At 66.8% G+C, this 56,434-nt stretch carries 51 protein-coding genes (1 of these 51 cut by a window edge); 24 read left to right on the top strand and 27 right to left on the bottom strand.

Annotated elements, in window-relative coordinates; all coding sequences use genetic code 11:
• Positions 1 to 2,001: DNA ligase D (gene ligD / locus AC6LKG_RS16120; RefSeq protein WP_498165800.1), on the top strand; the 2,001-nt coding region annotated here is incomplete at its 5' end.
• On the opposite strand, the gene AC6LKG_RS16125 is transcribed toward ligD, so the two are convergent.
• The 5 genes from AC6LKG_RS16125 to AC6LKG_RS16145 are packed head-to-tail and all read right to left on the bottom strand — an operon-like array spanning position 1,916 to position 6,160.
• Positions 1,916 to 2,575, bottom strand: coding sequence for a hypothetical protein (locus AC6LKG_RS16125; RefSeq protein WP_498165802.1), 660 nt, complete (start codon positions 2,573 to 2,575; stop codon positions 1,916 to 1,918). The two genes, ligD and AC6LKG_RS16125, sit on opposite strands and share 86 nt — an antisense overlap.
• Positions 2,572 to 3,387: an SDR family oxidoreductase gene (locus AC6LKG_RS16130; RefSeq protein WP_498165804.1), complete on the bottom strand. Its 816-nt coding sequence runs from the start codon at positions 3,385 to 3,387 to the stop codon at positions 2,572 to 2,574. Before AC6LKG_RS16130 ends, AC6LKG_RS16125 begins: the two co-directional genes overlap by 4 nt.
• Entirely contained in the window at positions 3,384 to 4,052 is a 669-nt protein-coding gene (locus AC6LKG_RS16135; RefSeq protein WP_498165805.1) for an iron-containing redox enzyme family protein, read from the bottom strand. Before AC6LKG_RS16135 ends, AC6LKG_RS16130 begins: the two co-directional genes overlap by 4 nt.
• Before the next feature lie 6 nt (positions 4,053 to 4,058).
• On the bottom strand, positions 4,059 to 5,537 hold the full coding sequence (locus tag AC6LKG_RS16140; protein ID WP_498165806.1) for an AMP-binding protein: 1,479 nt from the start codon (positions 5,535 to 5,537) through the stop codon (positions 4,059 to 4,061).
• The gene (locus AC6LKG_RS16145) at positions 5,534 to 6,160 is read right to left on the bottom strand and encodes a thermostable hemolysin (protein WP_498165808.1); all 627 of its coding nucleotides are present in this window, start codon (positions 6,158 to 6,160) and stop codon (positions 5,534 to 5,536) included. Before AC6LKG_RS16145 ends, AC6LKG_RS16140 begins: the two co-directional genes overlap by 4 nt.
• Positions 6,161 to 6,288: 128 nt before the next feature.
• Here AC6LKG_RS16145 and AC6LKG_RS16150 point away from each other — a divergent pair, with 128 nt between their 5' ends.
• Together AC6LKG_RS16150 and AC6LKG_RS16155 are read left to right on the top strand one after the other, a co-directional pair.
• A complete protein-coding gene (locus AC6LKG_RS16150; protein ID WP_498165810.1) occupies positions 6,289 to 6,963 on the top strand; it encodes a response regulator in 675 nt (224 codons plus the stop codon).
• Positions 6,960 to 8,324, top strand: coding sequence for an ATP-binding protein (locus AC6LKG_RS16155; RefSeq protein ID WP_498165813.1), 1,365 nt, complete (start codon positions 6,960 to 6,962; stop codon positions 8,322 to 8,324). Before AC6LKG_RS16150 ends, AC6LKG_RS16155 begins: the two co-directional genes overlap by 4 nt.
• Before the next feature lie 21 nt (positions 8,325 to 8,345).
• On the opposite strand, the gene AC6LKG_RS16160 is transcribed toward AC6LKG_RS16155, so the two are convergent.
• The 6 genes from AC6LKG_RS16160 to AC6LKG_RS16185 form a co-directional block, all read right to left on the bottom strand.
• Entirely contained in the window at positions 8,346 to 9,701 is a 1,356-nt protein-coding gene (locus AC6LKG_RS16160) for an amino acid permease (protein ID WP_498165910.1), read from the bottom strand.
• Between the two features lie 319 nt (positions 9,702 to 10,020).
• Positions 10,021 to 11,376, bottom strand: a complete 1,356-nt coding sequence (locus AC6LKG_RS16165; RefSeq protein WP_498165816.1) for a four-carbon acid sugar kinase family protein — start codon at positions 11,374 to 11,376, stop codon at positions 10,021 to 10,023.
• Positions 11,373 to 12,650: a ribulose-bisphosphate carboxylase large subunit family protein gene (locus AC6LKG_RS16170; RefSeq protein ID WP_498165818.1), complete on the bottom strand. Its 1,278-nt coding sequence runs from the start codon at positions 12,648 to 12,650 to the stop codon at positions 11,373 to 11,375. The genes AC6LKG_RS16165 and AC6LKG_RS16170 overlap by 4 nt, the downstream gene beginning before the upstream one ends.
• 28 nt (positions 12,651 to 12,678) lie before the next feature.
• Positions 12,679 to 13,218: a VOC family protein gene (locus AC6LKG_RS16175; RefSeq protein ID WP_498165821.1), complete on the bottom strand. Its 540-nt coding sequence runs from the start codon at positions 13,216 to 13,218 to the stop codon at positions 12,679 to 12,681.
• A 57-nt stretch (positions 13,219 to 13,275) separates the two neighbouring features.
• Positions 13,276 to 15,168 carry a TRAP transporter large permease gene (locus tag AC6LKG_RS16180; protein WP_498165823.1) on the bottom strand — a complete coding sequence of 631 codons (1,893 nt, stop codon included), beginning with the start codon at positions 15,166 to 15,168 and terminating at the stop codon, positions 13,276 to 13,278.
• 9 nt (positions 15,169 to 15,177) lie between these two features.
• Positions 15,178 to 16,200, bottom strand: coding sequence for a TRAP transporter substrate-binding protein (locus AC6LKG_RS16185; RefSeq protein ID WP_498165825.1), 1,023 nt, complete (start codon positions 16,198 to 16,200; stop codon positions 15,178 to 15,180).
• Between the two features lie 111 nt (positions 16,201 to 16,311).
• On the opposite strand from AC6LKG_RS16185, the gene AC6LKG_RS16190 reads away from it, so the two are divergent.
• Together AC6LKG_RS16190 and AC6LKG_RS16195 are read left to right on the top strand one after the other, a co-directional pair.
• Positions 16,312 to 17,373 (top strand): LacI family DNA-binding transcriptional regulator, encoded by a 1,062-nt coding sequence (locus AC6LKG_RS16190; protein ID WP_498165828.1) that lies wholly within the window; start codon positions 16,312 to 16,314, stop codon positions 17,371 to 17,373.
• Between the two features lie 112 nt (positions 17,374 to 17,485).
• Positions 17,486 to 19,870, top strand: a complete 2,385-nt coding sequence (locus tag AC6LKG_RS16195) for a catalase (RefSeq protein WP_498165831.1) — start codon at positions 17,486 to 17,488, stop codon at positions 19,868 to 19,870.
• 130 nt (positions 19,871 to 20,000) lie between these two features.
• Here AC6LKG_RS16195 and AC6LKG_RS16200 read toward each other — a convergent pair whose 3' ends face one another.
• From AC6LKG_RS16200 to AC6LKG_RS16215, 4 genes are all read right to left on the bottom strand, one after another.
• Positions 20,001 to 21,506 (bottom strand): tripartite tricarboxylate transporter permease, encoded by a 1,506-nt coding sequence (locus AC6LKG_RS16200; protein ID WP_498165833.1) that lies wholly within the window; start codon positions 21,504 to 21,506, stop codon positions 20,001 to 20,003.
• Positions 21,507 to 21,520: 14 nt separating this feature from the next.
• Positions 21,521 to 21,943, bottom strand: coding sequence for a tripartite tricarboxylate transporter TctB family protein (locus AC6LKG_RS16205; RefSeq protein WP_498165836.1), 423 nt, complete (start codon positions 21,941 to 21,943; stop codon positions 21,521 to 21,523).
• Positions 21,944 to 22,339: 396 nt separating this feature from the next.
• On the bottom strand, positions 22,340 to 25,048 hold the full coding sequence (locus tag AC6LKG_RS16210; RefSeq protein ID WP_498165838.1) for an autotransporter family protein: 2,709 nt from the start codon (positions 25,046 to 25,048) through the stop codon (positions 22,340 to 22,342).
• Positions 25,049 to 25,533: 485 nt separating this feature from the next.
• Positions 25,534 to 26,352: an IclR family transcriptional regulator gene (locus AC6LKG_RS16215; RefSeq protein ID WP_498165841.1), complete on the bottom strand. Its 819-nt coding sequence runs from the start codon at positions 26,350 to 26,352 to the stop codon at positions 25,534 to 25,536.
• A 126-nt stretch (positions 26,353 to 26,478) separates the two neighbouring features.
• Here AC6LKG_RS16215 and AC6LKG_RS16220 point away from each other — a divergent pair, with 126 nt between their 5' ends.
• The 3 genes from AC6LKG_RS16220 to AC6LKG_RS16230 all read left to right on the top strand — a co-directional run bounded on the left by AC6LKG_RS16220 (position 26,479) and on the right by AC6LKG_RS16230 (position 30,498).
• Positions 26,479 to 27,300, top strand: a complete 822-nt coding sequence (locus AC6LKG_RS16220) for an enoyl-CoA hydratase/isomerase family protein (protein ID WP_498165844.1) — start codon at positions 26,479 to 26,481, stop codon at positions 27,298 to 27,300.
• The gene (locus AC6LKG_RS16225) at positions 27,297 to 29,402 is read left to right on the top strand and encodes an acetate--CoA ligase family protein (RefSeq protein WP_498165847.1); all 2,106 of its coding nucleotides are present in this window, start codon (positions 27,297 to 27,299) and stop codon (positions 29,400 to 29,402) included. The genes AC6LKG_RS16220 and AC6LKG_RS16225 overlap by 4 nt, the downstream gene beginning before the upstream one ends.
• Positions 29,403 to 29,505: 103 nt before the next feature.
• The gene (locus AC6LKG_RS16230; RefSeq protein WP_498165850.1) at positions 29,506 to 30,498 is read left to right on the top strand and encodes a Bug family tripartite tricarboxylate transporter substrate binding protein; all 993 of its coding nucleotides are present in this window, start codon (positions 29,506 to 29,508) and stop codon (positions 30,496 to 30,498) included.
• A 73-nt stretch (positions 30,499 to 30,571) separates the two neighbouring features.
• Here AC6LKG_RS16230 and AC6LKG_RS16235 read toward each other — a convergent pair whose 3' ends face one another.
• From AC6LKG_RS16235 to AC6LKG_RS16265, 7 genes are read right to left on the bottom strand one after another with little or no spacing between them, the layout of a single operon-like run.
• On the bottom strand, positions 30,572 to 31,540 hold the full coding sequence (locus AC6LKG_RS16235; protein WP_498165852.1) for a Bug family tripartite tricarboxylate transporter substrate binding protein: 969 nt from the start codon (positions 31,538 to 31,540) through the stop codon (positions 30,572 to 30,574).
• 28 nt (positions 31,541 to 31,568) lie between these two features.
• A complete protein-coding gene (locus tag AC6LKG_RS16240; protein WP_498165854.1) occupies positions 31,569 to 32,507 on the bottom strand; it encodes an SMP-30/gluconolactonase/LRE family protein in 939 nt (312 codons plus the stop codon).
• A gap of 29 nt (positions 32,508 to 32,536) precedes the next feature.
• Complete coding sequence (locus AC6LKG_RS16245) at positions 32,537 to 33,346, bottom strand: amidohydrolase family protein (RefSeq protein ID WP_498165856.1); 810 nt, start codon at positions 33,344 to 33,346, stop codon at positions 32,537 to 32,539.
• Positions 33,347 to 33,359: 13 nt separating this feature from the next.
• Positions 33,360 to 34,364, bottom strand: coding sequence for a Bug family tripartite tricarboxylate transporter substrate binding protein (locus AC6LKG_RS16250; protein ID WP_498165858.1), 1,005 nt, complete (start codon positions 34,362 to 34,364; stop codon positions 33,360 to 33,362).
• 51 nt (positions 34,365 to 34,415) lie between these two features.
• Positions 34,416 to 35,216: an SDR family NAD(P)-dependent oxidoreductase gene (locus AC6LKG_RS16255; protein ID WP_498165861.1), complete on the bottom strand. Its 801-nt coding sequence runs from the start codon at positions 35,214 to 35,216 to the stop codon at positions 34,416 to 34,418.
• A 33-nt stretch (positions 35,217 to 35,249) separates the two neighbouring features.
• The gene (locus AC6LKG_RS16260) at positions 35,250 to 35,819 is read right to left on the bottom strand and encodes a carboxymuconolactone decarboxylase family protein (protein ID WP_498165864.1); all 570 of its coding nucleotides are present in this window, start codon (positions 35,817 to 35,819) and stop codon (positions 35,250 to 35,252) included.
• A 13-nt stretch (positions 35,820 to 35,832) separates the two neighbouring features.
• The gene (locus AC6LKG_RS16265) at positions 35,833 to 36,804 is read right to left on the bottom strand and encodes a tripartite tricarboxylate transporter substrate binding protein (protein WP_498165867.1); all 972 of its coding nucleotides are present in this window, start codon (positions 36,802 to 36,804) and stop codon (positions 35,833 to 35,835) included.
• Positions 36,805 to 36,958: 154 nt separating this feature from the next.
• On the opposite strand from AC6LKG_RS16265, the gene AC6LKG_RS16270 reads away from it, so the two are divergent.
• From AC6LKG_RS16270 to AC6LKG_RS16340, 15 genes are all read left to right on the top strand, one after another.
• Positions 36,959 to 37,837, top strand: a complete 879-nt coding sequence (locus AC6LKG_RS16270; protein WP_498165870.1) for a LysR substrate-binding domain-containing protein — start codon at positions 36,959 to 36,961, stop codon at positions 37,835 to 37,837.
• Positions 37,838 to 37,993: 156 nt separating this feature from the next.
• A complete protein-coding gene (locus AC6LKG_RS16275) occupies positions 37,994 to 39,328 on the top strand; it encodes an MmgE/PrpD family protein (RefSeq protein WP_498165873.1) in 1,335 nt (444 codons plus the stop codon).
• Positions 39,329 to 39,841: 513 nt separating this feature from the next.
• On the top strand, positions 39,842 to 41,200 hold the full coding sequence (locus AC6LKG_RS16280; RefSeq protein ID WP_498165876.1) for an MATE family efflux transporter: 1,359 nt from the start codon (positions 39,842 to 39,844) through the stop codon (positions 41,198 to 41,200).
• 119 nt (positions 41,201 to 41,319) lie between these two features.
• Complete coding sequence (locus AC6LKG_RS16285; protein ID WP_498165911.1) at positions 41,320 to 42,270, top strand: GlxA family transcriptional regulator; 951 nt, start codon at positions 41,320 to 41,322, stop codon at positions 42,268 to 42,270.
• Positions 42,271 to 42,398: 128 nt separating this feature from the next.
• The gene (locus AC6LKG_RS16290; protein WP_498165878.1) at positions 42,399 to 43,157 is read left to right on the top strand and encodes an SDR family oxidoreductase; all 759 of its coding nucleotides are present in this window, start codon (positions 42,399 to 42,401) and stop codon (positions 43,155 to 43,157) included.
• Between the two features lie 57 nt (positions 43,158 to 43,214).
• Complete coding sequence (locus tag AC6LKG_RS16295) at positions 43,215 to 44,408, top strand: MFS transporter (protein ID WP_498165880.1); 1,194 nt, start codon at positions 43,215 to 43,217, stop codon at positions 44,406 to 44,408.
• A gap of 67 nt (positions 44,409 to 44,475) precedes the next feature.
• Positions 44,476 to 45,015 (top strand): carboxymuconolactone decarboxylase family protein, encoded by a 540-nt coding sequence (locus AC6LKG_RS16300; RefSeq protein WP_498165882.1) that lies wholly within the window; start codon positions 44,476 to 44,478, stop codon positions 45,013 to 45,015.
• A 339-nt stretch (positions 45,016 to 45,354) separates the two neighbouring features.
• The gene (locus AC6LKG_RS16305) at positions 45,355 to 46,311 is read left to right on the top strand and encodes a Bug family tripartite tricarboxylate transporter substrate binding protein (RefSeq protein ID WP_498165884.1); all 957 of its coding nucleotides are present in this window, start codon (positions 45,355 to 45,357) and stop codon (positions 46,309 to 46,311) included.
• Between the two features lie 2 nt (positions 46,312 to 46,313).
• Positions 46,314 to 46,949 (top strand): glutathione S-transferase family protein, encoded by a 636-nt coding sequence (locus AC6LKG_RS16310; protein ID WP_498165887.1) that lies wholly within the window; start codon positions 46,314 to 46,316, stop codon positions 46,947 to 46,949.
• Positions 46,950 to 46,962: 13 nt separating this feature from the next.
• The gene (locus AC6LKG_RS16315) at positions 46,963 to 47,748 is read left to right on the top strand and encodes an aldolase (RefSeq protein WP_498165890.1); all 786 of its coding nucleotides are present in this window, start codon (positions 46,963 to 46,965) and stop codon (positions 47,746 to 47,748) included.
• A gap of 116 nt (positions 47,749 to 47,864) precedes the next feature.
• Positions 47,865 to 48,419 (top strand): helix-turn-helix domain-containing protein, encoded by a 555-nt coding sequence (locus tag AC6LKG_RS16320; RefSeq protein WP_498165892.1) that lies wholly within the window; start codon positions 47,865 to 47,867, stop codon positions 48,417 to 48,419.
• Positions 48,420 to 48,435: 16 nt separating this feature from the next.
• Positions 48,436 to 48,801: a cupin domain-containing protein gene (locus tag AC6LKG_RS16325; RefSeq protein ID WP_498165894.1), complete on the top strand. Its 366-nt coding sequence runs from the start codon at positions 48,436 to 48,438 to the stop codon at positions 48,799 to 48,801.
• A 52-nt stretch (positions 48,802 to 48,853) separates the two neighbouring features.
• Positions 48,854 to 49,717: a pyridoxine/pyridoxal/pyridoxamine kinase gene (gene pdxK, locus AC6LKG_RS16330; protein WP_498165896.1), complete on the top strand. Its 864-nt coding sequence runs from the start codon at positions 48,854 to 48,856 to the stop codon at positions 49,715 to 49,717.
• A 123-nt stretch (positions 49,718 to 49,840) separates the two neighbouring features.
• Complete coding sequence (locus tag AC6LKG_RS16335; protein ID WP_024069649.1) at positions 49,841 to 50,764, top strand: ABC transporter ATP-binding protein; 924 nt, start codon at positions 49,841 to 49,843, stop codon at positions 50,762 to 50,764.
• Positions 50,761 to 51,522 carry an ABC transporter permease gene (locus tag AC6LKG_RS16340; RefSeq protein WP_063570272.1) on the top strand — a complete coding sequence of 254 codons (762 nt, stop codon included), beginning with the start codon at positions 50,761 to 50,763 and terminating at the stop codon, positions 51,520 to 51,522. The genes AC6LKG_RS16335 and AC6LKG_RS16340 overlap by 4 nt, the downstream gene beginning before the upstream one ends.
• Positions 51,523 to 51,604: 82 nt before the next feature.
• On the opposite strand, the gene AC6LKG_RS16345 is transcribed toward AC6LKG_RS16340, so the two are convergent.
• The 4 genes from AC6LKG_RS16345 to AC6LKG_RS16360 form a co-directional block, all read right to left on the bottom strand.
• Entirely contained in the window at positions 51,605 to 52,303 is a 699-nt protein-coding gene (locus AC6LKG_RS16345) for a glutathione S-transferase family protein (RefSeq protein ID WP_498165899.1), read from the bottom strand.
• Between the two features lie 121 nt (positions 52,304 to 52,424).
• The gene (locus AC6LKG_RS16350; protein ID WP_498165902.1) at positions 52,425 to 52,823 is read right to left on the bottom strand and encodes a DUF4168 domain-containing protein; all 399 of its coding nucleotides are present in this window, start codon (positions 52,821 to 52,823) and stop codon (positions 52,425 to 52,427) included.
• A gap of 245 nt (positions 52,824 to 53,068) precedes the next feature.
• Positions 53,069 to 54,250, bottom strand: a complete 1,182-nt coding sequence (locus tag AC6LKG_RS16355; protein ID WP_498165903.1) for an acetyl-CoA C-acyltransferase — start codon at positions 54,248 to 54,250, stop codon at positions 53,069 to 53,071.
• A 45-nt stretch (positions 54,251 to 54,295) separates the two neighbouring features.
• The gene (locus AC6LKG_RS16360) at positions 54,296 to 54,955 is read right to left on the bottom strand and encodes a 4'-phosphopantetheinyl transferase family protein (protein WP_498165905.1); all 660 of its coding nucleotides are present in this window, start codon (positions 54,953 to 54,955) and stop codon (positions 54,296 to 54,298) included.
• A gap of 340 nt (positions 54,956 to 55,295) precedes the next feature.
• Here AC6LKG_RS16360 and AC6LKG_RS16365 point away from each other — a divergent pair, with 340 nt between their 5' ends.
• Positions 55,296 to 55,856, top strand: coding sequence for a LuxR family transcriptional regulator (locus tag AC6LKG_RS16365; RefSeq protein ID WP_006386116.1), 561 nt, complete (start codon positions 55,296 to 55,298; stop codon positions 55,854 to 55,856).
• 20 nt (positions 55,857 to 55,876) lie between these two features.
• Here AC6LKG_RS16365 and AC6LKG_RS16370 read toward each other — a convergent pair whose 3' ends face one another.
• A protein-coding gene (locus tag AC6LKG_RS16370; RefSeq protein ID WP_498165907.1) for a TRAP transporter large permease crosses the window boundary here: on the bottom strand, positions 55,877 to 56,434 show its end. Its footprint extends 759 nt past the window's final position; 558 of the gene's 1,317 nt are visible here — the last part of the coding sequence; its start codon lies off the right edge, out of view; its stop codon occupies positions 55,877 to 55,879.

The following is a 56,434-nucleotide window of genomic DNA, read 5'->3' on the forward strand; positions in this document are numbered from 1 at the left end:
GGGCCGGCCGCCGACCCGCCGCCGGCCGGCCCATTGCCGGGCGCGGCGGCCGACCTGCCGCGGCAGCTCAAGCCGCAACTGGCCACGCTGGCCGAGGGCATCCCATCCCAGGGCGACGACGACTGGCTGTACGAGATGAAGTTCGATGGCTACCGGCTGCTTGCGCGGCTGGATCACGGCGAGGTGCGGCTGTACACGCGCAACGGCCATGACTGGGCGCCCAGGCTGCCGCACCTGGTGGCGGCCCTGCGGCGCGTGCCGCTGGAAACCGCGTGGCTGGACGGCGAGATCGTCATGCTGGCCGACAACGGCGCGCCCAGCTTCCAGGCGCTGCAGAACGCCTTCGATGGCGAACGCACCGACGCCATCCTGTTCTACGTGTTCGACCTGCCCTATGTGACCGGCCGCGATCTGCGCGGGGAGCCGCTGCGCGTGCGCCGCGCGGTGCTGGCGCGAGTGATGCAGGCCGCCGCGGGCGACCCGCTGCGCTTGAGCGACGCGTTCGACGCGGCGCCGGCGGACCTGGTGGCGTCGGCCTGCAAGATGGGGCTGGAAGGCATCGTCGCCAAGCGCCTGTCATCCCCTTATGTCTCGCGCCGCAGCGATAGCTGGCTCAAGCTCAAGTGCGCGCGGCGGCAGGAATTCGTCGTCGTCGGCTATACCGATCCCAAAGGCGCCCGGGCAGGGTTGGGCGCGCTGTTGCTGGCGTATCACGACGAGGCTGGCCGGCTGGTGTACGCCGGCAAGGTCGGCACCGGTTTCGACGACGCCGGACTGGTCGCGCTGCGGCGGCGGTTGCAGGCATTGCAGACGCGCCGGGCCAGCGTCAAGGCGGGGGGCGGCGGCCGCGGCACGCACTGGGTGCGGCCCGAACTGGTGGCGGAAGTGTCGTTCGGCGAATGGACGGAATCGGGTCATGTGCGCCATCCCGTTTTCCGTGGGTTGCGCACCGATAAACCGGCGCGGGCGATCACGCGGGAGGTGGCGATGGACGAGGATACGATGAGGGATGCCAAGGCCGCCAGCGCCGCCACGGCCGTCGGCAGGCTTACGCATCCGGACCGCGTCATCGATCCGTCTACCGGGCTGACCAAGCTGGATCTGGCCCGCTACTACGGGCTGGTGGCGCCGATGCTGCTGCGCCACCTGAAGGACCGCCCGGTATCGTTCCTGCGCGCGCCGGCAGGCATCGAGGGCGAGTTCTTCTTCCAGAAGCACCTGGAGGCGCAGATGCCGGGCGTGACCTCGCTGCCGCAGGCGCTGGACCCCGACCATCCTCCCCTGATGGCGGTGCCGACGCCGCGGGCGCTCATGTCGGCCGTGCAAATGAACGTGGTGGAGTTCCATACCTGGAACGCGACCAAGCGCGCCATCGGCAGGCCCGACCGCATGGTGTTCGACCTGGACCCGGGCGAGGAGGTGGCCTGGGACGCGGTGCAACGGGCCGCGCAATTGCTGCGCGTACTGCTCACCGAGATCGGTTTGCAGGGCTGGCTCAAGACCAGCGGCGGCAAGGGCCTGCATGTGGTGGTGCCGTTGCGGCGCCAATACGACTGGGACACGGTCAAGGCGTTCTCGCGGGCCATCGTGCAGCATCTGGCGCGCACGCTGCCGCAGGTGTTCGTGGCCAAGAGCGGGCCGAAGAACCGGGTCGGCCGGATTTTCGCCGACTACCTGCGCAACGGCTTCGGCGCCACCACGGTGGCGGCCTGGTCGGCGCGCGCACGGCCGGGGCTGGGCGTGTCGGTGCCGCTGGCCTGGGACGAACTGGGCGAGGTCCGGGCCAGCAACCAGTGGACCATCGCCAACATCCATGAGCGCCTGGATGTTGGCGACACACCGTGGGACGGTTACGCGCCGCAGGCGCTGGCGGCGGCGATGAAGGCGCTGGATTTCGCGCCGGCCGGCGCGGCGGCTAGTTCGCCTGGCGCAGCAACGCCTGGACCTCGGCGCGGCGGCCCTGGTCGGCCACCTCGCGGCCGGGGCGGGGCGGGGCCTTGAGCGCCTTTTGCAGGTAGGCGACGGCTTCCGCCTTGCGGTTGCGGTAGATCAGGTAGTCGGCGTAGAAGTAGTTCGGATCGATGCCGTCGGGGTTCAGCGCCAGCGCCTGTTGCAGCAACGCTTCGGCCTTCTTGTTGTCGCCGAAGCCCACCGGCCAGCCGGGCACCTTGTAGTACAGCACGCCCAGGCTGTTCAGCGCCGAGCCATCCAGCGCCTTGCGGTCGATCTTGATGGCCGTTTCGTATTCCGCCTTGGCCTGCTTGGCGATGCTGAGCGCGCCCAACCCGCCCTTGGCGCCGGCCCAGGAACTGAGCACGATGCCTTCCCAGATGTGCGGCTCGGCGCGGTCCGGGTAGCGCGCGGTGAGCGCCTGGGCCTGGTGCGACAGGCCTTCGAACCGCGCTTCGCGCTCGCGTTCCGGCGTCTGGTACTGGATCACGGCCCATTCCGATTGCAAGGCGCGTATGCCCTGGTCCAGTTCGGCCGGTTCGGCCCGGGCCAGGCCCGGCCCGGCCAGCGACAGGCAGGCAATGGCAGCGGCGGCGGCGCCGCGCAACAGATGACGTCGATTCATGAGGAAACTCCTGATTTGGGAAATACCGCGCCAAGCGCGCGCCGGTGCTTGGCAAAGACGCCGTCCAGCAGGCGCGGGCATAGGGTGTTGAGGCGTACGGCCAGCGCTTCGACCAGGCCGGCAAAGCGTTGCGGCGATTCGCCTTCGAGCATGCGCTGCACTGCCCGGGCCACCTTGTCGGGCGAGTCGCTGGGCGATCCCGTGGCCTGGTTGAAGGCGATGACCTCGGGCGAATTGAACGGCGTGTCGATGGCGCGCGGCGCGTAGTACTGCAGCTTGACGCCGCTTCCCGCCAGTTCGCGCCGCAGCGCCTCGGTGTAGACGCGCAGGGCCGCCTTGGAGGCGCCATACGCCGAAAATCCCGGCACGCCCAGGCTGCCGAGCACCGAGCCGATATTCAGCACCTGCGCGCTGGGCAGGGCGCGCAACTGCGGCAGCATCTCGCCGGTCAGCAGCATCGGCGCCAGCACGTTGGTGGCGAACAGTTGCTGCGCCTGTTCCGCCCGCAGGTCCTGCGCCGGCGCGAACGCCGCGAGCGCGGCGTTGTTGATGAGGACGTTGGCGCCGCGCGCCGCCGCGGCATCGACGATGGCGGCGCGGCCGCCGCTGGTGGTGACATCGACCACCAGCGCATCGACCGCGTTGCGGTCCGCGCCGCCGGCGTTGAGAGACTGCGCCAGCGCCAGCAGCGGCTCGGCGCTGCGGCCGATCAGCAGCACGCGGGCGCCCTGGGCGCGGAGCCGGCGCGCGATAGCGCTGCCCAGGCCGCCGGCCGCGCCGGTCAGGACGACGGAGGCTTCGCGGATATTCATGGGCGGGCTCCGTCGGCGGCGCGCGGCAGGCCCTGGAAAATGCCGCCATACAGGCCGTAGAACATGCGCGCGGCATGCACCACCGCGGCCTGGTCGGCGGCATCGTCCAGGTCATTGACCAGCTCGGCGAAATGCGCCGTGTGTTCCTGGTCCAGCGTGCCGTGCGAGCGCAGGTAGCTGAAGGCCGAGGCCGGCAGCGCCAGGCCCTGCTGGATGCGGTCGGCGGCATTGAGCGCGAGCGCGACGCTGGTGCCTTCGAGCACATGCACCATGCCGAAGAAGCCGATCGGATTGTTGCGGTTGATGGTGTCGTAGGCATAGGCCACCATGATCTCGGTGGCCGGGCCGGGGCCGGTCCGTTTCACCGTTTCAGCGTCCTGGCCCAGGGCCCGCAGGTCGTTCAGGATCCATTCGTCGTGGCCGGTCTCTTCCTCGATGTACTCCTCCAGCGCTTCGTCCAGCCAGCCCAGGCGCGCGGGAATGCGCGCGCGGCAACTGTGCATCAGCGGCACGGTGTGGCGGACGTGGTGGTAGGCCTCGCGCAGGAAAGCGATGTAGCCGGGCAGCGTGACCTCGCCGCGCAGGCATTCCTGGATGATGGGGGTCTGTATCAGGCGGTCGCGGTGTTGCCGCGTTTCGCTCAGCAGGGTGTCGTAGAAGGGCATGGCGGTTCAGGGTTGCAGAGGTTGTTCGGAGGGAGGAAACAGGTCGGCGTGTCGCTGCCGGATGGCGTCGCGGCGGGGCCGGCCGTTGGCCGTCGCCAGACCTGCGGCGGCGGAGAAATCGGCGCGGCCGCGAGTCCACGGGCCGATGCGCGCGTAGTCGGGCAGATGCTGGTTGGCGCGGGCGATGGCGCGCGCCAGGGCGGCGTCATCCTGGTCGCCTTGCGGCCAGACCACGGCGCCCAGCGCGGGCTGGCCGTCGCCCAGCACCACGGCGTGGCGGATCTCGGGCTGGCTGGTAAGCGCCACTTCCACCCATTCGGGCGACACGTTGCGTCCGAAGCCCGTGATCAGCACATTTTTCGCGCGGCCCTGAATGTGCAGGAAGCCGGCCGCGTCGATCCGGCCCAGATCGCCGGTCGGCCACCATTCGCGGCGCGCGGCGGGTTCACCCAGATAGCCCAGCGCCAGGCTGCCGGCGACTTCGATTTCGCCTCGCTCGCCGATGCGCATGCGCGCATGGGGCAGCGGTCGCCCGGCAGACCCGGGGAGGTCGGCGCCGGGCAGATTAAGGGTCTGCACCGAGGCCGCTTCCGATAGGCCGTAGCCTTCATAAGCGGGCAGGCCGGCGGCGCGCGCCTGGCCCAGCAGCGTCGTGCCGACCGCGGCGCCGCCAACCGCCACCAGGCGCAATCCGGCGGGAGCGGGGTGGCGGGTGGCATGCAGCCAGCCGGCGTAGGCGCGCAGCATCTGCGGCAACACGATGACGCTGTCGGCGCGCGCGTCCGTGAGCGCGGCGTGCAGGGCCGCGGGATCGAATTGCGAGGAGCCGGACAGCCCGACCTGGGCGAGCGGGCGCACGTCGACCGTGGCGCCGTGCAGCAGCGGCGCGTAGACGCCGGCGATGTTCTCCAGCAGCACCGGCAGGGGCAGCGCGACGAGGTGGCGCGCGATGCCGAGGGGAGCGGTGGCCTGCGCCAGGCCGGCGGCCACCGCCAGCATGGCGGCGCCGCCCAGGCAGACGCCCTTGGGCAGGCCGGTGGAGCCCGAGGTGAAGGTGATCTTGTCGGTGCCCGGCGGCAACTGCGCCGGCCGTGCCTGGCGCCGCAGCAGGGTCAGTTCGCCCGCGACCGCGCTGGGGCTGAAGCCGAAGCCGGCCAGGCGGCCGGCATCGCCGGCGGCGCAGGCCAAGGCTTGCGCGCCGCTGGCGCGCAGGGTCGCGGCGATCTGCTCGGGGGTGAAGAACAGGGGCAGCGGCAGATGCACCGCGCCGCTGGCCAGGCAAGCCAGGTCGAGCACGATCCAGTCGGCGCCATTGTCCAGCAGCGAGGCCACGATGCCCGCGCCGCTGCGCGATAGCTGCTCGCCGCAATCGCGCACGCGATCGATCAGGGCCGCATAGGTCAGCGTGTCCGCCGGCGAGCGCAGGGCCAGGTGCTGGGCGCGGGCCGGATCGCGCAGCGCGGCGAAGAAGGCATTGACACTCATGCTTCGCGCTCCGGGATGCGGGCCAGGATGGCGTCGAGGCGGCCGGCGAACACTTTGGGCTCGTGCTCGTAGTAGGTGCCCCAGTCCTTGCGGTCGGCCGCGCTCAGGCCGCGGGCGCTGGCGCTGGCCAGCGGCTGGTGCGCCAGGCCCATGCGCGAGAACAGGTGATGCAGTTCCTGCGTCAGCGTGCCTACTGCCCATTCGAAGCCGCCGCGGTGCAAGTGATGCGCCAGCAGCGGCACCAGCAGGCGGCCGGCGCCGGGCCGGACGGCGGCGAACTGGCCGGTTTCGACGATATGCGTGCGCGCCACCGGCAGGCCGCGCTCGCCCAGGTAATGCTCGATCGGCGCGGCCAGGTAGCGCTCCAGGAACAGCGGCTCGCTTGCATCGCGGTAGCCCGCCGCGGCCAGGATTTCTTCGCCGACGCGCAGGCTTACCAGACTGGGCATCCAGTGCTTGATCTGCGCGCCGAAGCGCTGCCGGTAACGCTCGTGGATATAGGCTTCGACCCGCGCGCGGGCAGGATCGCCTTCGGGATGGATGTGCAGGACCGGCCGTTCGGCGCGGACCGTCGTGTGCGGGGCCATGGCGGCCAGGAAGGAGGAGGATTTGAGCTGCGGCATGAAAGATTCCGGTCGGCGCATCGTCGAGTTCCTTTAACGATGGCCCGCAGCGTAGAGGCCGGACCTTAATCGCAAATTAAGCGTGTGGCGGTGGTAATCTGGCTGCTATCGGACTGCTGGGGGATCAAATGCGTATCCTTATCGTCGAGGACGACCCGCTTATCGGCGATGGCATCAAGAAAGGCCTACGCCTTTTGGGCTACGCCGTCGACTGGTTCGGCAGCGCTAGCGAGGCCGACCAGGCGCTGCGGGTGGTGCAGTACGACGCGGTGGTGCTGGACCTGGGCCTGCCGGGCGAAGACGGCGTCGCCCTGTTGCAGCGCTGGCGCCGGGCGGGGCACGACCTGCCGGTGCTCATCCTGACCGCCCGCGACGCCGTCGACAGCCGCATCGCCGGCCTGGATGCCGGCGCCGACGATTACCTGATCAAACCCATCACCCTGGACGAACTGGCCGCCCGCCTGCGCGCGGTCACGCGGCGGGTGGCCGGCAAGCCGGAACCCGTGTGGCGCCATGGCGACCTGGAATACCAGCCCTCGGCCCACGAGGCGCGCTGGAAAGGCCAGCCGGTCGACCTGACTTTTCGCGAGGCGCAATTGCTGGAACTGTTCCTGTCGCATCCGAACCGGGTGCTGACGCGCGATTTCCTGCGCGACAAGCTGTATGACTGGGACACCGACAACGAAGGCAGCAACACCCTGGAGGTGCACGTGCATCACCTGCGGCGCAAGATCCATCCCAAGATCGTGCGGACCCTGCGTGGCTCGGGCTATGCGCTGGGGCAGCCGGATGCCGAATCATGACCCTGCAGCGCCGCCTGGTCATCGCGGTGCTGCTGGCCGTGCCGCTGGGCTGGCTGCTGACCATCGCCGGCACCTACTGGCGGGCGCAGCACGAGATCAACGAACTGTACGATACCGACATGCTGCGGCTGGCGGAGCAGACGCTGGCCGTGGCCTCGCTGCTGCCGCCATCGGTGTCGTCGGTCGCGCCGTTGTTGACGCAGGCGCCCGACTCCGGCGACGCCAGCCACGGCGACCTGTCGGTGGCCATCTGGCGAGGCGCGGGCGAGCCGCTGGTGATGGACGCGGAGGCGCGCCAGTTTCCCCGCGGCGACGGTGTGCAGGGGTTTGCCGACAGCCTGGTCAATGGCCACCGCTGGCGGCTCTATTACCTGAGCGACGCCACGGGCGCGACGCGGGTCGCGGTGGGCCAGCGCGTGGGCGAACGCGAGGATCTGGTCGTGGCCTATCTGATGAGCCAGCTCGCGCCCTGGCTGGTTGGGCTGCCGGTGCTGATCCTCGTGCTGGTGGCGGCGGTGCGGCGGGCGATCCGGCCCGTGCGGGCCTTGTCCCGCGCCCTGGAGCTGCGCCGGCCCGACGATGGCACGCCCTTGCCGGAGGACGCGCCGGGTGAGCTCAAGCCGCTGGTGGCCGCCATGAACGGCCTGCTGGCGCGCGCCGGCCGCCTGATCGAACAGGAACGGCGCCTGACCGCGGATGCGGCCCATGAGTTGCGCACGCCATTGGCAGCGCTGCGCGTGCAATGGGAGGTGGCGCAGCGCGCGCAGGACCCGGCGCTGCGCGCCGAGGCGCAGGCGCGCGTGACGCGCGGGCTGGATCGCATGGACCGGCTGGTGACGCAGTTGCTGACCATGGCGCGCCTGGACAGTGTCGGTGAAATCGCCTTCGCTGCCGAAGTGGATTGGCGCGCCGTGGCGGAACAGGCGATCGGCGATTGTCTCTTGATCGCCAACCGGCGCGACGTCGATATCGAGGTGGATTGGCCTGCCGCCGACCAGGTGGCGCTGCCGGTGGCCGGCGATGCCGAGGCGCTGGCCATCCTGTTGAAGAATCTGCTCGACAACGCCATCCGCTACGGGCCCCGCCATGCCCGCGTCCGCATCCGCTTCGAGCCGACCCGCATCCTGGTCGATGACGAGGGCGCGGGCCTGGCGCCGGAGGTCCTGGCGCGCCTGGGCGACCGCTTCCTGCGGGCGGCGGGCAACGAGGAGTCGGGCAGCGGCCTGGGCGTGTCGATCTCGCAGCGGATCGCGCGCAATCACGGCCTTGCCCTGCGTTATGAAATGCGAGCGCCGCAGGCGGGGCGGCCGGGCGGCTTGCGCGCGGTGCTGTCGCGGGCCACGGGCCGCGCCGGCGGGTGAGCGGCGCCCTGGCGGCGGGTTTCAGTCGGCGCCGGCGGTCGCCGGTGCGGCGCCGGGCCGCCCGCGCGTGCCGATGCCGAACGCCTGCGCGCCAATGCCCATGGTGACGATGACGGCGGCGAGGGCCGAGGTGTAGAGCACTTCGTTGCGATAGGTGCCTTCGACCACCATGGTGACCAGCGCGGCGATGATGCAGACGATCACCGCATACGTGAGCCAGGGGAACAGCCACATCTTGAATTGCAGCGTGACGCCGCGCGCCTGCAGGCGCTGGCGCATGCGCAATTGCGAGCATGCGATCGCCAGGTATACGAACAGCGCGATGGTGCCCGTGGCCTGCATCAGCACGTCATAGACATCCATTTTCGAGGTTGCCATCATCCAGACTGCGGCAAAGGCGAACAGGCTGGAGATGAGGACGCCGACATAGGGCGTGCCGGTCTTGCGCCCGGTGATCCGCATGACGCGGTGGGCATCGCCGCGGCTGGCCAGCGAATACAGCATGCGCGAGGCGGTGTACAGCGCCGAGTTGAAGCAACTGCACACCGAAGTCAGCACGATGAAATTGACGATCAATTGCGCATGCGGAATGCCGAGCGCCTCGAGCGCGACGTTGTAGGTGCCGTGGGTCGGTTGCGTCAACCCGGGCGCGTTGTACGGCACCAGGCACACCACGATGAAGATCGAGCCGACGTAGAACAGGCAGATGCGCCACACCACCGAGCGCGTGGTCTTGATGATCTCGCGACCCGGATCGGCCGATTCGGCGGCGGCGACGGTGACGATCTCGGCGCCGATGAAGGCGAACATCACGCCCAGCAGCGCCACCACCACGGACTTGGGGCCATTGGGCATGAAGCCCTGGCTGGTCAGTTGGCTCCAGCCGCTGGCGCCGCCCCATGGCCACAGGTGCGCGAGCGCCAGGCTGCCCATCACCAGGAAAAGGATGATGGCCACCACCTTGATGAGCGCGAACCAGAATTCGAATTCGCCGTAATTGCGTACGTTCAGGAAGTTGACGATCAGCAGCGATACCGTTACGAGCAGCGCGTAGCCCCAGGCCGGCAGCATTGGAAACCAGCCGTGCAGGATCTGCCCGGCGACGTAGGCTTCCCAACCCATCAGCAGGGCCCAGAAGTACCAGTAGAGCCAGCCGATGGTGAAGCCGGCCCAGCGTCCGATGGCGCGGTCGGCGTAGGTCGAGAACGAACCGGTGTCCGGTTGCGCCACCGCCATCTCGCCCAGCATGCGCATGGCCAGGATGACCAGGATGCCGCCGCCGATATAGGCCAGGATCACGGCGGGGCCGGCCAGCGCGATCTGTTTGCCGGAACCCACGAACAACGCCGCGCCGATCACGCCGGCGATGGACATCATCGTGAGATGGCGGGACTTGAGATCGCCCTTGAGTTCGGTATTGGGTGTGTTCGCCAACTGTCTGCTCCTCTCCAGGGGCGCGGGGCCATGGCCTGGCCGCCATCGGAGTGGAAAGGTGGCCTGGCCCCTGCCGGTGATTATGTTAGGTCTTGAAAGGTCGAGCATACGCGCGCCGGCGCCGCCCGTGTCAGGTGTGCCATTTACTGTTGCAAGCCCGGTGCTTTCCGCAGGGAAGGCCTGCACAGCTAGCGCGCCGACCGCCAGTGGGGCTGCGTTGCCGTCCAGGCGTGGGCATAGCGTGTAGACCTGGTCCGCCAGTTCATGCGGCAGCACCAGGCCCGCGCGGTGTCCCCGCCACCAGGTCGTCGAACAGCGTATCCGCGCCCATCTGCCCGCCCTTGAGCATCAGCTGCAGGCCGTCGGTCAGCGGGTCGTCGCTGCGCGCGACGCTGATCGTGACGCCGGGGGCGAGCGTGCTGTGAAAGGCCAGCGCCCACGACTCCAGCGCCAACGCCGCATGGCTGGAGGTGTCGCCGCCGGCGATGCCCAGGCGTGTCAGGCGCCGGCCTGCCGCCGCGCTGGCGCGCACGATGCCGGCCACCAATTGGCCGGTGGCGCGGGCGGTGGCGCCGGTGTGGCCGGGCGACAAGGGCTGGGGTGGGACGTCGGTATGTACCAGCACATGCTGTCCCTGCGCCAGCGCGTGGGCGGCGTCCTGGACCCGGGCGCGGGCATAGGCCGGGTCGCCCAGCAGCCGCGCCACCTGCAACGGCTGGCGCGTATAGCGCCGGCTGGCGGCAATCTGCCGGGCCGTGACCGGCGACAGGCTGCCGGCCACCAACAGCACCGGCCCATCGGCGGGCGGCAGGGTGGGGGCCTGCGCCACCGGCTCGCGGCCCGCGGCCCGCGCCAGGGCCTGCTGCACACTGCTCGGACCCACCACCAGCAACGGCAGCGTGGCAGCGGCGCGCCACAGCAGGCGGCCGATCAGCGGCAGTTGGTCATCGTCCACCAGGTCCAGCAACAACGGCCCGTCGGTCGTGTCGAGGACATGGTCGATCCATCGATCGGCCGCGCGCAGGTCGGCCGGGCCGCGCAGCGGCGGATAGGCGATGTGGGGCAAGGAGGCGATGCCTGGCAGCCCCTGGGGCGCCAGATGGCGCCGCAGGTCGGCTTCCTGCATGGGGGTGACGGGATGCGCGCGCATCACCGGATGGCGGTCGATGCGGTGGATCTCGGGCCCGCCGCCGGCGCGCGCATACAGGTTGGCGAAACTGCAATAGCGGCCGATGCCGGGCTGTCCGCCGACGATCGGGACCAGCGGATTGAGCAGGTGGCGGCGCAATTCTCCGACCGCCGCGCCGATGCTGCCGATATGCGGCGCGCTGTCGAAGGTCGAGCAGCATTTGTAGTGCACGATGCGGGTGCCGGTGGCGGCCAGGAAGCGGCCGGCCTTGCGCAGTTCGGGCACCATCTCGTCCGGCGCCATGGCGCGCGCCGCGCCGGCGATGCCGATGGCATCCAGCGGGCCGGCGCGCTGGAGCTGCCGCGCCGATGGCACGCCCAGGAACAGCAGGCTGCGCCAGCCGGCCAGCGCCACGTGCGCCAGCGTATCGGTGGCGCCGGTGAAGTCATCGCCGTACCAGGTGACACGCGGGGCGGGGTCGTCGGTCATGCGCGCGATCCGAAATGGTCCAGCGCGCGCCGCAGCTCGGGCGCCTCGGCGGCGAATAGGGCCAGGTCCTGGCCGGCGCGCACAGCCTGCCAGGCCTGGCGGATGCTGCGCACGCCCGCGGCCGGACCATCCGGATGCGCCAGGATGCCGCCGCCCGACATGAACAGCAGATCGTCCGTGCGCAGCGCGGCCCAGGTGGCGGGCACGGTGCCGGCCCACTGGCCGGACGAGAACGCCGGCATCACCGGGTCATCGATGCCGGGCGTGAGGGCGGCCAGGCAGTCGCGCGCGCTTTCGACCACTTCTTCGTCCGCCTGCGAGAACTTGCCCTGCAACCCATGCACGTGCATGTGGTCGACGCCGGCCAGCCGCCACAGCGTCTGGTAGGCCTGGAAGCCGATGCCCAGCAGCGGATGGCGCGACAGCGCGCCGTAGCCGTTGCGATGGCCATGCAGCGCCAGCGGCGTGTGGCGGCGCAGGGTCTGGATGGCGGAATAGCCGCACCAGTTCAGACTGGCCATCACGCAACCGCCCTGTTCGCGTTCGATCAGGTCGGCATGGCGCCGCATGGCGTCGGTTTCGTCGGTGATGTTGAAGGCCACCATCACCTGGCGGCCGGTGCGCTCGCGGTGCGCCCGCACCACCGCCATGACGGCGGCCACGCGCTGCGCCAGCGGCGCATGCGCGGGGTTCGCGCAGACCTCGTCGTCCTTGATGAAATCGACACCGGCCGCGCACAGTTGCGCCACCAGGTGAGCGGTCTGCTCGGGCGACAGGCCGACGTTGGGCTTGATGATGGTGCCCACCAGCGGACCGTGCGTCACGCCGGTCAGGCTGCGCGTGCCGGCGATACCCACGCGCGGCATCTCGAACTGGGCGCGGTAGTCGGACGGCAAGGCCAGTTGTTCCAGCCGCAGGCCGGTCACTTCGCCCAGATCGTAGAGGTTGCCGCCGACGGTGGCGGCCAGCGTCGGCAGGTTGGGGCCGATGTTGGCCACCGGAAAGGCGATGCGCACGCGCGCGCGGCGCAGCATGGCGGGCATGCCGCCTGGCTGGCGCGCGAGCCAGGCGTTGGGCAGGCTGGCATGGCCGGTCGGTTCGAGTTCCTGCACCGATTCGACCTGGGCGCGGGCGCGCGCCCGCAATTCATCGGTTTCGCCCACGACCCGGGTGAAGGTGCCGCAGGATTGTTCGCCCGCCATGACCTCGGCGACGCGCGCCGGTTCCAGCGGGGTTTCGATCAGGTAGGTGGCGCGGATGACTTGGGTGTTCATGGCGGTGGTGCAAAGCCCGGATGCGGTGTCAAAGCTGTTTCAGGTCGGGGAACGGGCGCACGGGGTCGCGACCGTCCCAGTCGCGCGCGCTGTCGCGGATCAGGTCAAACAGGCGGCCCTTGGGGCCGGCCACTTCGGACAGCTCGATCACTGTGCCCGGGTGGTACTCGGTGTCGAAGTAGATGAAGCGGCCTTTGTCGCCGACTTCGCCCTGCATCTTGGGCACGAAACCCTGCGCCAGCAGGCGCGCCAGGTCGGCATCGTAGTCATCGGTCCAGTAGGCCACGTGCTGCAGGCCGCTGCGGCCGGCCTGCTGGAAGTCGCGGTACATCGACGGCACATCGTTGCGGGTCTGGATCAGCTCGACCTGGACGAAGCCTGAGTTGGCCAGCGCCACCGAGTTGTGCGGCTCATAGGGCGCGCCATCGTAGCGGTAGTTCTCGATCGGCACCTTGGGGTTGTAGAACCAGGGGCCCACGCCCAGCGTGCGGCTCCAGTAGTCCATGGCGGCCTCGATGTCGGGCACCACATAACCGAGTTGGCGGATTTCGCCCAGGAAACGACTCATGATGGATTCTTGTAGGGGAAGTGGCGGGATGCGCGGCCCGGCGCGGGCCGCGCGGGTTCAGGAAGGAGACTTGAGAAAGCCGGTCGAGATCCAGGGGAAGGCGGCGACGATGACCAGCCCGACCAGCAGCGCGGCGATGTAGCCCCAGATCGGGCGGATGCCTTCGTCGGGATCGACGCGGCTGATGGCGCAGGCGCCGTAGTAGCCGACGCCGAAGGGCGGCGCGAACAGGCCGATGCCCATGGCGAAGATCACCACCATGGCGTAATGCACCTCGTGCACGCCGGCCTGCGCCGCCACCGGAAACAGCAACGGCCCGAACAGCACGATGGCGGGAATGCCTTCCAGCACGCTGCCCAGGATGATGAAGGCCACGATCGACACGGCCAGGAAACCGTAACTGCCGCCCGGCATGCCGGCCATCAGCCGCGCCAGGTCGCCCGAGAAGCCCGATTGCGTCAGGGCCCAGGCCATGGCGGTGGCGCAGCCGACGATCAGCATGATGGCGCCTGACAACGAGGCGGTCTCGATCAGCATGGGCTTGAGCCGCGCCAGGTCGAAGCGCCGGTAGATCAGCGCGCCCACCAGCGCCGAATAGACGATGCCGATGGTGGAGACCTCGGTGGCGGTGGCCACGCCTTCGACCACCGCGGCGCGGATCACGAAGGGCAGCGCCACGGCCGGCAGGGCGATGACGAAGAAGCGGCCAATCTCGCGCGGCGCAAAGCGCTGCGCCAGGCTCAGGTCTTCCTTGCGGTAGCGCCACCAGACCACCGAGCACAGCGCCAGTCCCAGCACCACGGCAGGCAGCAGGCCGCCGGTGAAGAGGGCGGCGATCGATACGCCGGTGACCGAGCCGATGGTGATCAGCACGATCGACGGCGGAATGGTCTCGGTCTGCGCGCCGGTGGCCGCCAGCAGCGCCACCAGGTCGCCCGGCTTGGCGCCGCGCTTGCGCATCTCGGGAAACAGCACCGGCGCGATCGCCGCCATGTCGGCAATCTTCGAGCCCGAGATGCCCGACACCAGGTACATGGCCCCGATCAGCACGTACGACAGGCCGCCGCGCACGTGACCCAGCAGGCTGGCCAGGAACTGGATCATGGCGCGCGCCATGCCGGTCATCTCGATCAGCGAGCCCAGGAAGATGAACAGCGGCACCGCCAGCAGCATCAGGTGCGACATGCCTTCGTCCAGGCGGCCCACCATCACCAGCATCGGCGTGTTGGTGGTCAGCGCCAGGTACGAGAATGTCGCCAGCGCGAACGAGAACGCGATTGGCACGCCGGCGAACACGGTGGCGGCAACCACAGCGACGAAGAAAATCAGCAGGTTGAGCTTGCCCAGTCCCGCGAACAGCGGCTGCGCCAGCCAGAACGCGGCGACGATCAGCGCCGCGCCCGCCAGCGCCAGCAGCAGTTGGGGCAGGGTCTGCGTGCGCAGCAACCGCAACAGCGCCACCACCGCCATCAGGCCCATGCCGACCGGAATGGCGGCTGCGCGCCAAGCGTTGCTCAACTCCAGCGCCGGCGTGATGATGAAGTGTTCCTCATGCGCATATTCGATGGCGGGCGCCAGGATCAGGAACAGGAAGGCGAGCGAGGCGGCCAGCGCGCCAGCCTCCAGTTGCGCGCGGCGCGCCGCGCCAATGTGGTTGACCAGCGCCGTCATGCGCATGTGTTCGCCACGGCGCAGCGCTACCACGGCGCCCAGCATCGACAGCCACAGGAACAGGATCGAGGCCAGTTCATCCGACCACACCAGCGGGCTGTGGAACACGTAGCGCGCCACCACGCCGGCGAACAGCACCGCGATCTCGACCAGCACCAGGACGGCCGCCACGCATTCGACCAGGCCGCCCAGCGCCGCGTCCAGCGCCTCGGCCGCGCGTCGCAGCGGATGGGCCGGCAACACCGGCGCGCCGGCATGGGAAGAGGATAGCGAGGACATGACGCGGCCTCAGGCGAGCTTGCCGACGGCCTGCTCCAGCAGGCCCCAGGCCTGCTGGCCGAATCGCTGCCGCCATTCGCTGTAGAACCCGGCCTTGCGCAACTGCTCGCGGAAACTGTCGGCGGAGGGCTGGTTGAACACCAGGCCCTTGCCTTCCAGGTCGGCCTGCACCGAGGCGTTGAGCTTTTTGATGTCCTCGCGCTGCGCCAGCCCGGCCTCGTTGATGCCGCGCGCCACCACCGTCTTCAGGTCCTGCGGCAGGCCTTCCCACATGCGGCCGTTGGCGATGAACCAGTAGCCGTCCCAGATGTGGTTGGTCAGCGAGCAGTACTTCTGCACCTCGTACAGCTTGGCCACCTGGATGATGGGCAGCGGGTTTTCCTGCGCGTCCACCACCTTGGTCTGCAGCGAGGAATAGACCTCGCTGAACTGCAGGCTGGCCGGCGCCGCGCCCAGGCCCTTGAACATGGAGATGGGCAGCGGGCTGACCGGCACGCGGATCTTCAGCCCGTCCATGTCGGCGGCGCGAGTGACCGGCGCCTTGCTGCTGGTGGTCTGGCGAAAGCCGTTGTCCCACATCTTCTCGAAGGCATAGAGGCGGCGCTGCGCGATGGCGGCGCGCACGTGGGCGCCGAGCGCGCCGTCCATGGCGCCCCAGACCTGGCCATAGTCCTTGAAGGCGAAGCCGACGGCGTTGATGGCGGCCACCGGCACCAGCGTGGCGATCACCAGCGCCGACGGCGTGAAGAAGTCGATGCCGCCCGAACGCACCTGGGCCAGCATGTCGGTGTCGCCGCCGAGCTGGTTGTTGGGGAAGATCTTGATGTCGACGCGGCCATTGCTTTCCTTGAGGATGCGGTCGGCGGCTTCCTGTGCACGGATGTTCAACGGGTGCGAGACGGGCAGGTTGTTGCCGTACTTGAGCGAATAGTCGGCGGCACGGGCGATCAACGGAAAACCGCCGCCCAGGGCGGCCGCGGCGGGAAGGGCGCACAGACGGCGCAAGGCACTGCGGCGGGTGAGCAGCTTCATGGTTGTCTCCAGAATCTTGGTTATGATGTTTTTTGAGGTGCCACAGAAGTCCATCGCGCTGAGGCATGACGGACAATAGTGAACCGGCGCCCGCATCGTCAAACCCAAACAATGATGGTTTTTGATGTGAACAAGCCAACTCGAGAACGCAAGCTGGCGACCCTGGCCGAGGTCGCGGCGCTGGCCGGCGTGTCCACCGCCACGGCCGACCGCGTGCTGAACCGGCGCCCCGGCGTGCGCAACAGCACCGCGCAGCGCGTGCTCAAGGCCGCCGCCGAACTCGATTACCTGCCCGAGGCCGACCTGTATGCGGCCATGGCGCCCGAGCCCATGCGGCTGGTGATCCTGTTGCCGCGCGGCAGCAACCGCTTCCTGCGCATGCTGGGCGACAGCGTGAGCTACGCGCACGAACACTTCGCGCCGCTCAACGCGCGCTGCCAGGTGGATTACGTCGAGAGCTTCAACCCCGAAGCCCTGGCGCAGGCGCTGCTGCATCACGGCAGGCGCGCCGACGGCATCGCCTTCATGGCGCTGGAGCATCCGGTGGTGCGCGAAGCCGTCAATCTGCTGGCCGAACGTGGCGTGCCGGCGGTGACGCTGATCTCCGACCTGGCCAACAGCGCCCGCGTGGCCTACGTGGGCCTGGACAACCGCGCCGCCGGCCGCACCGCCGGCTACCTGATCGCGCGCTTCATTGGCCCGCGCGCCGCGCACGTGGCGCTGATCGCCGGTTCGCGTCACTACCGTGCCCATGAGGAACGCGAGGGCGGCTTCCTGCAGTTGTACGCCGAGCAGTTCCAGGCCATGCAGGTGGTGGATCTGCGCGAAGGCTACGACGACGCGCAGCGCAACTACGAACAGACGCGGCAGTTGCTGGAGCAATACCCACAGTTGGCTGGCATCTACAACATCGGCGGCGCGTCCGACGGCGTGGCGCGGGCGCTTAAAGAGGCCGGCCTGCAGCATCGCGTGGTGTTCATCGGCCATGGCCTGACGCCGGACACGCGCGCGCTGCTGATCGACGGCACCATGGACGCCGTCATCACGCAAAGCCCGGTCGAGGCGCTGATGAGCTGCGTGCGCATCTTCTGCAACGTGCGCGACAAGCGCAGCCCCATGAGCGGCGTGGAGATGAACCGCAGTCAGGTGATCCTGCGCGAGAACCTGCCATAGGGGGCTGCTATCCCGCCGAAGGCGGGTACGCCGCTTGCTGCCGGCAACCGATCTCGCCGCGCCGGCCTGCTGCCGGACGCGCAGAGGTATCGGCGCATACAAGGAGATTTCCATGGCAAGCAAGCGAACCAGCAGGGCCGGCACGCATGGCCCCGTCGAGACGGCGTTCGACAATACCGACAGCGGGCCCGCCACGCCGCCCGCCGCAGGCAGCGGTTCCCCCGCCCTGCGGCGGGCCGCGGCGGTGGCAGCGATGGCCGAGGTGCTGCCGCAGCATCCGAACAAAGCCGACGAGTACGGCGAAGAGGGGGCGCGCCGCCCCTATCGGGGCGCCCAGGCGGCGCTGCCAGATGCGTCGGCGGGGGCCAGTTCCCTGTCCGAGCGCGAGCACAACGCCAAGACGGGCGCGGCCGCCGAGCCGGGGGTGAACGCGGCCGGCGGGCCGCTGGGCCGGGTGCGCGCGGACGGGCAGGGGCAGGCGCTGACCACCAACCAGGGCGTGCCCATCAGCGATAACCAGCATTCGCTCAAGGCCGGCCTGCGCGGCCCCGCGCTGCTCAAGGACTTCATCCTGCGTGAAAAAATTACGCATTTCGACCACGAGCGCATCCCGGAGCGGATCGTGCATGCGCGGGGCTCGGCTGCGCACGGCTATTTTGAATGCTACGAGCCTTTGACCGACCTGACTTGCGCGTCGCCGTTCGCTCGCAAAGGCAAGCGCACTCCCGTGTTCGCGCGCTTTTCGACGGTGGCGGGCGAGCGCGGCTCGAAGGACACGGCGCGCGATGTGCGCGGGTTCGCCGTCAAGTTCTATACCGACGAGGGCAATTGGGACCTGGTGGGCAACAACATGCCCGTCTTCTTCATCCAGGACGCCATGAAGTTTCCCGACCTGGTGCACGCGCTCAAGCCCGAACCGCACCATGGCATGCCCCAGGCGGCCTCGGCGCACGACACCTTCTGGGACTTCGTCTCGCTGATGCCGGAGTCGACCCACATGCTGATGTGGCTGATGTCCGACCGCGCCATTCCGCGAAGCTACCGCATGATGCAGGGCTTCGGCGTGCACACCTTCCGCTTCGTCAATGGGCGTGGCGAATCGCGCCTGGTGAAGTTCCACTGGAATCCGCTGTTGGGAACGCACTCGCAGGTGTGGGACGAGGCCGTGAAGGTATCGGGCGCCGATCCCGATTTTCATCGCCGCGACCTGTGGGAGGCGATCGACGCCGGACAGGGGCCGCAATGGGAACTCGGCGTGCAGGTGTTCACCGAGGAAGAAGCCGAGCGCTTCAGCTTCGATGTGCTGGATGCGACCAAGCTCGTTCCCGAGGAACTGGTGCCGGTGCGGCCGGTCGGGCGCATGGTGCTGGATCGCAATCCGGACAACTTCTTCGCCGAGACCGAACAGGTGGCTTTCTGCACGGCCCACGTGGTGCCAGGGGTCGACTTCACCAACGACCCGCTGCTGGCCGGACGGATCCATTCCTACGTCGATACGCAGATCTCCAGGCTGGGCGGCCCCAATTTCCATGAGATCCCGATCAACGCGCCGTTGGCGCCGGTTCACAATAACCAGCGCGATGGCATGCACCGGCAGGCGGTGCATCGCGGCCGAGTCGCCTACGAGCCCAACTCGCTGGCTGGCGGCTGCCCGTTCCAGGCCGGCATGGAGGGTTATGTGTCGTTTCCGGAACCCATTGCCGGCGACGAACTGCGCGGCCATCCCGCGCGGTTCGCCGAACACTACAACCAGGCGAGCCTGTTCTACCACAGCCAGGAGGACTGGGAGCGCCGCCACCTGGAAAGCGCCTTCGCCTTCGAACTGAGCAAGGTGACGGTCGCGGCCATTCGCCAACGCATGGTGGCATCGCTGCGCAATGTGTCCGACGCATTGGCGCAGGCGGTCGCCGACCAGTTGGGCATGGCGTTGCCCGAACCGATGCCGCGCGCCACGCGCGATGCGCCCAGTCCGGAAGTGGCGCGGTCGCCCGCGCTGTCGCTGACGGCGCGGCCGGGCCAAAGCGGCGTGGCCACGCGCAAGGTGGCCATACTGGTCGCCAAGGGTGTGGACGGCGCGGGCGTGTCGGCACTGGCGCAAGCCTTGATGAAGGCCGGGGTGGTGGTGCGCCTGGTGGGGCAGCACATCGGCCCGGTGGCTACCGCCGACGGCGGCTCGCTCGATGCCGATGCCTCGCTGGACAATCAGCCTTCCGGCCTGTTCGACGGCATGGCGTTGCCGGCCGGCGCGGCCGCCACCGAGCGCTGGCTGGAGGACGGAAGGGCGCTGGAGTTCGTGCGCGACAGCTATCGCCACGGCAAGACGCTGCTGGCGCTGGGCGAAAGCGCCAGTGTGCTGGAGGCCGCCGGCCTCGATCCCTCGCGCGAGGATGCGGGAGTGATCGTGGGCGATACGTCCGCCAAGGTCACGTCCGGCTTCATCGAAGCGCTGGCGCGGCACCGCCACCCGCAGCGCGAGACGCTGCCGGCGCGCGTTTGAGCCTGCGGCGCGGGCCGTCGGGCGGTCGGCGGCCGGGCGCCTGACGGCAAGGTGGGGCAGGGCGGGCAAAAAAATGCCCGGGTATCGATGCCGATCCCGGGCAAAGAGCCAACTGTCTGTACTGCCCTTGTCAGTCGGCCTCGACAAACGCCTCTTCACGTTTCTTGCGCAGGGCAGGCAACGCCACCAGCACCAGCAGCACGCCGGCGGCCGCCAGCAGCGACGCCGACAATGGCCGCGTCACGAAGGTGCTGAAGTCGCCGCGTGACAGCAGCAGGGCGCGCCGGAAGTTCTCTTCCATCATGGGACCGAGCACCAGGCCGAGCAGCAGCGGCGCACCTTCGCAGCCGAGCTTGCTCCAGATGTAGCCGATGATGCCGAAGACGGCGAACATGAAGATGTCGAAGGTGTTGTAGTTCAGTGAATACACCCCGATCGTGCAGAACACCAGGATCGCCGGGAACAGCATGCGATAGGGCACGCGAAGCAGCTTCACCCAGATGCCGATGAGCGGCAGGTTCAGGATGACCAGCATCAGGTTGCCGATCCACATCGATGCGATCAAGCCCCAGAACAGCTCGGGGTGGCTCGACATCACCTGCGGGCCGGGCTGGATGTTGTGAATGGTCATCGCGCCGACCATCAGCGCCATCACGGCGTTGCCGGGAATCCCAAGCGTCAGCAGCGGAATGAACGAGGTTTGCGCGCCCGCGTTGTTGGCGGATTCGGGGCCCGCCAGGCCGGCCGGGTGGCCAGTGCCAAAGCGCTCGGGCTGCCGCGACAGCTTCTTCTCGAGCGCATAGGACGCGAACGCCGACAGCACCGAACCGCCGCCTGGCAGGATACCCAGCGCCGAACCCAGCGCCGTGCCGCGCACGATGGCGGGCGCGGCCTCGCGGAATTCTTCCCGGCTGGGATAGAGCGAGCCCACCTTGTCGGTAATCTCGACGCGCTGCTCCTTGAGTTCGAGATTCGCCATGATTTCGGACAGGCCGAACACCCCCATCGCCACCACCGCGAAGTCGATGCCGTCTTGCAGCTCGGGCACGCCGAAGTCATAGCGGGCAACGCCGGAATTCACATCGGTGCCGACCATGCCGAGCAGCAGGCCCAGCAGAATCATGCAGATGGCCTTGGGCAACGATCCCGACGCCAGCACCACCGCGCCGATCAGGCCCAGCGCCATCAGCGAGAAATACTCCGCCGGCCCGAAGGCGAATGCCACCTCGGCCAGCGGCGGGGCGAACGCCGCGATCAGCACCGTGGCCACGCTGCCCGCGAAGAATGAGCCGATGGCGGCCAGCGCCAGTGCCGATCCGGCGCGTCCGTTGCGGGCCATCTGATGGCCATCGAGCACCGTCACCACCGCCGATGTTTCGCCTGGCAGGTTCACCAGAATCGCGGTGGTCGACCCGCCGTACTGCGTGCCGTAGTAAATGCCCGCCAGCATGATGAGGCCGGCCGTGGGCGGCAGCACATAGGTAATGGGCAGCAGCATGGCGATGGTGGGCACCGGGCCCAGGCCGGGCAGCACGCCCACCAGGGTGCCCAGCAGGCAGCCCAGGAATGCGTAGAACAGATTCTCGGGCGTAATCGCCACCGAGAAACCCAGGATCAGGTTGTGCAGCAGTTCCATGATTGTCTCCCCGCTCAGTTGCTCATGAAGCTCGGCCAGAGCGGAAAGATCAGGCCCAGTCCGCGTATGAAGGCGAGGTAGGAGAAGAGCACCAGGAACAGTCCGTTGGCGACCGCCACTTTCCAGTTGAATTCATGGCTGGCGACGCTGCTGACGATCACCAGCAGGAAGACGGAGAGGTACAGCCCCAGCGATTGCAGCGCGAAGCCGTATAGCGCGACCGACCCCACCACCAGGGCGACGATGCGAAAGTCGAAGCGGGTGATGGTGGTCTGCGCGGCGCGCCGCGACAGCGAGCCCAGCAGCACGATCGCGCCCACCAGCGCCAGCACGACGCCGAGCCAGAAGGGAAAGTACCCGGGGCCCATGCGCGCCGCGGTCCCCATGCTGTACTGCGTTGCGTGCAACGCGAAACCCGTGCCCAGGGCGATGAACATCCCCCCGGACCAAAAATCCTGTTTATTCCTTATCAAGTTGCTGTCTCCCTGGTGTGGCGTTCCCACTCGGGTGAAATGCGGATGAGAACGCGCTTGATATGCGCATCAGAAGCTGTCGTGGATGTCATTTTCTCGACAGCTACATGAAAGCGTGCCTGCATCCTACGCGACATGTTTTTTGATGAGAACCGGGTGAAACTACTGAATTTATGCGGGATATCCCTCAATTTTCCCTGTGCGCGGCGCGGTTCGAAAAAATGAACTCCAGTGAACACTGTGTGAACACCGCGCACTGGCACGGGCTGTTGCGAGCCCCGATGGCGCGTGGCCGGCGGGGGCCGGCACGCCGCCCGCGCAGTCCTCGCCCCGGCCCATCGTCCGGGTCCGGCAGCGTTCCTAGAACATCATGCGCAAGCCCACGGTGCCCGTGACGGCGTAGCTGCCGGAGAAGTCCGCATCCGCGTCGACCTGCCCATAGACGGCATAGCGGCTGCCCCAGGTGTAGTTGGCGCCCACGCCGAGATTGCCCCAGGTGCGCGACATGCGGCTGACGACAGGCACATCCGCCACCTGTATCCGCGTACCGTCCAGGAACTCGTGTTTCAGGTTCACCACGCCATAGACACTAGAACGGCTGTCCACGCCCGCCGCCTGCCCATCGCCCCTGTAGTCCAGCGCGATGCCCAAGCGGCCCAGCAGGCTGTTGCCCTTGTCGCTTTCGACGCGCGCGCCGAATCTATCGCTGAAGCGGTCGAAGCGCGTCGAGACATACGTCACCTGCGCCTGCGGCACCAGGGCCAGCCCGTCGCGCAATCCGAACGCCTTGCCGGCTTCGATGCCGAACCCATAGCTTTGCGCCTTGCCGCCGTCCTTCAGCTTGCCCGCCAGCCGGGATTTCAGGTCGCTGTCGAACCAGGTCGCCTGCGCCTGGGCGTCGACATAGGTGCCGTCGCTGCCATACCAGGTCAGCGTGGGCATCAGGCCGTAGCGAGTGGTGTCGATGGAGCCGTTGCCGTACATCGACGACACGCGGGTGTCCGACGTGCCGTAGTGCAGGGCCAGCCCGCCCACCAGGCGCGAACCATCCTGTTGCCCGGCCAGGATGCGGTCCACCCCGATTTGCATCTGCCAGTCGTCGATATCCTGCCGCTGTCCGGTGGTGGAAACGGACGGATCGAGCCGGCTGGTCGAGCCTTCCATGCGTGCCCACACCCCGCTGTGTCCGGCGCCCTGCGGATCGTAGAGACGATCGCCGACCCGCTGGCGCAGCGTGGGCAGCTTGCTCAGTTGCATCAGTGTGTTGGCGTAGGCTTCGTACACCGGCACGCCGGGCTGGTACAACGGACCTTGGGTGGCCGGGGAACCGCCGCCGGGCTGCGATGTGCCGGGAGCGGTCGGGGACGATCGCAGATACCAGTTCCCGTCGGCCGGGTCCTGCTGCAGCAAATAGCCATAGGCCCCGGCCACCAGCGCCGGCTGTCCGTCGAACACGTAGTCGCCGTTGGCAAGATTGAATTGGCCCGTGGAGACGCCGTTGACCTGCACGACCTGTATGCCCTGCTGGGTCTGCGCCCCGGTGCCGCCGATGTTCTGCACCGTGACCGGCGTGGCGCCCGCGCTGGCGCCTGTGATCACCAGCTTGTCTGTCGGCGAGCCATCGCCGCCCAGCCGCGTGCGGATTTCCAGGCCGCCACCCTGCGCGGCATAGTCGCCGGCGATCGTCAGGGTGCCGAACCCGCTGCGCGGGCCCGGCGCGATGGTACCCTGGTTGGTCGTTGCTCCGACGCGTCCGGTTCCGGTCAGGCGCGCGCCGGCGAGCACATCCACCGGCCCGCCGAGGACGCCATCGACCTGCAGCGTGCCGGCCCGTACGTTGGCGTTGCCGGTGAACGCCGCGCTGTCGCCCGACAAGGTCAGTATGCCGGCGCCAAGCTTGTTGAAGCTGGACGTGCCCGAGAATGCGGTAACCACGCCCACCTCGTGGCCGTTGGTATCGAACCAGGCGCCGCCGCCGCCCACCGACTGCGTGGCGAAGCCCCTCAGGAAATTGCCCTCGTCCCGGTTGGCGCGCAGGATGCCGCCGTCCAGATTGACGGTGACGTTGCCGGCGCCTTTGACGAGCGAGCCGGTCTCCAGCACGCCCCGGCCGCTGGCATCGCCGTTCAGGTTCAGCGTGCCGGTGGCGGTGCTGTCGATAGCCACCCAGGTATCGCTGGCCGCGATGGCCAGCCCGCCCTTGTCGATCGTGAGCGTTCCCGTGCCCGCCGAGCCGATCTCGATGCGGTCGGTGGCCGAGAGTGTCGAGGTGTCGCCGGTCGCGCTCGACACGGTGACCGTGCCGACGCCGGTCACACCCCTGCCGATGTAGACCGTTGCCGCGGCGCCGGGCTGGGTCGATCCCTCGGTGCTGACGCTGGCGCCATCCCGGACCAGCAGTTCCCCGGTTCCGTCCAGGCCGACGTAGATATTGTTCAAGGGGTCCCAGACCGAGCCGGGGCCCGATACGGTAACGTGGCCTTCGCCGCCGGCGTTCCAGCCGATGATCGCCTGGCCGCTATGCACGGCGCCGCCATTGTCGATCTGCAGTGTCCCTTCGCCGCCCGTGCCGATCTCGAACGCGCTGGTCGTGGTGAGGTTCCAGGTGGACCCCGGCCCGGACACGGAGACCAACCCGACGCTGCCGGCATTCGAGCCGATGGCGGCCGATGCGCTTTGCGCCACGCCGCCGTTCAACAGCCGCAGTGTGCCGGTGCTGCCCGCATCGACCCCGATATAGACGGGGCCCAGGCTGGTCCAGTTGGACGCCGTCCCGCTGCCGTCACGGCCTGTCACGGTCAGCGTGCCCGCGCCGCCATTGAGATTGCCGATGAAAGCCCAGTCGTTGCGCACCGATCCGCCATCGCTGATGGTCAACGTGCCAGCGGCGGAGTCTCCGACGGTCAGATCTCCCCCTACCGTCCAGTCTGGCGATACGACCGGCCCGGGCAGCACCTGTCCGGTGCTGGAGACTGACTGGGCACAGGCCGGATTTGGCAAGCTGGCCGCGGATGCGGCCAGGATCATCCACTTCGCCAGTCCCGCATGATTGCAACTCTTGTTGACCACGACATGCCTCCCAAAGTTGATGTGGACCACACGCGATGGCTACGGCATGCGCCACGGGGTTTTCATAGGTATTTGCCCAGGCCATGCCCGGGTTTCACGCTTGCACACGGTATGCTTGCCTGCCCTTTGGTACACCGAATGCGGCACGGCAATGTCCGGATTCGGCTGGCGCCTGACTCGCAACCGTGCGGTTGCGGCCCCGCCGCTGGGCCGTATAGGGCAAGTCCTTCGCGCGCTTGGGTGCGTGGCATGCCCGACCGACACAATCTGTGTCCAAAGAGTACAGTGTGTCGCAATGTATCGCCAGGATTCAACAGTCAAGGATTGTCAAGCGCCTGTGCACCACCCGCTCATGTCCCGCACGGGAGGGACGGCGCGTTGCTGTCGACGGCGCTCGAGTTGCTCCATTTTTCCCGCTCAGTTCGGACGCGCTGAAAGAACCAATAAGGCGTCCCTCGTTGAACGCCGCGGGTTGGGATCGTGGCTCAGCGGATATCTTCGCGCCGGGCGATCTGCTGGATGATTCGGTCCTTCAACGCCAACAGATCGTCCGCATATCGTCGGGCGGTCGGCGCGGAAGGCTCGTCGGTTGCCAGGCTGAGATTCAGCGCCAAGGTGCGCCCGCCAGGAAGGATCAGCGGCGTGGACAACGCGACTACGCCGGGCTGCCAGGAAGCGACGCAATAATCGTGGGCCAGGACCGTGGCGATTGCGCTGTCGATGCCGAGCCCGATGGGCTTCCAGGTGGCGCTACGGTAACCGCGCTTGATCGTGCCTATCAGCGCATCGCGGACCGCCGCGTTCAACGTGGCCAGGTAGGCACGTCCCAGCGATGTCAGTTCAATCGGGACACGTTGCCCCGCGACGATGGTGCGCAAGGAAGCCTTGCGGTTGTACCGGAAGGACTCCAGATAGATCATCTCGGCGCGGTCGGGCGCGGCCAGCCCGACGTTGACCTTGAGCTTGAAAGACAAGGCCTGCATCAGCGGTGTGGCCGCCTTGAGCACCGGCGAGGCGCTGCGCATCGCGTGCCCAAGGCTCAACACAGGCACCGCAAGCCGGTACGCGCGCGCGGCGCGATCATGCTCCAGGAAACCGCTGGTCACCAATGTCTGCGTAAGCCGGCTGACCGTCGCCGCCGACAACTGCGTGCGTTCCGCCAGTTCGCCATTGCCCAGCAAATCGGTGCCGGGGCGAAACGCGCGCAATATCTCCAGACCGCGTTCCAGCGATCGGTTTTGGCTGACGCCATCGAACCGGTGACGGGCGTCAGGGCTGGGCGCGGGCTTCGCAGAGGGTGGCATGTAATTCCATTCTGTGGAAATAGGGCAGTGTTTTTTGCCACTGTAACGCCTACCGTGTCGTGAGTGCCAGCTAAGAAAAACCCTGCTACAGGAGCCGCTGGACTTCAGATACGACGGAGCTTAGAGATGGCGGACTATGAATTCATCAAACTTCAAACGGATCAGGGCGTGGCAACGCTGACGTTGAATCGCCCGGAGAAGCGCAACGCGATCAGCGACCCGATGCGTGCCGAGCTGATCCATGCACTGGAATCCGTTTCCCAGGATCGTGCCATCAAGGCGCTGGTGCTGACCGGCGCAGGGAAGGGGTTTTGCGCGGGCGGGGATATCTCGGGCATGCAGCGCCGCATGGATGCGCCCTCGGGCGAGGTGGCGTTCAATGGTTGGTCCCGCCAACAACGCGTGCACCATGCGGTCAGCCTGTTGTTCCGCATGCCGAAGCCGACGATTGCGGCAGTCAATGGCGCGGCCGCCGGACTGGGCGCGGACACCGCACTGAGCTGCGATTTCATCGTCGCGTCCGAGAGCGCGACCTTCACCTGGAGCTACATCGCCCGGGGGTTGATCCCGGACGGCGGCGGCATGTACTTCCTGCCGCGCCGGGTCGGTCTTGCGCGCGCCAAGGATCTGATCTACTCCGGCCGCAAGGTCGCGGCCGATGAAGCGCTCACGCTGGGCATCGCCGACCGCCTGGTCCCTGCCGGCGACGAACTGCGGGCGGCGCAGGCGTGGGCCGCGGAACTGGCGCAAGGGTCCGCCACCGCGCTGGCCCTGAGCAAGTCGATTCTGGATCAGAGTTCCGAACTGACCGCGGACCAGGTGTTCGCGATGGGTAGCCAGGCCCAGGGAATCTGCTACACCAGCACCGAGCATCGCGACTCCGTGACCGCGTTTCTGGCGAATATGGCCCAGGCCAGGACGGCCGGGGCCAAGGGAGACGCAAAATGAGCAGTCTTGCGAGGTTGCTGCAACCCGAAAGCGTGGCCGTCGTGGGGGCCTCCGCCGATCCGGCCAAGACGTCGGGCCGGCCGGTGGGTTACTTGCGCAAGCATGGATTCCAGGGCCGGGTCTACCCTGTCAACCCCAAGGTTTCCGAGATTGACGGCTTGCGTTGCTATCCCGACGTGCGATCCTTGCCTGAGGCGCCGGACGTGGCGATCGTGCTGCTTGGGGCCGATCGTACCCAACAGGCCATCCGTGATCTGGCCGCCATTGGCACGGGCGCGGCCATCGTACTGGCCAGCGGCTATTCCGAGACGGGCGAAGACGGCGCTCGGCGTCAGCGCGAGTTGCGCGAAGCGGCGGGCAGCATGCGGATCCTCGGGCCGAACACGATCGGGCTGGTCAACCTGACCGATCGCATCACCTTGTCCGCCAGCGGCGCGCTGGCGGTGGATCAACTGCACAGCGGCGCGATCGGGTTGGTGTCGCAGAGCGGCGGCATCCTGGGCGCGTTGCTGTCGCGCGCCGCGGCGCGCGGCATCGGCTTTTCCAAGCTGATCTCCACCAGCAACGAGGTCGACCTGGACCTGGCGGACTTCGTTGAGGCGTTGGCGGACGATCCCGCGACGCGCGTGATCGCGCTGTATGTGGAGACCATCCGCAACCCCAGGACATTCCGCGCGGCCGCTCGCAAGGCCGCGCTCGCTGGCAAACCTATCGTGGCCTTCAAGATCGGACGGTCGGAGTCCGGGGCGCAAGCCGCCGCGTCGCATACAGGAGCGTTGGCGGGCGCTGACGGCATGTATGACGCCCTGTTCGAGGCGGTCGGCATCATTCGCGCGCAGACGTTCTCGGATCTGCTGGATATTCCGGCCGCCTTGGCCAGCGAACGCAAGCTCGGCGGCCGCCGGGTGGCGATCCTGACATCGACGGGCGGGGCGGGCACGCTGGTCGCGGACTGCCTGGGCGTCGCGGGCTTCTCGCTGCCTGCCCCGGATGCCCGCACGGGCGAAGCGCTGCGAGCGCTGCAAAAGGGCGACCACGCGGCCTTGGACCGGAATCCGATCGACGTGACCCTGGCCGGCTTGCAGCCGGACCTGCTGCGCAGCGCAATCCGCATCGTGCTGCAGAGCGGTGATTACGATGCGCTCGTCGTGATCGTGGGCTCATCCGCCGTGGCACAGCCGGAACTGATGGCCAACGCGCTCAGGGACTCGCTCGCGTTGAGCGGCAAGCCCCTGTTGGCCTATATCAGCCCGCATGCCCCCGACGCGGCGGAGATGCTCAGCCGCTACGGCATCCCCGCGTTCCACGCGCCGGAGAGCGTCAGCGCGGCCTTGTCGGCGATGTGGCAAGTGCACGCGCGCGGCATGGATGCGGTGGCGGAGCATCCGCGAACCGCGGCGCGGGCGCCGATGATCTGCGAAGAACACGGTTCGCTCGACGAAGCCCGGGCCAAGGCGTTGTTCGCGCGCTTTGGCATCCCGGGCGTCAGGGAGATCACGGTGCGCACCGAAGCCGAGGCGATCGAGGCGGCCCGGAAGCTGGGGCCGCGCGTGGTGCTTAAGCTCTTGTCCGGCGAAATCACGCACAAAAGCGATGTCGGCGGCGTTGCCGTCAATATCGCCCCGCAGGATGTCGCCCAGCGGCTGCGGCAAATGGCAGCCGATGTGCGGCGGCATACCGGTAGTGGGCCCGAGGCATATCTGGTCCAGGAAATGGTGTCCGGCGCGGCGGAGGTGATCGTCGGCTTGTACAGGGATCCATTGGGCACGGCCATTCTGTTGGGCATGGGCGGCGTGGTGGCCGAACTGGTCCGCGACACGACCTTGCTGCTGTTGCCGGAGGATGGTTCGGCGTTGGGGGCGGATCAGGTCGAAGCGGCCTTGCGGCGCCTGAAGACGTGGCCTCTGCTGGATGGATATCGCGGACGGGGGCGCGCGGACGTGCCCGCGCTTGTCCAGGCCGTGCTGGCGTTCTCGCGCATGGCCGAGGCTTTGCGGGATCAGTTGCTGGAAGCCGAGATCAATCCGCTGTTTGTCCGGCCTTTGGGGCAGGGGGTGTGCGCGGCCGACGGCATCGCCGTCTTGCGGGGTACGCCAGCCTAGTTCCAACAGGTGGAATTCGTGGGGTGGCATACGAGTTTGCCGCTCCTACACTTTTCTCATGCGCCGCACTCAGACAGGCGCAGGAAATATCAGGAGACAAATCATGAAAAATAGCCAGGTCACGACGCGACGCATCAAGGCGTTTGGCGCCATCCTGTTGACGGCGGGGGTGCTGGCCGCGCCACAGGCATGGGCTGCCTTCCCGGATCGCCCATTGCGGATCGTGGTGCCGTTCACCCCCGGCGGCGGTACCGATATTGTCGCGCGTCAATTGGCCAAGGGACTGACGGAGGAATTGGGCCAGTCGGTGGTGGTTGAGAATCGTCCGGGCGGCAGCACGATCATCGGCACCGAGAACGTCGCAAAGAGCCCGGCCGACGGCTACACCATGTTGATGTCGACCTTTGCACACGCGGTCAACCCGGCCATACACAAGAAGCTGCCCTATGACACGGACAAGGCGTTTGCGCCGGTGGCGATGATCGGGAAGTCTCCCAACGTATTGGTGGTGTCACCCAAATCCCGCTTCAAGAGCGTGCAGGATATTCTCACGTATGCGCGGGCCAATCCGGGCAAGTTGACGTTCGGATCGTACGGCAATGGCACGTCTGCGCACTTGGCGGGGGAATTGTTCAAGAGCCTGGGCAAGATCGACATCCTGCTTGTACCGTACAAGGGCGCGGGCCCCGGGATCAATGACCTGATGGGCGGGCAGATCGACATGATCTTCTCCACCTCGGCCAGCGTCAGCGGCCACGTAAAGAGTGGGCAATTGCGCGCATTGGCGGTGACGACCAAGGATCGCTCGCCCGCCTATCCGGGCGTTCCCACGGTGGCGGAATCCGGCGAGCCGGGGTACTTCGTCGATAGCTGGTACGGCGTGTTCGTGCCGCAAGGCACCCCCAAGGCGGTCATCGACCAGTTGAACACGGCAATCAAGAAGGCGTCGAACGAACCCGAATTCAAAAAGGCGCTGGAGCTGGAAGGCCTGGTCGCCACGGTGGGAACGCCCGACGCGCTGGGGGAATACGTGAAGCAGGAAGAAGCCCGCTGGAGCAAGATCATCAAGGACGCGGGAATTACCGACAACCCTTGAAGGCCCGGCCTATCGCCGCAATACAAAGCGCGCCCCGATCGGGGCGCGCTGCATGTTGGCTTGCGGGATGGCCTTATTCGGCTTTGACGTTGCCTGCCTTGATGACCGCCGCCCATTTGGCGGTGTCTTTTTGCACCAGATCGCGGAATTCTTCGGGCGACGAGGAGCTGGGTTCCACTCCCAGGCTGGCCAGGTTGGCGATCAGCGCGTTGGCCTTCAGGCTGCTGCGCACGGCGCCGTTCAGCCTGGCCACGACATCGGCCGAAACGCCCTTGGGCGCAAACACGCCGTACCAGTTGCTCGCTTCCACGTTCGGGATGCCCTGCTCCGCCAGCGTGGGCACGTCGGGCAGGGATTTCAGCCGCGCGGGCGCCGCGACGCCAAGCGCCACGAGCTGTCCATCCTTGATGAATGGCATCAGGCCCGAAACGTCTCCGAAAAATGCCTCGACGTGACCGCCGATGGTGTCGGCGATGGCCGGCGCGGCGCCCTTGTAGGCGACATGCAGGAAGTCGACCTTCGTCTGGTTCTTGAATAGCTCGATGGTCATGTGAGGCATGCTGCCCACGCCCGACGAAGCCAGGGTAGCGGGTTCGCTGCGTTTGGCCGCGGCGGCGACATAGTCCGAGGCGGTCTTGATCGGAGTCCTGGGAGACACCACCAGCACTTCGGGCGTATGCACCACCAGCGCGATCGGCGTGAAGTCTTCGGCGGGCTTGTAGGACAAGCTGGGATACAAAGACGGGTTGATCGCGATGGCGCCCGCCGAACTCAGGAACAGCACGCTGCCATCCGCGGGGCTGCGCATCACATAGTTGGCGGCGATGGCTCCGTTTGCCCCCGGCTTGTTTTCAACGATGACGGCGGTTTTGAGTTCTGCTTCAAGCTCCTTGGCCAGAATGCGCGCCAGGGAATCGGCCGGACCGCCGGGGGGGAAAGCCACTACCAGGCGCGTAGGCTGCGCGGCGATGCTGACGCTGGAAAGCGCGAATGCGGCCGCCAGGGCGCCGCCCAGAATGGTGTCGAGAATTCTATGTTTCATGGTGATTGGTCTCCTTGCGGCCGCCGGTTCAACCGCCGTGCGCTCCTTGGGTGTTGACATATAGCGAGTAAATGGATGTGCATGACGCCATGAACAGGCGATTGCGGTGCGTGCCGCCAAAGCACAGATTGGCGCAGCGTTCGGGCAGGGCGATGTGGCCGATGGCTTCGCCCTCGGGCGAGAAGATGCGCACGCCGTCGAGTTCTTCGGTGCCCATTCCCCAACCGCACCAAAGGTTGCCGTCGACATCGACGCGAAAGCCGTCGGGCGTTCCGGAACCGGCGTTCAGCAGCACTTCCGGCCGCGACAACGAGGCGCCGTCGTCCTGAACCTGGAACACCAGGATGTTGCGCGGACGCGCGCGCGACTCTATGACATACAGCAACTTTTCATCGGGCGAGAACGCCAGCCCGTTGGGGCCGTTCACTCCCTCGGCGACAACGGTGAGCTCTCCTGACACGCCGTCGATCCGATAGATGTTCGCGGGCAGTTCCTGGCGTGCCGGTTCGCCCTGGTAGTAGCCGACGATGCCGAAGGGCGGGTCGGTGAACCAGATGGAGCCATCTGACTTGACCACGACATCGTTCGGTGAGTTGAGCCGCCGGCCCGCGTGGCTGTCGGCCAGCACGGTGATGCGTCCATCGTGCTCGGTGCGGGTCACGCGGCGGCTGCGGTGCTCGCATGTGACCAGCCGGCCTTGGCGGTCGCGCGTGTTGCCGTTGGCATGGTTGGACGGTGTGCGGAATGCGTGGACCGAGTTACTGACCTCGTCCCAGCGCAGGATGCGGTCGTTCGGCACATCGCTCCACAGCAGATAGCGGCCATCGCCAAACCATACAGGGCCTTCGGCCCAGCGGCAGCCCGTCGCCAGGCGTTCCACGGCGGCGGACAGCAGATGGTATTTCTCAAACTGGGGCGCCAGCGTTCGAATGGCTGGGTCGGGGTAGCGCTGAGAGGGTTCCCACATAGGGCCTCCGCAAGAAGAAAAAGATGGGCCTAGGAGTACAGCCGGCGGGGGTTGTGGTGCAGCACGGCATCAAGCGTGGCCGCATCGTCGCCGCAGGCGCGCGGCAACAGCGCGAGCAGGTCGGGCAAGCGCGGCTGGGGGTAGCGGATGTTGACGTGCGGCCAATCACTGCCCCAGAGGGCCCGGCTGGGCGCGCCCTGGATCAGCGCCGACATCAGCGGGAGCGCGGCCTGGAAGCCGTTCGCGCCCTGCGTTACGCGGTCGGCTCCCGAGACCTTGATCCAGAGGCTGGGATGATGCAGCAGGTCCAGCAGCGGCTGCCATTCATGCGGGCGCGCCACGGGCGCGCGGGCCATGTGGTCGATGATGAGCGGGACGTCATACCGAAGCAGGGCAGGCACGGTCGCAAGTACATCGTCCAGCTCCGCATGCACCAACGCATGCCAGCCATAAGGCTTGATACGCGCGAGCAGCTCGCCCATTCGCGAGACGTCCGGCTTGCCGGCCAAGTGCTTCATCATCCCCAGGCGAATGCCGCGCACGCCGTGCTGGTGCATTTGCGACAAGCTTTCCTCGGGCGTGTTTTCCGTAATGACGGCAATGCCGCGATACGCGCCCTGGCTGGCTGACAGCGCGGCCAGCAGAGCGCGGTGGTCGTCGCCATAAGGGGTGGCCTGGACGATGACGCCGCGCGTGATGCCGGCCTTGGCATGCAAGGCTTTCAGCGCCTGGAAGGGGGCTTCGTCGGGGACATAGGTGGGCTGCTCGGCAAGCGGGTATTCGTTCCAGGGGCCGAAGATATGCGTATGGCAATCCCAGCGTTCACGGGCCATGGGCATGGGTGGGCTCGATTCAGTTTGAGGTGGCACCGGTCTCTTTGATGATGGCGCTCCAGCGCCGGTATTCCGACCTGATCAAGTCGCCATACCGGGCGGGCGTGCCGGGTGTGACTTCGGCGCCCTGGGCATCCAGGCTGGCCTTGAGGGTGGGGTCCTTGATGGCGTCGTTGACGGCCTGGTTCAGCCTGGCGGTCACATCGGCGGGCATGCCGGCGGGGCCAACAATGCCTTGCCAGGTGCCGGAGTCGAAGCCGGGGGCGACGGTCTCGGCCAGGGTGGGAACCGCCGGCAGTACCGATACCCGCTTTGCCGTCGTGACGGCCAGCGCCTTCAACTTGCCTTCCTTCACGTAGGGCAGGAAAGCATTCAGGCTGCCGGACATCATGAAGTCGATGCGGCCCGATAACAGGTCGGGAAGCGCCGCGGCATTGCCCTTGTAAGGCACGTGGGCGAAGTCGGTTGCGGTCTGGCGGGCGAAAAGAATGCTGGTCAGATGGTCGATAGTGCCATTACCGGACGACCCCATGTTCAGCGTGCCGGGCTTTTCCTTGAGCAACTTGACGAATTCGACCGCCGTGCTGGCGCGGACTTCGGGGTTGACGATCAGCACCAGGGGCACGTTCGCCACGGAGGCGACGGGGGTGAAGATCTTCCCCGGGTCGAGCTTCTCGTTGGCGAACAGTGCGGGCGATATCGCAATGGACGAACTGTTGTAGAGCAACGTGTAGCCATCGGCGGGCGCATTGGCAACCATTTCGGCGGCGATGTTGCCGCCCGCGCCGGGCTTGTTCTCGACCACGACCTGCTGGCCCAGCTCGTCGCCCAGGCGCTTGGCGACCAGGCGCGCCAGCACGTCCGTGGGGCCGCCCGGCGAGAAGGCGACGATCAACCGGACAGGCTTTTCGGGATAGGCGCCCGCCAGCGCGGGTGTACCGCCGAACGCCACCAGCGCCGCGCAGGCCAGGGTGTTCAGGACATGCCTGCGCTTGAACGAGAAGCGCCGCGTTGAATCATTCATGATGTCTCCTGGGAGGCGCTTTGCGCGCCTCTCTCTTTTCAGTGGGTGAAGTCAGTCGCAGCGCACGCTCATGCCGCCGTCGACGATGATCTCGGTGCCCGTAACGAACCGGGCTTCGTCCGATGCCAGGAACAGCGCCGCGTTCGCGGTGTCGGTGCCGTCTCCCATGAAGCCCAGGGGAATGCGGGCCTGGCGCTCGGCCAGCAGGGCGTCCACGTTGCCGCCCGCGCGCTGTCCGGCCAGCCGCGCTTCGACCATGGGGGTGTGCATCTGGCCGGGAACGACGGTGTTCACGCGGATGTTGTGCTTGGCGTATTCGACGGCGACGACCCGAGACAGTTGGATGATGCCGGCCTTGGCGGCGGCGTAGCCAACCTGCGCCGCTCCCGTCCAGCGGATGCCGGACGTGGACGCGGTGTTCACGATGGCCCCGCCGCCTTGGCCTTGCATGATGGGGATGACGTGTTTGCAGGCCAGGAACACGCTCTTCAGGTTGAAGTCCATCTGCGCATCCCAGTCCGCTTCGGACAGGTCTACCGGCCCGCCGCGGCGCGACCCGCCGACGTTGTTGACCAGGATGTCGACGCGGCCATAGCGTTCGACGCATGCCTGCGCCATGGCCCGGACGTCGGCGCCGACCGTTGCGTCACCCGTCCAGGCGGTGATGTCTCCGCCTGCATCCTTGGCTCGCAGCAACGTTTCCGCCATGGCTTCCGCGCTTTTGTCCACCGCGAACACCTTGGCGCCTTCCTGCGCAAAACGCACCGCCACCGCGCGTCCGTTGCCCCAACCGGGGCCGACGCAGCCCGCACCCGTGACGATCGCAACTTTTCCTTCCAGCCTCTTGCTCATGATCTTCGCTCTATCCATTGATGACATGCAGTGTTAAGGAGTGACGCTGTCGGCGGCTTTCAGCTCGTGTGGCTCGCCCTCGGGCGGGTCTATCTGGAAGACATTCAGCGTCATCGAAATCAGGGTGTAGTAGCCGGCCAGCGCCACCAGGTCGATGACGCCGTGCTGGCCAAACATGGCTTCGGCGCGTGCATAGACGTCATCGGACACGCGGCGAGTCTCATGCAGTTGCGTCAGGAACTCATGGACCAATGCCTCGTCGGGTTCTGCGAACGGGATGGGCCGGTCATCGCGCAACGCGTCGATGACCGCCTCTGAAACCCCCGCCTTGAGCGCGATAGCCTTATGCGCCCACCATTCGAATTCCGAGCCCCACCAGCGCGCGAGCACGAGAATGCCGAGTTCGGACAGGCGAGGCGGCAGGGAGCTGTCGTAGCGGCAGAACTGGCCCAGCGCCTGCGCGGGCTCGGCCATCGATGGCCGGTGCAGCCACACCGCCAGCGGGCCGCGCACGCGGCCGCGCGGGCCCGAGGCGATGATGTCGTAAATGCGTTTCTGTTCCGCGGACATGTGCTGAACCTGCGGGGGGCTGACGCGTGCCATGCTTGCTCCTGGATTATTCGGGCTTGATGCCCAGGTCCTGAACCACCTTGCCCCATTGGGCAATCTCGTTGCGGATCGTGGTGGTGAATTCGGCGGGCGTGCCGCCTGCCGGTTCGGCGCCATCGGCCAACAGCTTTTCCCGCGCTTCAGGCGTCAGCAATGCGCGATTGACGGCGGCATTGAGCTTTTCAACGATGGGGGCGGGCAGGTTTTTGGGACCGATCAGCCCGTACCAGAGCGTGGCGTCATAGCCAGGCAGGCCGGACTCGGCAATCGTCGGCACATTGGGCAAGGCCGCAATGCGGCTTGCGGTGGTGACGGCCAGCGCCTTCATCTTGCCGGCGGCGACGTGCGGCAGCGCGCTGGCGGTGGCCGCGAAATAGAGTTGCACCTGACCGGCCATCAAATCATTTTGCGCATTGCCGCCGCCCTTGTACGGGATGTGCGTCATCTGGACGCCCGCCTTGCGGTTGAACATTTCATTGGCCAGATGGATGACGCTGCCCTGGCCGGACGATGCGTAGTTGACGGCGCCGGGATGCTTCTTGGCGTAGTCGATCAGCTCGGGCACGGTATTGGGGGCGAAGCCCGGGTTGGCCACCACCAGCAAGGGGCCGCGCGACACCTGGACGATCGGCGTGATGTCGGCGACCGGGTCGAAGGTCATCCGGTACAGGCTGGGGTTGACCGTGTAGCTGGAGGAAATCAGGGTCAGCGTGTAGCCGTCCGCAGGCGCGTTGCGGCCTGCCTCCACGCCGATCATGCCGCCGGCGCCAGGCCGGTTCTCTACTACGACCGTCTGCTTGAGCTCTGCCGTCAGGGCCTGGCCCAGGTATCTTGCCAGCAGGTCGGCGCCGCCGCCCGGGACGAACGTCACGATCAGGCGGATGGGACGGTCGGGATAGTCGGCTTGCGCCGCCCCGCTGACCGCGGCCAGCACGCAAGCGCCGACCGCGGCAAACCATCGAAAATAGGGGCTGCGCATGAAAGTCTCCGATATGAATCTTGTTCTAGGGGGCGATTCTGCTTATTCTGTGTAATAGCCGTCCAATACGTTTTTCGGATGTCAGTAATTCCTTTTCGGAATTACCGCATCCGGCTGTCCCATCCACGCTTTCCCATATCTGACGTTCCGCGCCATGGATTTGAAGTCGATGCGCATGTTTCTTGCGCTTGCCGAAGAACTCCACTACGGGCGCGCCGCCGCGCGCCTGTTCATCTCCCAGCCGCCGTTGACCAAGGCGATCCAGCAATTGGAAGAACGGCTTGGCGTCACCCTCTTTGACCGCAACAAGCGCAGCGTCAAGCTGACGGTGGCCGGCACGGCGCTGGTGCAGGAGGCGCGCAGGCTGCTGGCGCAGACCGAGCTTTCCATTCGCACGGTGCAGCGCGCCGAGCGGGGCGATGCGGGCCGGCTGCGCATAGGCTTCGTGGCGGCGGTGCTGTTCATGGATATCCGGGAAGTGGTGCTGGGCTTGGAGCGCGATCTGCCCGGCCTGGAAAGCGTGTGGGAGGAAATGGGATCTTCGGAGCAGCTTCAAGCCTTGGAGCAGGACCGCATCGATATCGGCTTTGCCCAGGTTTCTCAGGGCGTGGGCGACATGAAGTCGATACCGGTGGGACGCGTGGGCCTGGTGATCGCGCTGGACGAAGGGCACCGGCTGGCTCGGCGCCGGCGCGTCAAACTGCAAGAGTTGGCCGAAGACGCCTTCGTCGCAATTCCCCGGCAGAGCGGACCAAGTTTTCATGACCTGACGATCGCCGCCTGCATGCAGTCCGGGTTCAGCCCGAGGATCCTGCACTACGCCAAGCACTTCGTGTCGGTCGTGAGCCTGGTTGCCATGGGGCGCGGCGTATCGCTCGTGCCGCGCTCATTCGCCCGCGCGGGTGTCCCGGGCGTGGTGTTCAAGGACATCGATGGCTTGGAAGTCGAAGCGGAGTACTCGGCAGTGTGGAATCCGGCCAATACCTTGCCACTCCTGCCTCACGTTCTGAGTCTGTTGGGCGGCAAGCGCTAGCGCCTGTCTCCCGCGCTTGTCGCATCGGCTAATACCTAATTCCATTAGATGGAATTTCCTCGTTGCGGCGGCTTCGCTGGCGGGCCTAGACTCGGCGGGGCTGGCTAGATAGCCAGACACCTTTGGGAAAACCGAAAGTCACGTGGAAGCTGCCGCATGCATGCCATAGAAGTCCTGAGCGCATTTGCCGACAAGATTCAACAGGAGCCTCTGCCCGCGGAGGTCTGCCGACACGCCAAGCGCGCCCTGATCGACTGGTATGCCGCGGCCTATCCCGGCGCATCCGACCCCGCGGTGGGAATACTGCGTTCGTTGCTGCTGGACGAGCCCGCCTGCGACGCGGCCGATCTGGTTGCGGGGGGCCAGGCGACGGCGCGCTCGGCTGCCCTTGTCAACGGGGCGGCCGCGCATGCCGCCGAACTGGACGACAGCTATCGGGACGCGATGTACCACCCTGGGGCCGCAACCATCGCCGCGGCGCTAGCGGCCTGCCAGGAACAGGGTCTGAGCGGGGAGCGGCTTTTGCAGGCCATCGTCACGGGCTACGAAGTGTCCACCCGCATCGGCTTGGTGCTGGGCCGTGCGCATTATCAGTACTGGCATAGCACCGGTACGGTGGGCGCGTTTGGCGCGGCCGCTGCGGCCGGTTCCGCCTATGGTTTGAACCAAGCGCAATTTGCCCATGCCCTTGGCACCGCCGCCACCTTTTCGGCCGGTTTGCAGCAAGCCTTTCGCACCGACTCCATGTCAAAACCCCTGCATGCTGCGCGGGCGGCAGAAGCCGGCGTGCTCGCCTCGAAGGCCGCATGGCGGGGGCTGACGGGGGCTTGGGACATGCTGGACGGAAAAGGGGGGCTGGGCCAGGCCATGAGCGATGGTCCCTCCTGGGATGGCGTGGGTGACACCTTGGGCAAGGACTTTCACATTACTCGGCTGACATTCAAGAATCATGTGGGTTGCGGCCATACATTCGCGGCCATCGATGCCGCGCTCGCGCTGCGCGAGGGCGCGGACTTCAACATTCGGGACGCCAGCCGGATCCATGTCTACACCTATCGTCCCGCGTTGGACATCGCTTGCTATGGCAAGCCCGCAAGCTCCAACGAAGCACGCTTCAGCCTGCGCTATGTCGTGGCGCACGCCTTGGTTCACGGCAGCGTCCGCTTGAACGCCTATGACGATGAACGTGTCCACGACCCTGTGCTCGGCGCGCTGATCGACCGTATCGACGTGCATGCGGACCCCGATATCGACGCCGCGTTTCCGGCGAATCGTTCCGCTCGGATCGAGATTGGACTCACCTCCGGAGAACGGCGGGTGCACTTCCAGGCGAACCGCAAGGGCGATCCGGAAGATCCGCTCAGCGACGCCGAGCTCGAGTCAAAGTTCCTCGAGCTTGCAACCCCATGCCTGGGGGCCGCGGCGGCAAAGGAAAAGCTGGCGGATCTTTGGCGCATCGATCAGCGCGCCGATCTGCGCAACATGGCTTAGCCGGACATATAACTGTTGGTCGAAATCGATATTGGACCGCCTTGAAGCCGCAAAGATAGAGTGCTTGCGAGGACGCGACAGAACGTCCGCGCCATTCGCAGTCGGCACCCGCAACCTTGAGAGCGCGGTGTGCGCTGCGGATGAACTCTACATCCCTGGCTGGAGACAACATGAAGTCCAATCAACGTCGCGCGTTCCTGCGCGCAAGCCTGCCCTTGGCCGCCCCGGGGGGCTCCCCCGGGGCGTGCGCCGCAGGCGTGTGGCTCATCCGGAAAATGACTAGTTCCAATGGCCATTGGATTGCCGAAGGCAAGCTGTTACTGTACATGGCTTGAAACTGAAGACGCTTCGGGGCGTGGGCGCATGAGTCAGATGTGGGCGGGTTAGTTCAGCCCGACACCATTGTTTCGCATCTGACAATAAGCATGGCTGGAATTGCCGTGTATTCGACATTCCCGCTAACGCGACATTGGCCTATTCTGCGCTCGCCCAGAACCGTCTTCGAGTGCCGTAATGACCGCGCAGACCGATTCCCGCAGCCGTGACGTCCAGACCGAGCGCCTGCTGACCGCGCCGATCTTGCCCGTGATGCTGTCGCTTGCCGGCCCGACACTGATGGTGATGCTCAGCCAAACGTTTGTTGGGTTGATGGAGGTGTGGTTTCTTTCCCAGCTCGGTGAAGAGGTACTTGCTGGCGTGTCGGTTGTGTTTCCATTGCTGGCGTTGACGACGGCGCTTGCGACCGGCGCGGTGGGTGGGGGAATGCTCGGCGCGGTTGCGCGGGCGCTGGGGCGCAATGACCGCATGCAAGCCAACGCGCTGGTCTGGCATGCCGTCGCCATTGCGGTGGCGTTTGGGCTTGTCACCGCAGGGCTCGTCTTGGCTTTTGGCTCCGAGGCTTTCAGTGCCATGGGGGCTAGCGGCGAAGCGCTTCGGCATGCAGACCGCTATGCCGCCGTCGTCTTTGGCGGCGCCCCGTTGATATGGCTGTTCAATGCGCTTCTGGCAGTCATCCGGGGCAGTGGCAATGTGCGCTTGCCGATGCGGGTGGTGTGCGGCGGCGGCGTCATGCTGATACCGGTATCGTGGCTGCTGATCTTTGGTGCGGCAGGCTTTCAGGGGCTGGGCGTGACAGGCGGCGCGCTGGCAATGGTTTTGTATTACGCCGTTGGTAGCCTGATTTTCGCGATATATCTTTGGCGTGGCCAAGGGGTACTGCAGCCGGCTGCCAGACCGGTGCGGTTGCAACGTCGGCTATTCAATGAAATTCTCCAGGTCGGCGGCGTGTCGGCCGTCATTGCGACAAGTACCAATCTCACCATCGCCATCGTTACCGGCTACGTTGGGGCGTACGGTCTGGCGGCCGTGGCCGGGTACGGCGCGGCTGCGCGATTGGAATTCTTGTTGGTGCCGCTCAGTTTCGGCATCGGGGGGCCTGCCGCGATCCTGATCGGCACCAATGCGGCGGCAGGCAGGATCGATCGCGCCCGCCGCGCCGCCTTGCTCGCAGCCTGTCTGGGCTTCGCCGTTGCCGAGACTATTGGGCTGGTGGTTGCGATATGGCCCGAGTTATGGCTCGGCGCGTTTTTGACGGACCCCCAAAGTGTGGCGACGGGAAGCGTTTATCTGCGCCAGGTTGGCCCCTTCTTTGGCTTCTTCGGCCTTGGCTTCACCCAGTACTGTGCCGCGCAAGGTACCGGAAAGATGGCCGTACCTTTGGCAGGCGCTTTGGCGCGCACGGTTGTGGCGTTGGGTGGGGGGCTGATCGCCACTACCCAGACTGGGCTGTTCGTCAGCGTTGGCTTGGGTATGGCGGCTTTTGGCGTGGCGGGACTCTACGCCCTGCTGCGAGATTGCTGCAAACAGGAATAACGAAGGGTTGTTGTCCGCGTCGAAATAACGCAACAAAGTGGGTTGATTTTGGTCGAAAGCGTGGATGCCTTCCCCGTGCCGGATTAATCTGATCCTCCATTGCCTGAAGGGGAAGCATGATGCGGCACGTTGGTTTGATCCTGGAAGATGGCTTCCAGCTTATGGCTTTGGCGGCGCTATCTGCCTTCGAGTTCGCCAATACTGAGCTCGGCGAAATGGGCTATCGGTTGACGGTGCTCTCCGAAAAGGGCGGTACGATCAGGTCATCGATGAACGCAGGTATCGAAACGATGCCGCTGGGCGTCATCCCGGATACGCTGATGGTTGCCGGCCAATTGGCGCCCCAGGATATTTCGCCTGGGCTGCGTGCGTATCTCGCCTGTGCGGGGGAACAAGCCCGCCGGGTGGCTGGGGTATGCACAGGTGCTTTTGTGCTGGCGCACGCCGGTTTGCTTGATGGCCGAACCGCCACCACGCACTGGGCGCATGCACAGGCGCTTCGGATGCGCTTTCCGAAGGTCAGGGTCGAAGAGGACCGCATTTTCGTCCGCGACGGCAACATCTGGACGTCGGCGGGAATGTCGTCGGCCATCGACCTGACGCTTGCACTGATCGAGGAAGATCATGGGTCTGCGCTTTCCCGGTCATTGGCTCGTAGGCTTGTCGTCTACCATCGTCGCCATGGCGGGCAATCGCAATTTTCGGCGATGCTTTCGCTGGAACCTCGCTCCGACCGGGTAAAGCGCGCGCTGGCCTACGCTCGTGAAAACCTGCGCAATCCCTTGTCTGTCGAAGAGCTTGCCGAAGCTGCCAACCTGTCACCGCGTCAGTTCAGCCGGGTATTTCGCGAAGAAACCGGGCGGTCTCCGGCCAAGGCCGTGGAAATGCTGCGCTTGGAGGCTGCGCGAGTCATGTTGGAAGACGGCCGTCACCCTTTGGAAATCGTGGCGCGTGACACGGGTTTTGCTGACCGTGACCGAATGCGGCGCGCCTTCCTGCGCAACCTTGGCCAGCCCCCGGCCAGCGTGAAGCGGAGCCTGGTGTCGATGCAAGACCGCGACGCCGCCTGACCGGCCAGGGGCGGCCTGCGTAGCACCTGTGTCCGTTTTTGCTGGATCTATGGCATTTGAGACTTCGCCCGACCCGCGCATAGTACGTCCATCGAAGGCGCCATCCAGGCGCAACACAAGGACAAATCATGCAGATGACGGGCAACACAATCTTCATCACGGGCGGCACCTCGGGCATTGGCCGCGCGCTTGCCGAGCAGTTTCATTCTCTGGGTAACAAGGTCATCATCGCCGGGCGCCGTCAGGCCCTGCTGGATGACGTGGCCGCCGCCCATCCGGGGATTGAGGGCGTCGCCCTGGACATCTCGGATGCCGCCGACATCGACCGCGTTGCCGCGCAACTGATCCGCGACTACCCGACGCTAAATGTACTGATCAACAATGCGGGGATCATGCCTTTCGACGATCCGTCGGGCTGGATCGATGATGCCGTGTCGCGCCAGATTCTCGACACGAACCTGCTTGGCCCGATCCGGCTGACCTCCGCGCTGATCGAACACCTTAAGTCGCAGCCGCGCGCGACGATCATTCACAACACTTCGGTCCTGGCCTACGTGCCGATCGCCACCAATGCCGTCTATTCCGCCTCGAAGGCGGCGCTGCACTCGTATGCCTTGTCGCAACGCTTCATGCTCAAAGGCACCAGCGTGTCCGTCCAGGAAATCGCGCCTCCGTGGGTCGACACCGATCTGATCAAAAAGAGCGGTGATCCTCGCGCCATGCCGCTTGATGCCTTTATCGCCGAAACGATGAAGGGGTTGGCAACCGATGCACCTGAAGTATTTGTTGAGGCGATTCGTGCCCTGCGCGACAACCCCGGCATCGGTGAACATGCGCTGATTGACGGCTTCAACACGGAAATCGCTGCCAATCCCATCCCCGTCTAAGACGCCTGACAGGCGGGCTCGTGCCCGCACAGGCTGCATTTTTAGGAGAGTTGCGTCATGACCGCAACGCTTGCCGACGATTCGCGCACGGTGTTGCTGCCGGCGGGATTCCTGGCCTTGGGAACGTTCGCCATTGGCACCGAAGGCTTCATGATCGCGCCCCTGTTGCCGGTCATGGCGAAGGACTTTGCGCTGTCCGTGCCCACCATAGCGCTGTTGGTGATCGTGTTCACGCTGGTGCTGGCATTGTCGTCGCCGGTGACCACCGTGGCGACCGGCCGCATGGCCCGCAAGCAAGTGCTGCTGATCGCGATGGTCCTGTTCGCCATTGGCAATGTCGTGGCCGCGCTGTCTTCGTCGTTCACCGTGCTGATCGCCGCGCGCGTGCTGATGGCCATTGCGGCGGGGCTATATGTGCCCGCCGCCAATGGCCTGGCCGGCGTCATCGTCCCGCCCACGATGCGGGGGCGTGCACTTGCCATTGTTAGCGGGGGGCAGACATTGGCCATCGCACTAGGCCTGCCGCTTGGCGGACTGATCGGCCACGCCTTCGGCTGGCGGGCAACCTTTCTGCTGGTCGGCGCGATGTCCCTGGTGGCCGTTGCAGGCATTTTGACTGGTATCGACCGTGACGCGGGGCGGGGCATCGCGGTGGCCAGTTTTCGCGAGCGTGTCTCGGTGGTGGCGCAGCGTTCCGTGTTGCGCCTGCTGGCGGTCAGCCTGTTCTGGTCAGTCGGCGCCTTTGCTGCCTACCCATATATCGCCGAGTATCTGAGCGCCGTGTTGTCCTTCGGCCCATTGGAGATCACCGCGTCTGTCTCGCTCTGGGGGTTTTGTGCAGCGGCGGGGGTCTTGACCGGAGGGATTCTCAACGATCGCTTCGGGGCTGGCACGGTGGTGCGCGGGTCGCTCATGCTGTTGGCTTTGTCGTTCCTGGCTTTGGCCGTTGCGACGGCGCTGCCACCGGGAGCTTCGTTGGGTCTGGTCATGATCGCCGTGGCTGTGTGGGGCTTCACGGTCTGGTCATTCTTCCCCGCGCAAATGGCAAGGCTTATCGGCGCGGGCGTCCCGTCGCAAGCGCCCGTTGCGCTAGCGCTTAACACCTCCACCATGTATTTCGGATTTTCAATCGGCAGCGCCCTGGGGGCAACCGTATTGGATGCCGGAGCCATCTGGGCAATTGGCGTCGTGGCGGCCATGGCGGAACTGATCGCCTTGGGCCTGAACGCCGCCATTGCGCGTAGAGCTTGAATTCTCGATATCCGCGGATCCGCCGCGTCCGTATTCCAGTAAAGCTACTTTGAAAGGAACCAGGAAAATGACTTTCCGTATCAACGCTCCCGCCGCCGGCAGCGCCTCCGGCGAAACCGCCGACGTTTTCGCGGCTATCCGCAAAGCGGTGGGCATGGTCCCCAATGCCTATGCGGCCATTGGCGCCTTGAATACGCCCGCACTTAAGGCGATGTTGTCCGCCGACGCGGTCCTGGCGCAAGGTGTCCTGTCCGCGCAGGACCGCGAAACCATCAAGTTGGTGGTGAGCGCGATTGCCGGTTGTGACTACTGCGTCGCTGCACACAGCCTGGCGGGCAAGGCATCCGGCCTGCCCGTGGACACCGTGCGCGCCATCAGGGCGCTGCAGCCGACCGGCGATGCAAAGCGCGATGCGCTGATCCAATTTGTCCGGCACCTTCAAGAAGGCCGAGGCACCCTCGACGTCGAGCAATTCATGGCCTTGCGCGCGGCGGGTTATCCGGACGAGGCCGTCGTGGATATCGCTCTGGCCATCGCCGTCATCACGTTCACGAACGTGTTCAATCGTGCGAATGACACCGTGGTGGACTTTCCGGAACTGAAGTGATGGGAGTGGCGGGGAAGGGAAGCAGTAAGGGGGGGGCGGTCGAGTCGGGTCATGGACCGTTCCTGGCCGAAAGCTGCCTCTGGCAGCAAACGCCTCCGTTTCATCAATGCAAAACACGACATTTCCCACTTTTGCAATTCCCAGCCGACAGCCGCGCGCCGTGAGCTGCCTGCATCTCCCTGCGCGCATGGGGAGGCCAAAGTCCGCGGCCTAAGGCTGTTGCGCAAATTTCCCGTCCCTCAGGGATTTCCCCGATCACATTTCCCTTGCGGAAAATCAATGCTCTATAGGACACTTTGTGTCATAGCCGCGGTTGAGCGGCGGACACAAGGGGAACCTATGAAACGCATGATCATGGCTGCCGCGCTGGCGCTGGCCGCAAGCAGCGGCGCGCAGGCCGCGTTTCCGGATCATCCGATCCGGCTGGTGGTGCCGTTCGGCGCCGGGGGCATTACCGATATCGTCGCGCGCCAGGTGGGCAAGGGCATGGGCGACGCGCTTGGCCAGAGCGTGGTGGTGGAGAACCGGCCGGGCGCGGGCGGCGTGATCGCGGCGCAGGTGGCGGCCACGGCGCCGGCCGACGGGCATACGATTTTCATGGGCACGGTGGGCACGCAGGTGGTCAATCCGCTGATCTACGCCAAGCTCAGCTATGACCCCGACAAGTTCGCGCCGGTCGGGTTGGTGTCGGGCTCGCCCTATCTGCTGGCGGTGCGCGGCGATCTGCCGGCGGCGAATTTCGCCGACTTCGTGGCGTACGCCAAGGCGTATCCGGCCAAGCTGAATTTCGGTTCGGCCGGCACGGCCAGCTCGCCGCACCTGGGGCTGGAATTGCTGAAGCTGACGGCGGGCGTGGACATCGTGCACGTGCCGTTCAAGAGCGGCAGCGAGGCGGTCAATGCGGCCATCGGCGGCCAGGTGGACGTGGTGATGGATGCCAGTCCGGTGATCATGCCGCACGTGGGCTCGGGCAAGCTGCGGGCCCTGGCGGTGGCGGCGGACCAGCGCCTGCCGTCGGCGCCGCAGGTGCCGACCGCGAGCGAGGCCGGCGACGCGGGGCTGCAGATCAGTTCCTGGAATGCCTTTTTCGCGCCCGCCGGCACGCCGCCGGCGGTGCTGGAAAAGCTCAACGCGGCGTTGCGCCAGACCTTGGCCTCGCCCGAATTGAAGGCGCGCCTGGCGGCGCAGGGCACGCAGCTCTACACGGGCGCGCCAGATGAATACCAGCGCTTCATCGCGGCCGAAAAGAAGAAGTGGGCCGAGATCGTCAAGCGCGCCGACATCAGGATGGATTGAGCATGGCGATCCATCCGCTGGCGGGGCAGCCGCTGGAACTGGCCGATACGCTGCGCTCGGGCAATGCCTGGAAGATCCGGCTGGCCTGCGGCTACATGGGGCTGGCGCTTACGCGCCGCACCTTCGACATCGTGCAGGGCGACCTGGAGACCGAGGCCTTCGGCCGCATCAACCCGTGGCGCCAGGTGCCCGCGTTGCGCACGCCGGAAGGCGTGTGGCTGGCCGAGTCGCAGGCCATCCTGTGGTACCTGGGCCGGGGCACGTCATGGCTGCCGGACGGGCGGCTGGCACAGGCGCAGGTGGCTAGCTGGCTGAGCTTCGAGCAGACCCAGCACATGCATGCTTTTGCGCAGCCGCGGCTGCTGATCCACCTGCGCGGCACCGCGCGCGTGGATGATCCGGCGATGGTCGAATGGCGCCGCGCCGGCATGCGCGCGGCGGCGTGGATGGAGGCACACCTGGCCGGGCGCGCCTTCCTGGTGGGCGAGGCGCCCAGCATCGCCGACATCGCGCTGTATCCCTACACCAGCATGGCGGAGCAGGGCGGCTACGACCTGTCCGCCTTCACCCATATCAACGCCTGGCTGGCCCGCATGCGCGCCCTGCCGGGTTTTACGCCGTTGTTGGAAACGGCATAGCGAGGAGTCAAAGATGGCCGATACGATGCACCTGGGCAAGGATGAACTGATCGCGCGGGCCAAGGCCGAGATGCAGCGCCAGTTCGACACGCCCGACTGGACGTTGCGCGAGCGCCTCGCGCTGACCTGCCGCATCCTGTTCGACGGCGGGCACGATTCGGGCCTGGCGGGCCAGATCACGGCACGGGCGCCGGAACCCAACCGCTACTACACGCAGCGGCTGGGGCTGGGGTTCGACGAGATCACGGCCGGCAATCTGCTGCTGGTGGACGAGGACCTGCGGGTGCAGGAAGGCGGCGGCATGCCCAATCCGGCCAACCGCTTCCACTCGTGGATCTACCGGGCGCGGCCGGATGTAAATTGCATCATCCACACGCACCCGCTGCACGCTGCCTCGCTGTCGATGCTGGAGGTGCCGCTGGAGGTTTCGCACATGGACAATTGTCCGCTGTATGGCGATGTGGCTTTCCTGAAGGACTGGCCCGGCGTGCCGGTGGGCAACGAGGAGGGCGAGATCATCTCGGCGGCGCTGGGCGACAAGCGCGCCATCCTGTTGTCGCACCACGGCATGCTGGTGGCCGCGGGCACGGTGGAAGAGGCCTGCGTGCTGGCGCTGCAATTCGAGCGCGCCGCGCGCATGCAACTGCTGGCGATGGCGGCGGGCAAGATCCAGCCGATTCCGCCGGCGCTGGGGCACGAGGCGCACGACTGGATCCTGACGCCCAAGCGCTCGCAGGTGGGCTTTTCGTATTACGCGCGGCGGGCGCTGCGGCGGCATCCGGACTTGCTGGAGGCGTAGCGCGGCGCGGCCATGGGGCGCCGCGTCGCGGCGCGCGAAGGGGCAGGGGCGGGCCGACTCGACGGCCGGCCGGCTTTCGGGCATCCTTATCGGTCGTTACCGCGATATCCCTGCCCATGATCGACCTGCCTCACCGCCTGCGCGCGTTGCGCCGCCAGCAGTCCCTGTCCCTGGAACAGCTCGGCGAGCGCACCGGCCTGACCAAGAGCTACCTCTCCAAGCTGGAGCGGGGCCTGAGCGAGCCCTCCATTTCCACCGTGCTGCGCCTGGCCGAGGCCTATGGCGTGGGTGTGTCGCAACTGGTGGGCGGGGATGGCGCCGCCCAGGACGAGGTCGTCAGCCTGGTGCGCGTGGCCGACCGCGAAGTGCTGCAACGCCGTGGCCTGGGTAGCGAATACCACTATGAATCGCTGGCCGGGCGCCGCAAGGTCAAGGCGATGGAACCGTTCATCGTCCATCCGCCGCGCGAGTTTCCCGACGCCACCGCGGTGTTCCCGCATCCGGGCGAGGAATTCCTGCTGGTGCTCAAGGGCGCCATCGAGGTCCAGGTTGGCGAACGCGAGTTCCGCCTGGACAGCGGCGATTCCCTCTATTTCGATTCCGAACTGCCGCATCGCATGCGCACGGTCAGCCGCGGCGCGGCCGAGGTGCTGGTGGTGGCGGCGCACTGATTCCAAGGACAACGCAGTGAAGCATGATCAATCGCGGCTGGTCCGCATCGACGCCGGCCCCATGAAGAACCCCGTGCCCGGCAAGCCCCGGCGGCCGATCTCGGGCGACGCGGCGTTCCGCACCGTGACCGCGTTCGAAGGCAATGGCGGCCGCGCCGAGGCCGGCGTTTGGGAAAGCACCGCCGGCAGTTTCCAGTCCAACACCACCGGCTACATCGAGTTCGGCTACATCGTCGAAGGCGCGGCGCGCCTGGTCGATCCGGACGGCACGGTGCACGAACTGACCGTGGGCGAGGCCTTCGTGATGCCGGAGGGCTATACCGGGCGTTGGGAAGTGGATCAGTTCGTCAAGAAGATCTATTTCATCAGCCGCACGGCGTGAACGCAGGCATAGAATAGGGCCGAATCCGTCTCTGTCCGCAGGAGCCCGCCGTATGACCGCCATATCCGCTGCCCCGACGCCCGGCGCAGCGCTGCCCGCCGTGACCGCGCGGGTCGACGTCGTTTCCATCCAATCGCAGGTGGTCTATGGCTGCGTCGGCAACAATGCCGCGATGCCGGTGTTCCGCCAGGCCGGGCTGCGCGCCATCGCGCTGCCCACCGTCATCCTGAGCAACACGCCGCACTATCCGACCCTGCACGGCGGCGCGGTGCCGCTGGACTGGTTCCAGGGGCTGCTGCGCGGCCTGGATGAACGCGGCGTGACCGACGTGGCGCGCGCGGTGGTCTGCGGTTACCTCGGCCAGCCCGGCCAGGCCGACCTGCTGGCCGACTGGCTGCGCGGGCTGCGCGCGGCGCGGCCGCAGGTGCGGGTGCATATCGACCCGGTCATGGGCGACCGCAACGACGGCCTGTACGTGGACGCCGGCCTGGTGGCGCAGTACCGCCGCAGGCTGGTGCCGCATGCGCACGGCATGACGCCCAATCATTTCGAGCTGGAGCAGATGGTGGGCCGGCCGCTGGCCTCGATTGACGAGGTCGCGGCGGCGGCGCGCGAGCTGATCGCCGAAGGGCCGGAATGGATCGTGGTCACCAGCGCCGCGCCGCAGGCGGCGGCGCCGGGCACGCTGCAATTGGCGGTGGTCACGCGCGGCGACTGCCTTGTGCTGAGCCATCCGGAAGTAGCCATTGCGCCGTCGGTGCATGGCACCGGTGACGTTTTCATGGCCGCCATCACCGCTCGGCTGCTGGCCGGCGATGCGCTGGAGGACGCGGCGCGCGACGCGGCCGCCGCGGTGACCGGCGCCCTGGCGCGCACCCGCGACCTGGGCTGGGAAGAACTGGCGGTGGAAGGCTGACGCGCCGGCGGCGCGATGGCCCGCTTTGATGCCGTTTTCCAAACACAGCGTTCCGCCAGGCCGAACAAGCGGCCCGCGCCGCGCGGGTAAAATCAGGGGTTGACCACCACGCCGGGAGCAAGTGTGCAGCCTGTCATTTCAGTTCAGGGCCTATCCAAGCGATACGCCTCCGGATTCCAGGCGCTCAAAAGCGTCGACCTGGAAATCCAACGCGGCGAGATCTTCGCCTTGCTTGGCCCCAACGGCGCCGGCAAGACCACGCTCATCAGCATCATCTGCGGCATCGTCAACCCGACCGAGGGCCGGGTGCTGGCCGACGGCCACGACATTCTCACGGACTACCGCGCCGCCCGCAGCGCCATCGGCCTGGTGCCGCAGGAAATCTCCACCGACGCCTTCGAAAGCGTCTGGAACACCGTCACCTTCAGCCGCGGCCTGTTCGGCAAGCCGGCCAACCCCGAATACATCGAGAAGGTGCTGCGCGACCTGTCGCTGTGGGACAAGAAGGACAGCCGCATCATGGCCCTGTCCGGCGGCATGAAGCGGCGCGTGATGATCGCCAAGGCGCTGTCGCACGAACCCAAGATCCTGTTCCTGGACGAACCCACCGCCGGCGTCGACGTCGAATTGCGGCGCGGCATGTGGGACATGGTGCGGCGCCTGCGCGAAAACGGCGTCACCATCATCCTCACCACCCATTACATCGAGGAAGCCCAGGAAATGGCCGACCGCGTGGGCGTGATCCGCAAGGGCGAGATCATCCTGGTCGAGGAAAAGAACGCGCTCATGACCAAGCTGGGCAAGCGCCGCCTGACGCTGACGCTGAAGGCGCCGCTGCCGGGCATCCCCACGGCGCTGGAGCCGTTCCACCTGGAAATGTCGGCCGACGGCCGCCAGCTGGTCTACACCTACGACAACCAGGGCGGCGGCGAGATCTCCGGCCTGCTGCGGCGCCTGACCGAGCTGGACATCGAATTCACCGACCTCAACTCCTCGGAAAGCTCGCTCGAAGAGATTTTCGTCAGCCTGGTGCACGGACAATCATGAATTTCTACGCAATCCGCGCCATCTACCGCTTCGAAATGGCCCGCGCCTGGCGCACGCTGATGCAGAGCGTGCTGTCGCCTGTCATCTCCACCTCGCTGTACTTCGTGGTGTTCGGCTCGGCCATCGGCTCGCACATGGTGCAGATCGACGGCGTCAGCTACGGCGCCTTCATCGTGCCGGGCCTGATCATGCTGTCGCTCTTGACCCAGAGCGTGGCCAATGCCTCGTTCGGCATCTACATGCCGCGCTTCTCGGGCACCATCTACGAGATCCACTCGGCGCCCATCTCGTACCTGGAGATCGTCGCCGGCTACGTCGGGGCGGCGGCCAGCAAGTCCATCATCCTGGGGCTGATCATGCTGGCCACGGCGCGCCTGTTCGTGCCGTTCGAGATCGCGCATCCGTTCTGGATGCTGGGCTTCCTGCTGCTCACGGCCATCACGTTCAGCCTGTTCGGCTTCATCATCGGCGTGTGGGCCGACGGCTTCGAGAAGCTGCAGATCATCCCGCTGATGATCATCACGCCGCTGACCTTCCTGGGCGGCACCTTCTATTCCATCAAGATGCTGCCGCCGTTTTGGCAAGGCGTGACGCTGTTCAACCCGGTGGTGTACCTGGTCAGTGGCTTTCGCTGGGCGTTCTATGGGGTGGCCGACGTCAACGTCACCGTCAGCGTCGCCATGACGCTGGTGTTCCTGGCCGTCTGCCTGGTGGTGGTGCGCTGGATCTTCAAGACCGGCTACCGCCTGAAGACCTGAGCCGCGCCCGGGCGCGGCCGCTCGCCAGGGCGGCCCGCGGCCGGCGCCTGGCGCCGGCGCGCACACGACGGCGTGTATTCGATTACGCCGCTGCCACGGGCGCCTGGCGCGCCAGCCCGCCATGGGCATCGAGCAGGCGTTCGCGCCACGCGGCCACCGGATCGTCGGCCGCCAGCAGTTCCAGCGCGCTGGTGCAGCGCGCCCACATGAAGAAGCCGAACACCGCGTAATCCGCATAGGCCGGCTGCTGGCCGGCCAGGTACGGCTGGCGCGCCAGCATCTGGCGCAAGGGCAGCAGCGAGGCGCGCAGGGCCGCCAGTTGTTCCTCGCGCAGCGCGGGCAGGTCTTCGAGCGGGCCGAAGCGCTTTTCGCGGGTGTGGCGGAAGTAGTCCTTGTCCTTGGCGTCGATCAGCGCGTGGATTTCCGGCAGCAGCAGCCGCGCCAGCGTCGGCACCAGCGTGGTGTCGGCCCAGGTATTGGCGAACAGGCTGAGCGCGCGGCCGGTGTCGCCGCCGAACAGCGAGGGGCGGTCGGGGAAGGTGTCTTCCAGATAGCAGGCGATCTGCCAGGAATCGCTGATCACGTGGTCGCCGTGCACCAGCACCGGCACCAGCTTCTGGCCCGAGAATTCGATCGCTTCCTTGTCGGTGAAGCGCCACGGCACGGTATTGGCGGTCAGGCCCTTGTGGGCCAGCGCCATGTGCGTTTTCCAGCAATGCGGGCTGAAGCGCAGCGTCGGATCGGCGCCGGCCAGGTCGTAGAGGGTGAGATCGGGGGTCAAGATGCCGCGCTCCTTGGGGGGACAGGCCCGGGGCCTGGGACGGCCTCTAGGATAGCGCCATCGGGAGCGCGGCTGGGGCAAAGGGCGCCACGCCGGGGCGCGGCGGCGTCTGGCCGGCGGGCTACTGCTGCACCGCAGCGCCGGCGTTGCCCATGTTCATCAGCCGTTGCTTGACCTGCGGGTCCTGCTGCACGGCGCGGCCGATGCCGTTGAATTCCTCGACCGACAGGCCATCGGCCCGCACCAGCTGGACCATCTTGGCGTCGGCCTCCTGGATCACTTTCTGCTTGTCGGCATCGGTTTTGGCTGCGTCGACCTTGGGACGGTACTCGTCCACCACGCCCGAGACTTTCTGCGAGGCCGACGCGAAGCGCTGCAACTGCTGGTCGGTGGGCTGTGCGGCGGCCTGCGCCGTCGGCGCCTGGCCGGCGGGGGCGTTCTGCGCCGCCAGGACGGGCGCGGCGGACAGCGCGGCCGTCACCATGAGGGCCGACAGGATTGCGGTTTTGGAACGCTGCATGAAACCTCCTTGTTCCGGATGAGTGTCCGGCCATGATCGCAACACGGGCAGGCAGGCTTCAAGTTTCGCAATGTGTTTTCCTGTGTCGGCGGGCCACCGGGGCCCGGCCCGCCGCGGCGGGGCGGCGCCGGGGGCGTCACGGATACGTTTGTGCGCAATTCCGTGACGTCTTTAAACCGGGGCGTGACCATTTTTCATCGCCGAGCTGCCTCAAGATGAAAATGTCCCGCCCGGCGCGCGTCGGCTCAGGCCATTTCCAGCGCGATCGCGGTGGCTTCGCCGCCGCCGATGCACAGCGTGGCCACGCCGCGCTTGCCCTGGGTGGCCTTCAGGGCGCCCAGCAGCGACACCATGATGCGCGCGCCCGAGGCGCCGATGGGATGGCCGACCGCGCAGGCGCCGCCGTGGATGTTGACCTTGTCGCGCGGGATGTCGTGTTCCTTCATGGCCGCCATGGTCACCGCGGCGAAGGCCTCGTTGATCTCGAACAGGTCCACGTCGGCGGTCTTCCAGCCGGTCTTGTCATAGAGCTTCCTGATCGCGCCCACTGGCGCGGTGGTGAACCACTCGGGTTCCTGCGCGAAGCTGGCGTGCCCGACGATGCGGGCGATCGGCTTGCAGCCGAGCTTCCTGGCGGTGGATTCGCGCATCAGCACCAGCGCGGCGGCGCCGTCGGCGTTGCCCGACGAGGACGCGGCGGTGATGGTGCCATTGGCGGCGAAGGCGGGCTTGAGGGTCGGGATCTTTTCGACGTTGAGTTTCTGCGGACGCTCGTCCAGCTCGATCTCCGTATCGCCCTTCTTGGACTTGATGGTGACGGGCACGGTTTCCCATTTCAGCACGCCGTCGCGCGCGGCTTTCTGCGCGCGCGAGACCGATTCCACCGCGAAGGTGTCCTGTTCTTCGCGGGTGAAGCCGTACTTGGCGGCGCAGTCCTCGCCGAACGTGCCCATGGCGCGGCCCACCTGGTAGGCGTCTTCCAGGCCGTCGAGCATCATGTGGTCGTACATGGTGGCGTGACCGGCGCGATAGCCGCCGCGCGCCTTGGTCAGCAGGTAGGGCGCGTTGGTCATGGATTCCATGCCGCCGGCCACCACCACGCCATAGGTGTCGGCGATGATGCCGTCGTGCGCCAGCATCGCGGCCTGCATGCCCGAACCGCACACCTTGGACACCGTGATGGCGCCCACCGACGACGGGATGCCCGCCTTGATGGCGGCCTGCCGCGCCGGCGCCTGGCCCTGGCCGGCCTGCAGCACGTTGCCCATCAGCACCGCGTCGACCTGGTCGGGCTTGAGCCCGGCGCGCTCGAGCGCCGCGCCGATGGCGACGGCGCCCAGCTCGTTGGCGGAAAGTGTGGAAAATTCGCCCTGGAAGGCGGCCAGCGGGGTGCGCACGGCACTCACGATAACGATGGGATCAGACATGTGAACGCTCCTTGTCGATGGGGGACAACGTAAGGGGGAGAGGTTTCAATGACCAATTTCCAAGGCAGTATAGACGTGGCCTTGTGCGCGGCGATAGCCGCATTGGAACAGGTGACCCGGCCCGAATTCCGCCGTGGCCGCGCGCAGCAGGCGCAGTTCCAGGCGCTGCGCGGCCGGGTCGATACGGGTCAGGGTGACGTCGGGAAAATCGAATTCCACGCGGGTGAGCGGCTGCATGCATTTGTAGAACGCCTCCTTGGCCGAGAACAGCAGCGTGGCGAACTCGGCGCGGGTCAGCGCGCCCGCATCGAAGTCGCGTTCCTCCGGCCGCATGCAGACCGATTCGATGGCCTCGACCGCGCGCACCTCGGCGATCGCCTCGATGTCGATCCCGACCGCGCGCACGTCGCGCCGCCGCGCCACCGCCACGCCCACCAGCCGGCGGCTGTGGCTGATCGAACCGACGTAGCCTTCGGGCCAGAGGGGAGAGCGGTCCGCGGCCACGCCGACCTCTGTGACGGGCGCGTCCAGCGCGGCCAGCAATTGCGCCGCCAGTTGCCGGCCCGCCTGGAATTCCGCCTGCCGGCGCTGTGCCGGCGGTAGCCTGTCCACCGCGGCCGCGCCCGGGGCGATCCAGGCCAGCCGCTGTGCCACGCGGGCCGTCAGCGGCAGCGCGGGCGGCAGGTCGGGGGGGGCTGCGGTCATGGTTGCCTGCCGGGCAGGCCCGGCGTGAAGGAAAAGGCCGAAGGTCGTTGCATGAGGGGTTTGAAACGCTGTTGGAATGCACCGCCGGGGTCGCCGCGCCAACGCCCCGGAAAGCGTCCGGCGAACGCGCGCGAAAACGGCCGCGAAAACACGCCTTTCCAGGCTCTCCCGCAGGCGGGAAAACCGGTCTGAAACCGCTGGAAAAAGTCGATTCCAGGCGCCTGAAGCTTCTTATACACTGGCGCCTCGAAGCCCGCACGCACAAGATGCGGGCCGCCACAAAAGCGCAACGGATTCCGCTGCGCAACGGCAAAACCGGCACGCTATCCGGGGAGACAATATGAGTGACTTTCACCTGACATTGCTCGCCTTCAAGGAATCTCCCGCGCCGCAAGTCATCTGCAGCGCGCGCAAGATCTCGGAATGCAATCACTCCTTCGCGAATCTGTTCGGCTACACGCGCAGGGAATTGGTGGGCAAATCGATTCTGCAGCTTTATCCTTCGCTGTCCGATTTTCACCAGATCGGCCAACGCTGCCTCAAGCACCTGGAAAGCAATTGCTACTACGAAGACGAGCGCTTCATGCAGCATCGCAGCCGCGAGGTGTTCTGGGCGCGAGCGCGCGGCATCACCCTGACGCCGGAGGACCCCTTCGACCTGATGATCTGGAGCTTCGAGCGCATCGCCGAAAACTGCCTGCGCACCGCCAACCTGACACGGCGCGAGCGGGAAATATCCGCTTACGTCGCCAACGGCCTGAGCTGTAAGGAGATCGCCATGCGGCTGGATATTTCCTACCGCACGGTGGAGGTGCACCGCGCCCGCATCATGCGCAAGCTGGACGCCAAGAACACCGCCGAGCTGGTCTCGAAGATCATCCTGGTCGACAACATGGCCTGAGCGGCGCCGCGCGTCCTGCTTCATTTTCCCAGCATCATCTCGGGCAGGATCGTGACGATCACGGGGAAAAAGAACAGGATGAGCGTGGTGACCACTTCCATGACGACGAACCACCAGGCGCCCTGGAAGATGCGCGTCAGCGGCGTCTGGCGGTCGATGCCCGCGATGACGAACACATTCAACCCGACCGGTGGCGTGATCAGGCCGATCTCGCACATCTTCACGGCCAGGATGCCGAACCAGATCGGGTCGAAGCCCAGCGACACCACGGTCGGAAACATGATCGGCAGCGTGATCACCAGCATCGAGAACGCGTCCAGGAACATGCCCAGCGGGAAATAGGCCAGCAGCATCAGGCCCACCACCAGCAGCGGCGGGATGTCCGAGGACACGATCGCCTCGGCGATCTGTTGCGGGATCTGCACCAGGCTCAGGAACAGGCTGAACAGGCCCGCGCCCAGCATGGTGAACAGGATCATCACGGTGGTGGTGACGGCGCTGCGCAGGCTCTCGACCAGCTTGCCGCGTAACTGGCCGCGCGCCTGGCGGGCGCACAGCAGCATCACGAACGCGGCGAA

The organism is Achromobacter sp. 46006, from assembly GCF_059761975.1.

Bases quoted from the DNA above. Each gene is read 5' to 3' on its own strand.
- AC6LKG_RS16125 (WP_498165802.1), bottom strand. From the start codon at position 2,575: ATGAATCGACGTCATCTGTTGCGCGGCGCCGCCGCCGCTGCCATTGCC.
- AC6LKG_RS16130 (WP_498165804.1), bottom strand. From the start codon at position 3,387: ATGAATATCCGCGAAGCCTCCGTCGTCCTGACCGGCGCGGCCGGCGGC.
- AC6LKG_RS16135 (WP_498165805.1), bottom strand. From the start codon at position 4,052: ATGCCCTTCTACGACACCCTGCTGAGCGAAACGCGGCAACACCGCGAC.
- AC6LKG_RS16140 (WP_498165806.1), bottom strand. From the start codon at position 5,537: ATGAGTGTCAATGCCTTCTTCGCCGCGCTGCGCGATCCGGCCCGCGCC.
- AC6LKG_RS16145 (WP_498165808.1), bottom strand. From the start codon at position 6,160: ATGCCGCAGCTCAAATCCTCCTCCTTCCTGGCCGCCATGGCCCCGCAC.
- AC6LKG_RS16150 (WP_498165810.1), top strand. From the start codon at position 6,289: ATGCGTATCCTTATCGTCGAGGACGACCCGCTTATCGGCGATGGCATC.
- AC6LKG_RS16155 (WP_498165813.1), top strand. From the start codon at position 6,960: ATGACCCTGCAGCGCCGCCTGGTCATCGCGGTGCTGCTGGCCGTGCCG.
- AC6LKG_RS16160 (WP_498165910.1), bottom strand. From the start codon at position 9,701: ATGATGTCCATCGCCGGCGTGATCGGCGCGGCGTTGTTCGTGGGTTCC.
- AC6LKG_RS16165 (WP_498165816.1), bottom strand. From the start codon at position 11,376: ATGACCGACGACCCCGCCCCGCGTGTCACCTGGTACGGCGATGACTTC.
- AC6LKG_RS16170 (WP_498165818.1), bottom strand. From the start codon at position 12,650: ATGAACACCCAAGTCATCCGCGCCACCTACCTGATCGAAACCCCGCTG.
- AC6LKG_RS16175 (WP_498165821.1), bottom strand. From the start codon at position 13,218: ATGAGTCGTTTCCTGGGCGAAATCCGCCAACTCGGTTATGTGGTGCCC.
- AC6LKG_RS16180 (WP_498165823.1), bottom strand. From the start codon at position 15,168: ATGTCCTCGCTATCCTCTTCCCATGCCGGCGCGCCGGTGTTGCCGGCC.
- AC6LKG_RS16185 (WP_498165825.1), bottom strand. From the start codon at position 16,200: ATGAAGCTGCTCACCCGCCGCAGTGCCTTGCGCCGTCTGTGCGCCCTT.
- AC6LKG_RS16190 (WP_498165828.1), top strand. From the start codon at position 16,312: ATGATGGTTTTTGATGTGAACAAGCCAACTCGAGAACGCAAGCTGGCG.
- AC6LKG_RS16195 (WP_498165831.1), top strand. From the start codon at position 17,486: ATGGCAAGCAAGCGAACCAGCAGGGCCGGCACGCATGGCCCCGTCGAG.
- AC6LKG_RS16200 (WP_498165833.1), bottom strand. From the start codon at position 21,506: ATGGAACTGCTGCACAACCTGATCCTGGGTTTCTCGGTGGCGATTACG.
- AC6LKG_RS16205 (WP_498165836.1), bottom strand. From the start codon at position 21,943: ATGTTCATCGCCCTGGGCACGGGTTTCGCGTTGCACGCAACGCAGTAC.
- AC6LKG_RS16215 (WP_498165841.1), bottom strand. From the start codon at position 26,352: ATGCCACCCTCTGCGAAGCCCGCGCCCAGCCCTGACGCCCGTCACCGG.
- AC6LKG_RS16220 (WP_498165844.1), top strand. From the start codon at position 26,479: ATGGCGGACTATGAATTCATCAAACTTCAAACGGATCAGGGCGTGGCA.
- AC6LKG_RS16225 (WP_498165847.1), top strand. From the start codon at position 27,297: ATGAGCAGTCTTGCGAGGTTGCTGCAACCCGAAAGCGTGGCCGTCGTG.
- AC6LKG_RS16230 (WP_498165850.1), top strand. From the start codon at position 29,506: ATGAAAAATAGCCAGGTCACGACGCGACGCATCAAGGCGTTTGGCGCC.
- AC6LKG_RS16235 (WP_498165852.1), bottom strand. From the start codon at position 31,540: ATGAAACATAGAATTCTCGACACCATTCTGGGCGGCGCCCTGGCGGCC.
- AC6LKG_RS16240 (WP_498165854.1), bottom strand. From the start codon at position 32,507: ATGTGGGAACCCTCTCAGCGCTACCCCGACCCAGCCATTCGAACGCTG.
- AC6LKG_RS16245 (WP_498165856.1), bottom strand. From the start codon at position 33,346: ATGCCCATGGCCCGTGAACGCTGGGATTGCCATACGCATATCTTCGGC.
- AC6LKG_RS16250 (WP_498165858.1), bottom strand. From the start codon at position 34,364: ATGAATGATTCAACGCGGCGCTTCTCGTTCAAGCGCAGGCATGTCCTG.
- AC6LKG_RS16255 (WP_498165861.1), bottom strand. From the start codon at position 35,216: ATGAGCAAGAGGCTGGAAGGAAAAGTTGCGATCGTCACGGGTGCGGGC.
- AC6LKG_RS16260 (WP_498165864.1), bottom strand. From the start codon at position 35,819: ATGGCACGCGTCAGCCCCCCGCAGGTTCAGCACATGTCCGCGGAACAG.
- AC6LKG_RS16265 (WP_498165867.1), bottom strand. From the start codon at position 36,804: ATGCGCAGCCCCTATTTTCGATGGTTTGCCGCGGTCGGCGCTTGCGTG.
- AC6LKG_RS16270 (WP_498165870.1), top strand. From the start codon at position 36,959: ATGGATTTGAAGTCGATGCGCATGTTTCTTGCGCTTGCCGAAGAACTC.
- AC6LKG_RS16275 (WP_498165873.1), top strand. From the start codon at position 37,994: ATGCATGCCATAGAAGTCCTGAGCGCATTTGCCGACAAGATTCAACAG.
- AC6LKG_RS16280 (WP_498165876.1), top strand. From the start codon at position 39,842: ATGACCGCGCAGACCGATTCCCGCAGCCGTGACGTCCAGACCGAGCGC.
- AC6LKG_RS16285 (WP_498165911.1), top strand. From the start codon at position 41,320: ATGCGGCACGTTGGTTTGATCCTGGAAGATGGCTTCCAGCTTATGGCT.
- AC6LKG_RS16290 (WP_498165878.1), top strand. From the start codon at position 42,399: ATGCAGATGACGGGCAACACAATCTTCATCACGGGCGGCACCTCGGGC.
- AC6LKG_RS16295 (WP_498165880.1), top strand. From the start codon at position 43,215: ATGACCGCAACGCTTGCCGACGATTCGCGCACGGTGTTGCTGCCGGCG.
- AC6LKG_RS16300 (WP_498165882.1), top strand. From the start codon at position 44,476: ATGACTTTCCGTATCAACGCTCCCGCCGCCGGCAGCGCCTCCGGCGAA.
- AC6LKG_RS16305 (WP_498165884.1), top strand. From the start codon at position 45,355: ATGAAACGCATGATCATGGCTGCCGCGCTGGCGCTGGCCGCAAGCAGC.
- AC6LKG_RS16310 (WP_498165887.1), top strand. From the start codon at position 46,314: ATGGCGATCCATCCGCTGGCGGGGCAGCCGCTGGAACTGGCCGATACG.
- AC6LKG_RS16315 (WP_498165890.1), top strand. From the start codon at position 46,963: ATGGCCGATACGATGCACCTGGGCAAGGATGAACTGATCGCGCGGGCC.
- AC6LKG_RS16320 (WP_498165892.1), top strand. From the start codon at position 47,865: ATGATCGACCTGCCTCACCGCCTGCGCGCGTTGCGCCGCCAGCAGTCC.
- pdxK (WP_498165896.1), top strand. From the start codon at position 48,854: ATGACCGCCATATCCGCTGCCCCGACGCCCGGCGCAGCGCTGCCCGCC.
- AC6LKG_RS16340 (WP_063570272.1), top strand. From the start codon at position 50,761: ATGAATTTCTACGCAATCCGCGCCATCTACCGCTTCGAAATGGCCCGC.
- AC6LKG_RS16350 (WP_498165902.1), bottom strand. From the start codon at position 52,823: ATGCAGCGTTCCAAAACCGCAATCCTGTCGGCCCTCATGGTGACGGCC.
- AC6LKG_RS16355 (WP_498165903.1), bottom strand. From the start codon at position 54,250: ATGTCTGATCCCATCGTTATCGTGAGTGCCGTGCGCACCCCGCTGGCC.
- AC6LKG_RS16360 (WP_498165905.1), bottom strand. From the start codon at position 54,955: ATGACCGCAGCCCCCCCCGACCTGCCGCCCGCGCTGCCGCTGACGGCC.
- AC6LKG_RS16365 (WP_006386116.1), top strand. From the start codon at position 55,296: ATGAGTGACTTTCACCTGACATTGCTCGCCTTCAAGGAATCTCCCGCG.